This window comes from Streptomyces sp. NPDC093260, from assembly GCF_040683715.1.
In the GTDB taxonomy this organism is placed as follows: domain Bacteria; phylum Actinomycetota; class Actinomycetes; order Streptomycetales; family Streptomycetaceae; genus Streptomyces; species Streptomyces sennicomposti.
In genome coordinates this window covers 1-56,032 of sequence record NZ_JBFBEK010000026.1, presented here as the reverse complement: position 1 = coordinate 56,032, position 56,032 = coordinate 1, and the positions used below count along the sequence as shown (strand labels likewise).

The 56,032-nt window shown below is 69.2% G+C and carries 55 protein-coding genes and 2 pseudogenes (1 of these 57 cut by a window edge); 35 read left to right on the top strand and 22 right to left on the bottom strand.

Features of this window, described 5'->3' with window-relative positions; genetic code table 11:
* From AB0N63_RS27660 to AB0N63_RS27635, 6 genes are all read left to right on the top strand, one after another.
* Positions 1–965, top strand: partial view of a hypothetical protein gene (locus AB0N63_RS27660; protein WP_365532805.1) — the 3' portion only. 1,129 nt of this gene lie to the left of the window's left edge; 965 of the gene's 2,094 nt are visible here — the last part of the coding sequence; its start codon lies off the left edge, out of view; the stop codon is at positions 963–965.
* 44 nt (positions 966–1,009) lie between these two features.
* The gene (locus AB0N63_RS27655; protein WP_365532802.1) at positions 1,010–1,366 is read left to right on the top strand and encodes a hypothetical protein; all 357 of its coding nucleotides are present in this window, start codon (positions 1,010–1,012) and stop codon (positions 1,364–1,366) included.
* A 121-nt stretch (positions 1,367–1,487) separates the two neighbouring features.
* The gene (locus tag AB0N63_RS27650) at positions 1,488–1,820 is read left to right on the top strand and encodes a hypothetical protein (RefSeq protein ID WP_365532800.1); all 333 of its coding nucleotides are present in this window, start codon (positions 1,488–1,490) and stop codon (positions 1,818–1,820) included.
* Between the two features lie 263 nt (positions 1,821–2,083).
* The gene (locus AB0N63_RS27645) at positions 2,084–2,509 is read left to right on the top strand and encodes an RRQRL motif-containing zinc-binding protein (RefSeq protein ID WP_365532799.1); all 426 of its coding nucleotides are present in this window, start codon (positions 2,084–2,086) and stop codon (positions 2,507–2,509) included.
* 20 nt (positions 2,510–2,529) lie between these two features.
* Positions 2,530–2,775, top strand: a complete 246-nt coding sequence (locus AB0N63_RS27640; protein WP_365532797.1) for a hypothetical protein — start codon at positions 2,530–2,532, stop codon at positions 2,773–2,775.
* On the top strand, positions 2,772–3,068 hold the full coding sequence (locus AB0N63_RS27635) for a hypothetical protein (protein WP_365532795.1): 297 nt from the start codon (positions 2,772–2,774) through the stop codon (positions 3,066–3,068). Before AB0N63_RS27640 ends, AB0N63_RS27635 begins: the two co-directional genes overlap by 4 nt.
* Before the next feature lie 408 nt (positions 3,069–3,476).
* On the opposite strand, the gene AB0N63_RS27630 is transcribed toward AB0N63_RS27635, so the two are convergent.
* Together AB0N63_RS27630 and AB0N63_RS27625 are read right to left on the bottom strand one after the other, a co-directional pair.
* The gene (locus tag AB0N63_RS27630; RefSeq protein WP_365532793.1) at positions 3,477–4,058 is read right to left on the bottom strand and encodes a hypothetical protein; all 582 of its coding nucleotides are present in this window, start codon (positions 4,056–4,058) and stop codon (positions 3,477–3,479) included.
* A gap of 106 nt (positions 4,059–4,164) precedes the next feature.
* Entirely contained in the window at positions 4,165–4,740 is a 576-nt protein-coding gene (locus AB0N63_RS27625) for an Imm21 family immunity protein (RefSeq protein WP_365532791.1), read from the bottom strand.
* Between AB0N63_RS27625 and AB0N63_RS27620 the strand changes: the two genes are divergently transcribed.
* From AB0N63_RS27620 to AB0N63_RS27565, 12 genes are all read left to right on the top strand, one after another.
* Positions 4,739–4,972, top strand: coding sequence for a hypothetical protein (locus AB0N63_RS27620; protein WP_365532789.1), 234 nt, complete (start codon positions 4,739–4,741; stop codon positions 4,970–4,972). The two genes, AB0N63_RS27625 and AB0N63_RS27620, sit on opposite strands and share 2 nt — an antisense overlap.
* On the top strand, positions 4,969–5,241 hold the full coding sequence (locus tag AB0N63_RS27615) for a hypothetical protein (RefSeq protein ID WP_365532924.1): 273 nt from the start codon (positions 4,969–4,971) through the stop codon (positions 5,239–5,241). Before AB0N63_RS27620 ends, AB0N63_RS27615 begins: the two co-directional genes overlap by 4 nt.
* A gap of 194 nt (positions 5,242–5,435) precedes the next feature.
* Positions 5,436–5,741 (top strand): hypothetical protein, encoded by a 306-nt coding sequence (locus AB0N63_RS27610; protein ID WP_365532787.1) that lies wholly within the window; start codon positions 5,436–5,438, stop codon positions 5,739–5,741.
* Positions 5,742–5,834: 93 nt separating this feature from the next.
* Positions 5,835–6,512 (top strand): GGDEF domain-containing protein, encoded by a 678-nt coding sequence (locus AB0N63_RS27605; RefSeq protein WP_365532785.1) that lies wholly within the window; start codon positions 5,835–5,837, stop codon positions 6,510–6,512.
* Complete coding sequence (locus AB0N63_RS27600; RefSeq protein ID WP_365532783.1) at positions 6,509–6,952, top strand: hypothetical protein; 444 nt, start codon at positions 6,509–6,511, stop codon at positions 6,950–6,952. Before AB0N63_RS27605 ends, AB0N63_RS27600 begins: the two co-directional genes overlap by 4 nt.
* Positions 6,949–7,236: a hypothetical protein gene (locus AB0N63_RS27595; protein WP_365532782.1), complete on the top strand. Its 288-nt coding sequence runs from the start codon at positions 6,949–6,951 to the stop codon at positions 7,234–7,236. Before AB0N63_RS27600 ends, AB0N63_RS27595 begins: the two co-directional genes overlap by 4 nt.
* Positions 7,237–7,255: 19 nt before the next feature.
* Entirely contained in the window at positions 7,256–7,441 is a 186-nt protein-coding gene (locus AB0N63_RS27590; protein ID WP_365532780.1) for a hypothetical protein, read from the top strand.
* A gap of 11 nt (positions 7,442–7,452) precedes the next feature.
* A complete protein-coding gene (locus AB0N63_RS27585) occupies positions 7,453–8,331 on the top strand; it encodes a hypothetical protein (protein ID WP_365532778.1) in 879 nt (292 codons plus the stop codon).
* The gene (locus tag AB0N63_RS27580; RefSeq protein WP_365532777.1) at positions 8,331–8,813 is read left to right on the top strand and encodes a hypothetical protein; all 483 of its coding nucleotides are present in this window, start codon (positions 8,331–8,333) and stop codon (positions 8,811–8,813) included. The genes AB0N63_RS27585 and AB0N63_RS27580 overlap by 1 nt, the downstream gene beginning before the upstream one ends.
* A complete protein-coding gene (locus tag AB0N63_RS27575) occupies positions 8,813–8,992 on the top strand; it encodes a hypothetical protein (protein ID WP_365532922.1) in 180 nt (59 codons plus the stop codon). Before AB0N63_RS27580 ends, AB0N63_RS27575 begins: the two co-directional genes overlap by 1 nt.
* 89 nt (positions 8,993–9,081) lie before the next feature.
* A complete protein-coding gene (locus AB0N63_RS27570; protein ID WP_365532774.1) occupies positions 9,082–9,501 on the top strand; it encodes an RNase adapter RapZ in 420 nt (139 codons plus the stop codon).
* The gene (locus AB0N63_RS27565; RefSeq protein ID WP_365532771.1) at positions 9,498–10,025 is read left to right on the top strand and encodes a hypothetical protein; all 528 of its coding nucleotides are present in this window, start codon (positions 9,498–9,500) and stop codon (positions 10,023–10,025) included. Before AB0N63_RS27570 ends, AB0N63_RS27565 begins: the two co-directional genes overlap by 4 nt.
* Before the next feature lie 202 nt (positions 10,026–10,227).
* Here AB0N63_RS27565 and AB0N63_RS27560 read toward each other — a convergent pair whose 3' ends face one another.
* The 3 genes from AB0N63_RS27560 to AB0N63_RS27550 all read right to left on the bottom strand — a co-directional run bounded on the left by AB0N63_RS27560 (position 10,228) and on the right by AB0N63_RS27550 (position 12,950).
* Positions 10,228–11,142, bottom strand: coding sequence for a ParA family protein (locus AB0N63_RS27560; protein WP_365532769.1), 915 nt, complete (start codon positions 11,140–11,142; stop codon positions 10,228–10,230).
* A gap of 31 nt (positions 11,143–11,173) precedes the next feature.
* On the bottom strand, positions 11,174–12,643 hold the full coding sequence (locus AB0N63_RS27555) for a ParB/RepB/Spo0J family partition protein (RefSeq protein ID WP_365532766.1): 1,470 nt from the start codon (positions 12,641–12,643) through the stop codon (positions 11,174–11,176).
* A gap of 163 nt (positions 12,644–12,806) precedes the next feature.
* Positions 12,807–12,950, bottom strand: coding sequence for a hypothetical protein (locus AB0N63_RS27550; protein ID WP_365532764.1), 144 nt, complete (start codon positions 12,948–12,950; stop codon positions 12,807–12,809).
* A 562-nt stretch (positions 12,951–13,512) separates the two neighbouring features.
* Between AB0N63_RS27550 and AB0N63_RS27545 the strand changes: the two genes are divergently transcribed.
* The 5 genes from AB0N63_RS27545 to AB0N63_RS27525 all read left to right on the top strand — a co-directional run bounded on the left by AB0N63_RS27545 (position 13,513) and on the right by AB0N63_RS27525 (position 18,065).
* Positions 13,513–14,034 (top strand): hypothetical protein, encoded by a 522-nt coding sequence (locus AB0N63_RS27545; RefSeq protein WP_365532762.1) that lies wholly within the window; start codon positions 13,513–13,515, stop codon positions 14,032–14,034.
* Between the two features lie 242 nt (positions 14,035–14,276).
* Positions 14,277–14,480 (top strand): hypothetical protein, encoded by a 204-nt coding sequence (locus AB0N63_RS27540; protein WP_365532760.1) that lies wholly within the window; start codon positions 14,277–14,279, stop codon positions 14,478–14,480.
* Positions 14,481–15,153: 673 nt separating this feature from the next.
* Positions 15,154–17,073 carry a MobF family relaxase gene (gene mobF / locus AB0N63_RS27535; RefSeq protein ID WP_365532758.1) on the top strand — a complete coding sequence of 640 codons (1,920 nt, stop codon included), beginning with the start codon at positions 15,154–15,156 and terminating at the stop codon, positions 17,071–17,073.
* A 137-nt stretch (positions 17,074–17,210) separates the two neighbouring features.
* Positions 17,211–17,408 carry a hypothetical protein gene (locus AB0N63_RS27530; protein ID WP_365532756.1) on the top strand — a complete coding sequence of 66 codons (198 nt, stop codon included), beginning with the start codon at positions 17,211–17,213 and terminating at the stop codon, positions 17,406–17,408.
* A gap of 228 nt (positions 17,409–17,636) precedes the next feature.
* Positions 17,637–18,065, top strand: a complete 429-nt coding sequence (locus tag AB0N63_RS27525) for a hypothetical protein (RefSeq protein ID WP_365532754.1) — start codon at positions 17,637–17,639, stop codon at positions 18,063–18,065.
* A gap of 1,104 nt (positions 18,066–19,169) precedes the next feature.
* Here the strand turns inward: AB0N63_RS27525 and AB0N63_RS27520 are convergent.
* Positions 19,170–19,304, bottom strand: a complete 135-nt coding sequence (locus AB0N63_RS27520) for a hypothetical protein (RefSeq protein WP_365532751.1) — start codon at positions 19,302–19,304, stop codon at positions 19,170–19,172.
* A gap of 93 nt (positions 19,305–19,397) precedes the next feature.
* Between AB0N63_RS27520 and AB0N63_RS27515 the strand changes: the two genes are divergently transcribed.
* Both AB0N63_RS27515 and AB0N63_RS27510 read left to right on the top strand, forming a co-directional pair.
* Complete coding sequence (locus AB0N63_RS27515; protein WP_365532749.1) at positions 19,398–20,054, top strand: hypothetical protein; 657 nt, start codon at positions 19,398–19,400, stop codon at positions 20,052–20,054.
* A gap of 90 nt (positions 20,055–20,144) precedes the next feature.
* Complete coding sequence (locus AB0N63_RS27510) at positions 20,145–20,441, top strand: hypothetical protein (protein ID WP_365532747.1); 297 nt, start codon at positions 20,145–20,147, stop codon at positions 20,439–20,441.
* Between the two features lie 55 nt (positions 20,442–20,496).
* Here AB0N63_RS27510 and AB0N63_RS27505 read toward each other — a convergent pair.
* The 5 genes and pseudogenes from AB0N63_RS27505 to AB0N63_RS27485 form a co-directional block, all read right to left on the bottom strand.
* Positions 20,497–20,691 (bottom strand): annotated as a pseudogene (locus AB0N63_RS27505) (DUF6233 domain-containing protein); the annotation flags it as partial.
* A gap of 193 nt (positions 20,692–20,884) precedes the next feature.
* On the bottom strand, positions 20,885–21,289 hold the full coding sequence (locus AB0N63_RS27500; protein WP_365532745.1) for a hypothetical protein: 405 nt from the start codon (positions 21,287–21,289) through the stop codon (positions 20,885–20,887).
* Positions 21,286–23,241 carry a hypothetical protein gene (locus AB0N63_RS27495; RefSeq protein WP_365532743.1) on the bottom strand — a complete coding sequence of 652 codons (1,956 nt, stop codon included), beginning with the start codon at positions 23,239–23,241 and terminating at the stop codon, positions 21,286–21,288. Before AB0N63_RS27495 ends, AB0N63_RS27500 begins: the two co-directional genes overlap by 4 nt.
* 485 nt (positions 23,242–23,726) lie before the next feature.
* Positions 23,727–23,933: a hypothetical protein gene (locus AB0N63_RS27490; RefSeq protein ID WP_365532741.1), complete on the bottom strand. Its 207-nt coding sequence runs from the start codon at positions 23,931–23,933 to the stop codon at positions 23,727–23,729.
* Positions 23,930–24,784, bottom strand: a complete 855-nt coding sequence (locus AB0N63_RS27485; protein ID WP_365532739.1) for a hypothetical protein — start codon at positions 24,782–24,784, stop codon at positions 23,930–23,932. Before AB0N63_RS27485 ends, AB0N63_RS27490 begins: the two co-directional genes overlap by 4 nt.
* 406 nt (positions 24,785–25,190) lie before the next feature.
* On the opposite strand from AB0N63_RS27485, the gene AB0N63_RS27480 reads away from it, so the two are divergent.
* From AB0N63_RS27480 to AB0N63_RS27465, 4 genes are all read left to right on the top strand, one after another.
* Positions 25,191–27,116 (top strand): pRL2-11, encoded by a 1,926-nt coding sequence (locus tag AB0N63_RS27480; protein ID WP_365532737.1) that lies wholly within the window; start codon positions 25,191–25,193, stop codon positions 27,114–27,116.
* Between the two features lie 120 nt (positions 27,117–27,236).
* A complete protein-coding gene (locus AB0N63_RS27475; RefSeq protein ID WP_365532735.1) occupies positions 27,237–27,905 on the top strand; it encodes a hypothetical protein in 669 nt (222 codons plus the stop codon).
* A 248-nt stretch (positions 27,906–28,153) separates the two neighbouring features.
* Positions 28,154–28,987, top strand: a complete 834-nt coding sequence (locus AB0N63_RS27470) for a hypothetical protein (RefSeq protein WP_365532734.1) — start codon at positions 28,154–28,156, stop codon at positions 28,985–28,987.
* Entirely contained in the window at positions 28,900–29,769 is an 870-nt protein-coding gene (locus AB0N63_RS27465; protein ID WP_365532732.1) for a hypothetical protein, read from the top strand. Before AB0N63_RS27470 ends, AB0N63_RS27465 begins: the two co-directional genes overlap by 88 nt.
* Before the next feature lie 113 nt (positions 29,770–29,882).
* Here the strand turns inward: AB0N63_RS27465 and AB0N63_RS27460 are convergent, their stop codons facing one another.
* Positions 29,883–30,860 (bottom strand): hypothetical protein, encoded by a 978-nt coding sequence (locus tag AB0N63_RS27460; RefSeq protein WP_365532730.1) that lies wholly within the window; start codon positions 30,858–30,860, stop codon positions 29,883–29,885.
* A gap of 128 nt (positions 30,861–30,988) precedes the next feature.
* Between AB0N63_RS27460 and AB0N63_RS27455 the strand changes: the two genes are divergently transcribed.
* Together AB0N63_RS27455 and AB0N63_RS27450 are read left to right on the top strand one after the other, a co-directional pair.
* On the top strand, positions 30,989–31,765 hold the full coding sequence (locus AB0N63_RS27455) for a hypothetical protein (RefSeq protein WP_365532727.1): 777 nt from the start codon (positions 30,989–30,991) through the stop codon (positions 31,763–31,765).
* A gap of 302 nt (positions 31,766–32,067) precedes the next feature.
* Positions 32,068–33,141, top strand: a complete 1,074-nt coding sequence (locus AB0N63_RS27450) for a hypothetical protein (RefSeq protein WP_365532725.1) — start codon at positions 32,068–32,070, stop codon at positions 33,139–33,141.
* Between the two features lie 75 nt (positions 33,142–33,216).
* On the opposite strand, the gene AB0N63_RS27445 is transcribed toward AB0N63_RS27450, so the two are convergent.
* A complete protein-coding gene (locus tag AB0N63_RS27445) occupies positions 33,217–33,663 on the bottom strand; it encodes a pyridoxamine 5'-phosphate oxidase family protein (RefSeq protein WP_365532722.1) in 447 nt (148 codons plus the stop codon).
* A gap of 68 nt (positions 33,664–33,731) precedes the next feature.
* Between AB0N63_RS27445 and AB0N63_RS27440 the strand changes: the two genes are divergently transcribed.
* Positions 33,732–34,202, top strand: a complete 471-nt coding sequence (locus AB0N63_RS27440; RefSeq protein ID WP_365532720.1) for a lamin tail domain-containing protein — start codon at positions 33,732–33,734, stop codon at positions 34,200–34,202.
* Between the two features lie 156 nt (positions 34,203–34,358).
* Here AB0N63_RS27440 and AB0N63_RS27435 read toward each other — a convergent pair whose 3' ends face one another.
* Positions 34,359–34,763: a peptidase inhibitor family I36 protein gene (locus AB0N63_RS27435; protein WP_365532718.1), complete on the bottom strand. Its 405-nt coding sequence runs from the start codon at positions 34,761–34,763 to the stop codon at positions 34,359–34,361.
* 333 nt (positions 34,764–35,096) lie between these two features.
* On the opposite strand from AB0N63_RS27435, the gene AB0N63_RS27430 reads away from it, so the two are divergent.
* The gene (locus AB0N63_RS27430) at positions 35,097–35,789 is read left to right on the top strand and encodes an HNH endonuclease family protein (protein WP_365532716.1); all 693 of its coding nucleotides are present in this window, start codon (positions 35,097–35,099) and stop codon (positions 35,787–35,789) included.
* Between the two features lie 243 nt (positions 35,790–36,032).
* Here the strand turns inward: AB0N63_RS27430 and AB0N63_RS27425 are convergent, their stop codons facing one another.
* A complete protein-coding gene (locus AB0N63_RS27425; protein ID WP_365532713.1) occupies positions 36,033–39,266 on the bottom strand; it encodes a hypothetical protein in 3,234 nt (1,077 codons plus the stop codon).
* 833 nt (positions 39,267–40,099) lie between these two features.
* Here AB0N63_RS27425 and AB0N63_RS27420 point away from each other — a divergent pair.
* Entirely contained in the window at positions 40,100–46,636 is a 6,537-nt protein-coding gene (locus AB0N63_RS27420) for a polymorphic toxin-type HINT domain-containing protein (protein WP_365532711.1), read from the top strand.
* Between the two features lie 60 nt (positions 46,637–46,696).
* On the opposite strand, the gene AB0N63_RS27415 is transcribed toward AB0N63_RS27420, so the two are convergent.
* From AB0N63_RS27415 to AB0N63_RS27385, 7 genes and pseudogenes are all read right to left on the bottom strand, one after another.
* Positions 46,697–47,383: a hypothetical protein gene (locus tag AB0N63_RS27415; RefSeq protein ID WP_365532709.1), complete on the bottom strand. Its 687-nt coding sequence runs from the start codon at positions 47,381–47,383 to the stop codon at positions 46,697–46,699.
* A gap of 53 nt (positions 47,384–47,436) precedes the next feature.
* Positions 47,437–48,919: pseudogene (locus AB0N63_RS27410) on the bottom strand (transposase); the annotation flags it as partial.
* Positions 48,920–48,978: 59 nt separating this feature from the next.
* Positions 48,979–49,773, bottom strand: a complete 795-nt coding sequence (locus AB0N63_RS27405; protein WP_365532706.1) for a TnsA-like heteromeric transposase endonuclease subunit — start codon at positions 49,771–49,773, stop codon at positions 48,979–48,981.
* Between the two features lie 123 nt (positions 49,774–49,896).
* Entirely contained in the window at positions 49,897–51,291 is a 1,395-nt protein-coding gene (locus tag AB0N63_RS27400; protein ID WP_365532704.1) for a DNA-binding protein, read from the bottom strand.
* A 238-nt stretch (positions 51,292–51,529) separates the two neighbouring features.
* Positions 51,530–54,214 (bottom strand): Helicase associated domain protein, encoded by a 2,685-nt coding sequence (locus AB0N63_RS27395; protein ID WP_365532702.1) that lies wholly within the window; start codon positions 54,212–54,214, stop codon positions 51,530–51,532.
* Positions 54,211–54,693, bottom strand: a complete 483-nt coding sequence (locus AB0N63_RS27390) for a hypothetical protein (protein ID WP_365532699.1) — start codon at positions 54,691–54,693, stop codon at positions 54,211–54,213. Before AB0N63_RS27390 ends, AB0N63_RS27395 begins: the two co-directional genes overlap by 4 nt.
* 45 nt (positions 54,694–54,738) lie before the next feature.
* A complete protein-coding gene (locus AB0N63_RS27385; RefSeq protein ID WP_365532697.1) occupies positions 54,739–55,083 on the bottom strand; it encodes a hypothetical protein in 345 nt (114 codons plus the stop codon).
* 250 nt (positions 55,084–55,333) lie between these two features.
* Between AB0N63_RS27385 and AB0N63_RS27380 the strand changes: the two genes are divergently transcribed.
* A complete protein-coding gene (locus AB0N63_RS27380) occupies positions 55,334–55,630 on the top strand; it encodes a hypothetical protein (RefSeq protein WP_365532695.1) in 297 nt (98 codons plus the stop codon).
* Positions 55,631–56,032 lie beyond the last annotated feature (402 nt).

The following is a 56,032-nucleotide window of genomic DNA, read 5'->3' as shown; positions in this document are numbered from 1 at the left end:
ACCCCTACCGCTGGAAACTCCGCAGCCTCGCCTTCAAGGGAGAACGAGACACAGCCGGCATCCCGGCGACCTGGATCGTCGGGGAACCCGTCGCCCGCGCGGTCAAGGTGCTGGAAGCTCTCCAGCGACCAGGAGTGGACTACCTCTTCTACGTCCTCGGCGATGGCCCGCGAAAGCAGAAGGCGACGTTCGCCGCCATGACCGGCAATGCGACGAACCAGCAGCTCAACCGCTTCGTCACCTGGATCAACGACTACTGCTCGAACAAGGGGCGCTCCGACTTCGTTCCGAAGGTCAACAAGATGGTCTTCCGTCTCAAGACGAGCCATTTTCGCCGCACCCTCGCCTGGTTCATCGCTCGCCGCCCCGGCGGGGTCATCGCCGGGGCTCTGCAATACCGACACCACAGCATCCAGATGTTCGAGGGCTATGCCGGCACCAGCGACTCCGGCTTCAGAGCAGAAGTGGAAAGCGAGCAGGCGCTCAGCCGCGGAGAGTTCTACACGGAGAAGACCGAGGCTCACGAACACACCGACTTCATGGGCCCCGCTGCGGAGGAAGTCGCACTGCGCCTACAGGACTTCGGTGAACGTGCCCAATTTCAAGGGCAGCTTGCGCTCTCCAAGAATCGACTCCTTCGGATCATGCGGCGCCATGACCCAGGTGTCTATCCCGGGATCTACATCACCTGCGTCCACGACCCGGCCAAAGCGCTCTGCGAGAAGGCGCGGCGCGGCCGCGGCGAAGGGCTCCCTGAACACGGCGGCTGCCAACCCCTGGCCTGTCGCAACGTGGCCCTCACCCTCGAGAACACACAGGCATGGCAGCGAGAACTCGACAGGATCGGGCGGCGACTCACGTCCCGCCCCCTGCTGCCCCCGCTGGTCGCTCACCGCCTCAACCAGCGTCGAGCCGAGATCACGCAGTTCCTGCTCAGCAACGGAATCCCGGTGACCGCCCCGTGATCTCTCCGGACCAGGACCTACCGCACGCACTCGTCCGCAAGCGCATGGAGGAGATGCTGGCCGCCTGCCGAGATGCCAACCGTCGACCGAGCGTCCTCGGATTGGCCCGCAGCCTCGGCATGAGCAACACGACCTTCCGTCGTCGATATCCCGACCTTGTCCAGGAGATCTCCACCCACCGAACGACCTCCAACGACGAAGCAACGCGTGAGCCATCAACCCAGGACACCCTGATCGCTCGCAACGCCAAACTGCGGCGCCGCAACCGCGAACTCACCGCCGCACTTGGTCTCGCCACTGCCCAAATCCAGTACGTCACTCTAGAAAACGCCCGACTCCGAGAGGCCCTCGAAGCTCGAGAAGGAGTCACTCGCCTGAGCAGCCGACCGCGCCTCCGCTGACGCCCCCTTCAGCCGGTCCCAGACAACGGCGCCCGGTGGTCAACGGTCAACCACAAACCCAGTCCACAACATCGCGCAGCACTCCGCCGGTCTCCCGGTCGCAGCCTCCACCGTCTACACGTTGTGGCTGGTCACCGGCATCACCGGCCTGGCCCTCGGCTACCTCTCCCGGAACAACGGCGTGCGCGCGATGTGGACCGGATGGGGCGCGGCCACCGTGGTCATGGTCTGGACGGCCACCCCGCAGGCCGGCCGACCCGTCGCGGCCGGGCTCGCCGTCCTCGCCTGGACGTTCCTGTCCGCGGTCGCGATGCGCGGCTTGACCCTGCGCCGCCGCGTCGTCGCCGGCCGCCCGGCCAAGGTCACCGTCAAGCCCGAGATTCACGTTCCCGTGCAGCCCCCGGCCCCGGCCGCTGAGCAGCACCCGCACAGCAGCTGCCCCTTCCGGGACTGACCTCCGGTCGCTCCGCCTGGTCCTCGCCCACCCCGCTCGCGGGTGGGCGAGGACTGGACAGGCCGACCGGCCACCTCGCACCGCGCCCCGCCGACACCAGCACGACGTCGGCGGGGCGTGGCGCTTGCTGTCCACCGACACCAGGAGGAACCGCTCGTGCTCATCCCCTGCCCGCGCCGCCAGATCGGCCGGCCCCGCCCGCAGCGTCCCGGCCCCCGCTACCCGCAGCCTCCCACCCGGCTCCCCGGCGCCTGGAGCAGGTGATGGCCGACCAGGACCAGGACCTGGTCGACGTCGACCCGTACGACCCCGGCGACGGCTCCTTACCGATCTTCCGGTGGAAGCAGGCCGGGCACGCGAACCTCGCCACCCGCCGCCAGCTGCGGGAGATGGGACTGCGCCCCGGCGGCCAGGAGCCCGTCGCCCGGATCGAATGCCGCGGCGGGAAGCGGTGGGCGTGGCTGTACCGGATCGACCTGGCGAAGCCGAAGCTCCCGATGACCCTCGCGAAGGAAGCCGCGCTCGACAAGGCCATGGCGGCTCGCCAGACGTGCGGCACCTGCCGCCGACGCTACTTCCACTGCATCCCCCTCAAGACCTTGGGCTGCTGCTTGGAGTGCTTCGACGGCACGCCCGCCGCCCCCGCCTCCTACATCGCTCCCCCGGCCAAGCACCTGCTGGCCGCCTGATCCCGAGAGGACCACCGCCCATGAGCACCGCTGTCCGCGCCCCCGCCTTCACCGAGCCCGAGCGGCCCAAGAACCTCCAGATCCGGTTCGTCACGCTCGGCGGATTGTTCGTCGACGTCACCGGCCTCGGGGAGCACCTCAAGAACCGCTGGAAGTGCCACGGCTGCAAGGCCACCTCGCAGTTCCCGGAGGAGGACTACCTGTTCAGCATCCGCGAGAAGGCGAACGACCACGCCGCCGCCTGCCGCGCGATCCCGCTGACGTGACCGGTCGCCACCTCCGCGCCACCCTGCTGCTCGCCGCCGCCGTCCCGCTCGCCGCGGCGACGGCCGCCGCCGCGCTCCGGGCCGGCCACTGGCGGCTGTACGCCGACCGGCACCGCATCGAGCTGACGCCCCGGCCCCGCTGCTCCTGCCCCGACTGCCGGGGCGTGGGCGGCTGGTGGGTCGGCGGCGCGAACCCGGAGATGGAGGCGTGCGGCTGCTGGTCGGACCGGCGCGAGCTGCGCGTCCGGCTCCTGCCCGTCCCGGCCTGCCCGGACAACGAGCCCCCGTTCTGAACGACCCGACCCCGGCCACACCGGCCGGGGTCGGGACCGTCGGGTGGCCGCGCCTCGGCAAAGGGCCGGCCACCCCGCTCCCTCACCCTCTTCGAGATCAGGAGACCCCCAGCATGCCCCGTCTCACCACCGAACGTCTGGCCCTCTTCGGCACTCTGCTGGCCACCTTCGGCGAGCTGCACCCCCTGTGCGACCACTGGGTGCAGGGCTCGAAGACGGCGATGCGCAAGCGCCTGTACGGCAAGGACCTGGTCCACGCCGACGGCTCCCCCGCCACGCCGGACTCCACCCGCCCGACCATGACCAGCAGCGCCCTCGGTCGCCGCGCGGTGGCCTGCCACGTCGCCTCGTACACCGCCGTGCAGCTCGGGGCGAGCGTCGCGCTCACCCGCGCGTTCGGCTACCGCGTCACCCGGCAGGACCATCGACTTCCAGGACGACAGCCGTTCCAGCGACGGTCCGGTCTTCGTGCATGGCGATCGTTTGGCCGGGCTGGAGGTGCCGCCACTGCGAGGGGTCGAGGGGTGCGAGCCGCACCGAGGCTCGCTCGCCGGGCCCCAGGGAGGGAGTGGATTCGACCCAGATGCTCGCGATGTTGAGGGTCGGTTCGCCGGTCGGGGTTCGGTTACCGATGTTCCACATCGGCCGGAGAACGCCGGCTCCGGAGAAGGGGGTCTGCCGTCGGCTCTCGCTGGCTGGTCGGATTGTGAGGTCAGCTCGGATGATCCCGTTGCGGACTTCATAGCAGCGCCAGTGGCACCAGGCAGCGCTGTTCTTCAAGTACATCTGCTCAGCGGCCGTGGCGAGGGTCTCCCAGAAACTGAGCGGAAGCGGGCGGACGTCGCCAAGTTCCTCCAGCAGACCGAGGGCCACCTCCCACTCATCGTGGGTGAGGTAGTCCCAGACGTCGTTGATCGTGATGTCGTTCTGGGTGGCGATCTCTTCGGGGACCAGCAGGGAAGCGGCTTCCAGCAGCTTGGGGACATCCATCCCCTGATTCTGGACCACGGTGTCCTGACTGCCGCTGGGAGAGCCGGATGATGCCCCTCGGAGACATCGCGACCTCGGCGACCCTCGACTCGGGGTAAGCCGAGGGTCATGCAGGAAGGAGCTGGACGACCCCCACCCACGGGAAGTCGCCCGTCTTGTGACTCGCGCGAACGCTCCAGCGTCCTGCGGACAGTGGAATCTGGGCCTGCTCAGGCAGACCTCCCTGGTCTGGGTACTCCACAGCGAGATCCGCTCCAGCTACGGCGGAGTCCAGGAGGACCGCCGGCCCATCGGTCTCCCATATGCCACAGTCCTCCCAGTCGGTAGCCGGATCGTTCAGAACGTCCCGCGCGGCCGCGAGGAGCTCAGCATCCGAATCGGCGGCGAGCCACCGCACGAAGACCGTCTGCTCAGAGAGGTAGCACGTCGTGGCTGGCTCGTCAGCCAGCACCAGCCCCGAGGCTGCGGCACCAACATCGACGATCCCGGCCCAGCCCTCCACGTCACATGCGCGGTCGTAGTCGTCGGGCACCTCGGTCCCTCCGACGATCAACCCGTCCTCCGTGCAGCCGCCCCACTGGTCTACAGCAGAGGCCGGGATAACGATCAACGGGCCGCCCATCGACTGCACCCAAGCGAGGTCGGCGTGGAGGTATCGAGAGCTGTTGCGAGACGACGTCATGCGATCAGTCTGCCCGCGCCCACCGACACCGACTGAGGAGCTATTCCGCACCAGCCAATATCCGAACCTGCCGATACTGCTGGAGCGGATCGCCACCAAGACCGGCAAGGGCGGCTTCTACAAGCTCGCCGACTTCGGCATGAACGGGGCCTTCCACCTGGACTCCGCCTGGCACCACGGCTGGGAGACCCTCGCCGCGCTGGTCGCCACCACCAAGGCCACCACCCGGTGACCGGCCGCACCCGCAGCCGCCTGGACCGGATGCGCGCCGCCGCTGGCATCGCCCAGCTCGCCCTCCAGCAGATCGAGGACGACCTGAACGCCGACGACGTCGACGCCGGCGAACTCGCCGGGATCCTGCGCGAGCTCCAGGAGGACGTCGACGCCCCCGGCGGCCTCCACTGCGTGGTCCAGGTCGCCGATCGACGCCCACATTGCGCTCGGTCCCGCCGGCCGCCGCTCGCCTCTACGCCCAGGGCCGCGCCGCCGGCCTGGCCGTAGCCGCCCAGCACCAGGCCCGCCGCGACGCCTACGTCCTCGACGCACTGCGCGGCGTCGGCCTCGACGCCCCCGTCCCGGCTGCCGCCTGACGGACACTCCGCGCCGCTCCGGCCCACGACAAGGCCGGGGCGGCCGCGGTGGCCCCTCAAGCACCCAACTCCCCCGGGACCAGGACCAGAGAGGAGACAGACGTCATGCCGAACCACGAAATCTACGAGGTCGACGTCCCGATACACCACACCACCGACCCCGACCGGCGCGGACTGCACGTCTTCACCGGCGTCGCCGACTCCCCGGCCACGGCCCTGCGCCGCGCGCATGAGGCGTACGACGCCGCGCTCGCCGCGCACACGGCCGGCCTCGAGATCCCCGGCCAGCGGCCGGACAGCTGGGGAGCGCGCGGGCTGCGGCCCGGCTGGGAGCTGGAGTGGCCCGCCGCGAAGACCGGCCGCTGGCACAACCCCCTCAACTGGACCAGCCGCGGCGACTACGCGCTGTAGATCCGCCCCGGGACAGGCGCACATCGGCGTCCAAACCAGTTCGCCTGTCCCGGGTCCACCCATCCCGTACGAGACGAGACGGAGAACCCAAGTATGTCGTCCCTCCTGCAGGTTCAGGGCCGGATCGGCCAACGCACCCTCTTACTGACCACCGCCGCCCTGCCGCTGACCGGCTGGGCGGTACACGCGGTCACCCTGCACAAGCAGCTCGCCGCGACCCGCCGCGACCCGCTGACCGGCCTGCTGCGCCGCGACGCCTACACCGCCCGCGCCCGCCGGCTCCTGGCCCGCCACGGCGACAACACGGCGCTGGTCATGGTCGACGCCGACCACTTCAAGGCCGTGAACGACGACTTCGGGCACCCGGCCGGGGACGCGGTCCTCGCCGCTTTCGGCGCTCGGCTCTCTGCGTGGGCGGGCCCGCGCGCCGCCGTCGGGCGCCTGGGCGGCGACGAGTTCGCGGTCGTCCTGGAGCTGCCCGCCACCAAGCTCGGGCAGCGCCTCGCGCAGCTGGTCCGGATGCTGCACACCCCCGTCGTCCTGGACGACGGCCGCACCGTCGACGTGGCCGCCTCGGTCGGCGCCGCGACCCCCGACGTCCTCGGCTCCCGCGACCTGAGCCTGCTGCAGCGGGCCGCCGACGCGGCCCTGTACGACGGCAAACACACCGGCCGCGCGGTCCTCGCCACCCCCGCGCACACCACGGTCCCGTCCATCAACGGCCGCCGCGCCGGGCGCCCGGGCACGGCCGTCTGGGGGAGGGCCGCATGAACACCACGACCCTTCCGCATGGCGACTGGATCTGCGGCATCAGCGTCCAGCAGCCGCACGCCGCCTGCATCCTCGCCGGGGCCAAGACGGTGGAGAACCGCCCGAGGCCCTGGTCCTGGCGCGGCTGGATGCTCCTGCACGCGGGCCAGCGGATCGACCGGCCCGCCCTGCGCGTCCCGCTGATCGCCCGCACGATCCGCGGCCGGGAGCTGACCACCGGAGCCGTGATCGGCCTCGCGCGCCTGGTCGACTGCCACCAGGACCCCGCAGGCTCCGAGCCCTGCACGCCGTGGGCGGAGGCCGGCGCCTGGCACCTGGTCCTTAGGGACGTCCACGAGCTGCCGCTGCCGGTCCCCGCCGCCGGGCAGCTCGGACCGTGGCAGCCGACCGAGGACCTGCTGGAGAGCGTGTTCCAGCAGTTGCCCGCCTTCCGGCCGTGACCCGCCCGGGACGCACGAAGAAGGAGGAGTCGCCGTTTGAGCCGGGCCTGATCCCGGCTCCCGGCGAGCTCCTCGTCTGGCGCGACGGCCGGCACTTCGACCGCTGGCAGGACCTGCCCTGCACGCTGTGCGGCCAGGCCACGCCCATGCGCTCCCACTCCGGCGAGCCCGTGCACAAGGCCTGCGCGGAGTCCTGGCTCAGCGCCCACCCCGTTGAGGCCCGCCGCGGGCGGTTCGCCTCCGACCCCACGTCGAAGCCCAAGGGCGACGGCGACCACGCCTGACCTCCACCTGGAGGAACCCATGAGCACCACCGACCGCGACGTCGACTACGCCGTCGACCACGCCCTCGCCTACCCCGAGCCGCCGGCCTCCCCACTCTGGCACCGCCACGGCGCGAAGGCCCGGCCCCTCACCGACGCCCAGCGCCAGCGCAACCGCGAACTGCTGGAGATCGCCCAGCGCAAGCCCCGCACCAGGGCCGCGTAGGAGGGCCGGCCATGTTCACCGACATGAAAGAGGCCCTCACAGCCGAGGCCCTCGAACTCACCCCGCTCGGCAGCGACCAGAGCGCCGCCGCCTCCGTGGTGGTCACCCGCCACGCCCGCGACAAGGACGACCTCGCCGACCTGTTGGGCGCGCTCGGGCTGCCTTGCAGCGAGGACGACCTGGTGCCTCTGCTCCCCCACGTCACCACCCCCGACACCCCGACGACTGGAGTCCCGATGCCCGTCAACGCCTTCACCGCCACCGCCGTCTCCATGCTGAACAACGGCGACAGCCCCGAGCACGTCCGCGAGACCCTCGGCCTGTCGGAGGCCGAACTCGCCGACGCCCTCCAGCACGCCAAGACCGCCGAAGCCGTCCAGAACGCCGGACTGCCCGCTCCCGACGCGGACACGAAGGACAGCACCAGCCCCCTGGAGACGGCCGCCGTGGCGCCCGGCAGCACGATGGACATCGACGGGATCGAGGCTCTGCTCGCGTGGGCGGAGAACCACCAGGCCGCCTCTATCCGCAACCGGGCCGCCCGGGTCCGCAGCGACCTCACCGAGCTGACGGAACGCCGTACTGCCGACGCCGCGCAGCGCGCGGCGGAGGAGCGGGTCGCCAAGGCCAGGGCCGAACTGGAGGCCGCGCAGGCACAGCTGCGCCAGGTGAAGACCGGCGGTCGCGCCGCCACGGAGGACCAGGCCACCACCGCCGTGGTCGCCACCCCGGAGTCGAACGGCAAACGCAGCAAGGAGGAACTGGCCGCGATCCGCACCTGGGCGCAGGCCCACGGCCACCAGGTCGCCGACCGGGGCACCCCGGCCAAGGGGGTCCTGGACGCGTACGACGCGGTCTTCGGCCCCAACGGCATGGCGGAGGCGAGCTGATGGACACCAAGCCCTTCACCGTTGACGGCTGGGTCGAAGCGATACCCGCTCCCGGCCCGCGCGGCACCGCCACCTTCGACCTGATCGTCCGACCCGCCGACATCGACGCGCTCCCCGACGACGCCCCCGACACGGTCGTCACCTGCACCAGCGAAGACCCCCGGATCACCCACGAGCTGCTGGCCGGCGTACAGCCCGGCGACCTGCTGCGCGTCACCGGCACTCTGGTCCAGCCGCCGGCGCCCGGCGAGCCCGCCCGGCTCACCGTCGACGCCCTGGAGGTCCTGGACACCGGACTCATCCCGGTCCTGCGGGACATGGTGATGGACCGCTACGGCGACTACTGCGTCATCTTCGACGCCGACCACGAGAAGGTGCCCGTCTTCACCGCGCTCGGGCGGTGGGTCGGCCTGGCGGACAACCCTGACGCCATCGCCACCCTCATCGACATCCACGAGCGCGTGACCGGCGGTGACGCCTGATGGCCACCACGATGTCCTCCCGCGAAGTCCTGGAGCGGTTCCCCGCCGGAGGCCCCCGCGGCTCCTGGCCGGCCGAAGAGTACGCCGCCGCCCAGCGTGCCCAAGGCGTCAACGCTCAGGTCGTCATGGACCTGCGCACCGACCAGTTCCTCGTGGTCACCGACACCACCACCCAGTAGCACCGACCGGAGCGCCGCACCCCGCCCTTCCCGGCCGGTCGCGGCGCTCCACGCGTTCCCGCCCTTCACCCCCCGAGCAGGAGGCACCCTTGCACCCGATCCGTCTGATCTCGTTCGGCTACCTGCACCTGCCCACCGGCCCGGACGGCTCCCCGGTCCCGCCCGCCGCCGACCGGATCGAGGACGTCCGCGACCGGCTCCGCGACCCGGCCGCCGCCCGCGACATCCTCGACCTCGACGGCCTCAACCCCCGCGTCCAGGACGTCGTCCTCGCCACGCCCGGCGCCCGCGAGCTGCTCGCCAACCTCGCCGACTACGCCGACCTGCCCGCCGGCCCCCGCCGCATCGCCATTGGATGTGCAGGCGGCAGGCACAGGGCATCCGGACTCACCGAACTCCTGGCCCGCAAACTGCGCGCCCGCGGCCGCCAGGTCCACATCGAACACCTCCACGTCCATCTCCCGCGCGTCCTCAAGGCGGCCGACCCCAGCACCGGAGCGAACGCATGACGACCACCGGCCTGTACGACCTGGTGACCAGCGAGGGCGACGACGGCACCATGCACCCCGCCGAACAGCTCTGGACGCCCGGCGAGGACGCGGTGGAGAACGGCTTCATCGTCCATCGCGGCGTGCACGTCACCGGCATCGACGACCCCACCGACGATCACATCTACCCGGTCGGCTTCGTCGTCCTCGGACACCATCGGTGGGCCGACATCATCGAGGCCGCCGCCGCGTACATGGCCCGCGTCCAGGGCTGGAGGAACCTGCATTTGTACCCCGGCGACGACCCGGCGGTGCTCATCCCCCGCCTCCCGCGCGCAGTCCTCACGCACGGCGTCTTCTTACGGCACCCGCACCCGGATCACGGCTGTGGGTGCGAGTGGGATGAGACGTGGCGGATGGTGTGGGCGCCAGCCGATGAGCCCGGCGCCGTACCGATCACCGCCATGCGGCATCCCGCCGCCGCGGTGACGGCCGCCGGCATCCCCAACCCCGACGAAGGCGCCCCTGGAACCTGGGCAGCATGACCCCGACGCGGTGCGGATGAGGGCCCGTGCTCCTGTGCCGGGACAGGGGTACGGGCCCTCACGCGTTTCCAGGAGTGGAAACAAGAGTTCCCAAGTCGTTCGACTCGCTCGAACATCGGAAGTAGACAAGGGCCCGGTCCCCGCGAGCTGCGGAGACCGGGCCCTTTTTGCGTTCCTGCCGTCTTGTTTCCCGCGGGAAACGTCAGGCGCGGCGGTCGAAGCCGAGCGCGGTGGCGACCTTGTTGTACTCCTGGGCGGGCATGCTGTTCGGCGCGAAGATCGGCACCGGGCAGTCGTCGCGGTAGATCTTTGGCATCTCGCCGGACCAGTGAACGAGCGGCAACAGCAGTTCGCCGTAGGCGTCTTCCACCTCTGCGAGCGTCTTGAAGTGCTCCTTGGTGCCGTATGACGAGTTGGGCGCGGCGCAGGCGAGGATCCGCTTCACCTCGGGGGAGATGCCCTTGGTGATGTACTTCCGCTGCGTTCGGATCTCGTGGAGCTTCTTCTCCAGTCGCACGAGTGCGCCGGCCTCCTTGAAGGTGCACAGCACCGGTGGAAGGACTTCGCCGTCGACGTCCTTGTCCAGGGCGATGAACGCGGTGACGGTAGTGCGCCCGTAGGTGGCCGGGCAGTCGATGAGGACGGCGTCCCACTCGCCGTCCATCGCCGCCAGGCCGTCGCGGATCCAGTACGAGTCGGCGTTGCGGTGGTCGTTGAGGAGCCGCTCGGCTTCGTCGATGTCGGGGTCGTCGATGTTGCCGGGGACGATGAACAGATTGTCGATCAGCTCGTACGCGGCGTCCGGGTCCTCCGGGTCGATCTCGTCGACCTGGTACCGGGCCTGGACGACAGCGTCCTTCAGCTCGGCCTGTTCCTTCATGACGTCCGTGATCCCGAGCTGCCCGTCCCGGAACGCGCTGTAGCCCAGGACCTGGCTGCTGTTGCACTGCGGGTCCAGGTCGATGACGAGGACCCGGTACCCGCGCTGCGCGATGATCGTGGCGAGGCTGGTGCAGGAGCTGGTCTTGGCGGTGCCGCCGGCCTTGAGGGCAAAAACGAGGACGCGGGTCTTCTCAAGGACGCGTGCTCTGGCGAGCGCTGCGGTGTTGCTGTTCATAGAAGTCTCCGGAGAGCCGGGAGGGCGGTGTTCACTTCGCCTCCTGGGGGGAGAGGCCAAGCAGTTCCTGCTCGTACTCGGTCGGCTGGTAGGCGACCTTGCTGGTGATGAGGAACTTCAGGTGCGCGCGGTCGCGGTCGTCCCATTCGCGGTCGGTTCGGGAGGCGCGTACCTCGTTAGCGGCGAGGGCGATGGCGAACGCGGCCCGGCGCTTCAGGTTGGCATCACCGTCAGCAGCGACCGCGTCGAAGTAGGCGGCCGCCCGCCCGGCCTTGGGCCCCTTCCCCAGTTCCCTCAGCCACTCATGGGCGCGGGTGGCCGCCTCCTTCCACTCCTTCGGGTTGAGCACGGCGTTGACCAGGAGCGCGTTGACTTCGGAGGCGCCGGCGTACCGCTCTTCGGAGAGGATCAGTCGGCATGCGAGGTCGCGCTGCTCGGCTGACTCGGCTGCTGCAAGGAGCCTGCTCCGGCTCTCGGACATATCCTCGGACTCGGTCCCACCGGACGACTTGCCGTCTGTGGCGTTGTCACCGGTCGTCTGGTGCGGGATCGACGTCTCGGCCTGCTGCTGGCCGGAGGGACCCGCCTGTTCTGTTCCCTGCTCCTGGTCGTGTTTCCCGCGGGAAACACGACCGTCGCCCCCCGTCTCCGACGTGTCATCGACGGGAGCGGAGCCGCTCGACTTCGTGTTTCCCGCAGGAAACACAGTTGCTTCGAGCTTGAGCCGGTTCTTCGCAGCCTCCGCCGTGATCTTCTCGTCCTTCATCCAGCCGAATGCCTTCAGCTGGAGAGTGTGCGCAGCCTCGGAGGAGTTGTTGTCCTGGTCGTCCTTGATGGTCGACAGCGTGTAGCCGGCCTTGGGCGAGGTGCTGCCCGCGTGGATCGAGTCCTGGATCTCCTGCGGGAGGTCCAGCAGGTTGAGGATCCGGGTGACGCTTCCCCGGCTGTCGTAGCCAGCCCGCTCGGCGATCTGCTCACCGGTCAGGCCGCGCCGCCGCAACAGGTCAAGCTGGAGGGCCTGCTCGATGGGGGTGAGGTTCTCCCGATCCTTGTTCTCACTGATCAGGTTCTCCTCGACCGTGCGCTCCTTGGCCCACTTGTCGCGGAGGATCACCAGCATCGGCTTCCCGGCCTTGAGCGCAGCCTCACGGCGACGGTGGCCGGGGCCAAGGATGTAGGTCCGATCTGGGTGCGGCACCTGGTCCGCCCACTCCGGGTACATCTCCATGAACAGATCGGTGTGCATCACGGCACCGGGCGTGTGCACCCCCTGACGCTGGATGCTGTCGACGAGTTCGTCGATGTTCCCCAGCCCGAGACGCTGGTTCATGGGGTTCGGGCTGATGTCGGCCGGGTCGTGCTCGAACAGCTCCCCGTCCTCGGGGTCAAGCGTGTGAATCCCCGAGGGTCCCGGGTTGGGCACGTCGACCCCGGCCTTCGCCCGCTCTTGGTTGAGCTTGCCGCCGCCCTTGTTCCGCATGGGCTTGCGTGGCGCGGTCATGAGTCCTCCGGGATGGTGCTGTGGTGATAACGGAGGGAACCCTAGCGGTCGCCCCCACAGCGGAGAGCCCCTTGGGCGCCGATGTTCGCTCCGAAGGGCTGAGCGATGGTCGGCCTGTCGTGTTTCCCGCGGGAAACACGACAGACCGGGACTGCCACAGGCGTCACTGGACCAGGTGCCACAGCAGCACGAGCGGCGAGATGCCGGTGGTGGCGTGGCCCAGGATTTCGGCTGCCGCCCAGGTGCCGGCCGTATAGCCGAACCCGGCGAGGAAGTGCCGGGTGGTGAGCCGGACCGCCTTCCACATCAGCGCGCGGAGGCGGGCGCTGAGTATGCGCAGGCGGCGAGTAGACCGCTGACGGCGGTTGGGCTGGGCAGGCTGCGGAGCGTCCGCAATGGACACGAGTCCCCCTACGGGTACAGACGGGCCAGGGTGATCGGCTGCGCCGGGGGCGCAGCGTCCGCGGGGAGTCGCCGCGCGGTCGGCCGTCCTCGTAGGGGTGGTGCTCATTAGCCCGAGGTGGCTGTGAGATGCAGCGTAGGGCACATCGGGGCGGTTGGTTCCCCCGTTTGTGGAAGCCATGGCCTTCTCCTCTCGATCAAGGGAGCCGGACCATGGACCACCCAAGACGCTTACGTCGCGGGCTCGATCACGGCTCTCCTTCACCCCCTGGAGCGGGAGGGATGCCTCGGGACAGCAAGACGTGGCGCAGAAGTTCGGCGCGTAGCAGATCGGCGTGCTTACGTCGCGTCGTGGCGGCCGGTGGCCGTACGAGGGCGTAGGACCGGCAGTGCCGACTACCGGGCGGGTCCCGCCACCGCTGGCCCCACCGGTCGCGGGGACACCGGGCTGCCCGTAGACCAGACCTATGGTCCTTCGGCCGCCGGTGGAGCCGATGCTGGCGCAGGCCCGCGACACGGTGCCCGCGCCCGGCGCGCTGCCCGGTGAGCTGCGATTTCAGCCGGAGTTCGATGGCTACCGGGCGCTCGTCTTCACTCCATGGCCGGCCCTCGGCCCGCTGCTGCTGCAGTCGCGCCGGGGCAGCCTCATGCAGAGTCGTTTCCCGGAGCTCGTGGACGCGGCCGACCACCTGCCCGACGGCCTGGTCCTCGATGGCGAGCTGGTCGTGTGGGTGGAAGGTCAGATGTCGTTCGAGGCGTTGCAGCGGCGAGCGGTCTCCTCAGGCCGGACCGCTGCCCGTCTCGCCCAGGAGATGCCGGCGCACTTCATCGCCTTCGATCTTCTCCAGATCGACGGCCAGGAGCTGCTGCACGTCCCGTACGGCGAGCGGCGCGTACAGATGGAGCAGCTGTTCACCGACCGGGGGCTGAGCGCCCGTGGGCGCTCTGCCCCGAGACCACGGAGGTGGCGACGGCGCAGGAGTGGCTGACCTCCTGGACGCAGGTGCCCGGTGTCGAACGTCTGGTGATCCGGGGGAGCGGGCAGCGGTACTGAGGCCATGGTCGGCGCGATCACCGGCACCATGCGCCGGCCGCAGACGCTCGTGCTGGGCCGTTTCGACGCGGAGGGTGCGCTCCGGCCGGTCGGCCGCAGTACGCCGCTGCGGCCGGACGCGGCGCGCGACCTGGCCGGGCAGCTGACCCCGGCAGGGCCCGGCCATCCCTGGGGGGCGTGCGGTTCACGACTTCCTGGGGCTCGCGGACGCCACTCGACGTCGTGCTGGTCGAACCGGAGCTGGTCGCCGAGATCATGGTGGACACGGCGCAAGAGCGCGGGTCATGGCGGCATCCGGTGCGCTTCGCCCGGCTCCGGCTGGACGTCGCGGTCACGGACTTCCCGCCCTTCGGGGCGGGCGCCGAGCCCGCCAGTGGCTGACCGCTCCTTCCCTGCCGCCCTCGATGCCGTCCGGGCCGCGTCACGGGCTGGTGAGGATGTCGTGGGTGCCGATGCGACGCCAGATGACGTGTGTACACCGGGGTGTATCGCTGGCCCGTACTGCCAGGTCGCTCGTCCGTTGCCGTCCCAGGTCAACTCGAAGACGCCAGGCACGCTGCGGACGCCCTTCACGCGGAGGCCAGCGCGGAAGCGACCGCGTCCGGTGCGCAAGTCGTCGACGAAGGCAGCCACGGCCTGGCGGAAGCGGCGGCGCTGGTCGGGGGTGAGGCGGTGAAGGTCGGAGGTGAAGCGGGGTAGGGCCTCGTAGGTCGGCACGTCGGTCCTCCAGACAGCAAGAAACCCCCGGCGTTGCCGGGGGCGGAGAGTCGGTGACGTGGTGCAGGGCGCGGCGTCTTTGGCCGCTGGGTGGGGGAGCGGTACGCAGATGTGCGCTGGTTGACGGTGAAGTCGTCTACTGGCGTTTTTCGGTGTTGGTGAGGCGTGTGTGACTGGCTGCCGCGCAGCATTTACATGGCCCTGGTGGTGTCCGCCGGGCGGGCACGGTGCCGCCGCGAGCGCCCGCCGGGCGGGATCGGCCGTGAAGTTCCGGTGAACTCTCCCACCTCACGGGACCGCGCTTCTTAGCAGGTCAGAGCCGGTGTGTGCTGTGGAGATGCTGAGTGTCGCGAAGATCCAGAGGCGTAACGCGTGGCGGTACTACATACGCGGAGTGGCTTTCGGGGACGGCCGCCGTCCGGCCGGTCAGTCGTTGAAGACCGCCCAGGAGTTGGCCGGGCTCCCACCGGGACGGTGGCTGGGGCGTGGTCTGCGTGCGCTGGGGCTCACTGAGGGCGCGGAGGTGTCCGAGCGTCAGCTGGAGCTGCTGTTCGGCGAGTGCCGGCACCCGGACGCGGACCGCATCGAGCGCGGCCTCCTGGACGACGGCGTCGACGCGGCGACGGCCCGTCGGCTGACGGTGCTGGGGCAGCCGATCGAGGAGATCGAGGCCCGCAAGCAGACTCCGCTGCTCGGCATGGACTTCACCTTCCGGCCGCAGGCGTCGCTGGTCGTGCTGTGGGCGCTGGGTGACGCCACCGTGCGCCGGGTCATCGAGCGGGCCCACGAGCGGGCCGTCGCCATGGCGCTGCGCTGGTTGGAGGATGAGGTTGCCGAGACCCGGTGGGCGTCAGGCCGCGGCCGCGCGAAGACGCCCGCGCTCGTGGTCGCCGCCTTCCGGCACATCGACAACCGCGACGGGCTGCCGCTTCTGCACGAGCACTGCCTGATCCTCAACCGCGTCCAGCGCCTGGGCGTCGACGGCGATCCGGTGTGGGGCGCTCTGGACACCTACCGCCTCTACCAGAACGTGGTGGCCGCCGGGACGCTCTACACCCTGGCGATGACGACCGAGGTGTGCGAGACCCTGGGGCTGGCGACCGTGCCGCGCGAGGTCACGCCGGGCCTGCGTCCGGTCATGGAGATCGCCGGAGTGCCCGAGGACCTCATCAACTGGTCGGCGTCCCGCCGTCAGCGCATCGAGGACGCCCTGGAGGTGCTCACCGACCAGTACGTGAAGGACCACGGCCACCTGCCCTCAGAGCGCGGCCGTCACCAACTGGGCTGGTGGGCGGCGCAGGAGACCCGGCCCGCGAAGAAGAAGCCGAAGCCGCTTCAGCAGCTGCTCGCGTGGTGGCGCGCCTCCGCGATACTCCGCTTCGGCCAGCAGCTCATCGACAGCCTCCTGGACAGGTGCCGGGCCGCGGGGGCGGCGATCCGGGCGCGGGTGGATCCCACCGTGGACGTGACGCTCGCCGCCGTCGACGTCGCCGCGGTCGTCTTCACCGTGCGCGAGAAGTTCTCCCGGCGCCACATCCTGGCCGAAGCGCGCCGGCACCTGCTGGAGACGCTGCGCGGCGGCGAGTTCTCCCGCGGCCTGGACGACTACATCGCCGACCGGGCCTTGCTCCGGTACTCCCGCCGTCACACGGTCACGAAGCCCGGCCGGGAAGCGCCGGCGGCGGACCGGATGACCTACACCGCCGACTTCCCGGTGCCGCACCGGTGGTGGATCGCCCCCGCCCAAGGCACACCGCCACGGGAGTCCAGCCGCTACGAGCGGGCCCGAGTCGCCAGCCTTGCCGTGCAGAACGCCATACGCGACGCCCGCATCCGAGTCGACACCGCCACTGCCACCGAGGCGACGACCTCAACCGTCTTTGCACCCGCCGCTCACCACGACCTCGAGGGCGAGACGGCGTCCGCTCCCCACGCCGTCGACCACCCGGGCCGGGACGCCGTCCTGGCCCCGGCGCAGCGGGCCGCCGCCGTCCAGGCCCACCAGCAGGCCGCGATGCCCGAGGAGTACCTGGAGGGCCGCACGACCGACCCGGCGACGTGGCTGCGCACTCCAAAGAACCTGGACCGGCTCGCCGCCTTCACCCGCGCCGCCGACACCCGCCGCCGCGCCATGGAGAACCGAAAGACGCCGGCCGCCGACCCGGCCAGTCCAGTCGCCAAGCACCGCCAGGAGCACGAGCAGCAGCGCCAGCAGCCCGACCCCGGCCCCGGCCACGGCCATGGTCTGCGGCCGTGACGCGCCGTGCGGGCCGCGCGGCGGGACGGACGGCGAAGTCACCGCGCCAGACGCCGGGACGCGACCGGCGGCCCACCCCAAAGCCACCCGGGAGCGGGGAGGGTGCCGGGGCCCGACCCTCAAGCACGGAGGTCCCCATGGTTGCCCCGACTCCGCCGCACCTTTCGCCGGAGCAGCGCGAGCGCCTGGAGCAGCTCGCCGACGCCGCCCGGCTGCGCATGGCGCTGTACCCGTCGTCGAAGCCGCCGCCCGTCCGGCGCCGCTCCCGTTCACGGCAGTACCCCCGTGGCCGGCCGAACCTGTGGCGCACCGCGCGGGGCCGCCGCCGGGGATGAGTGGACGCGATGGACTCCACCGCGCACCATGCACGGAGGGGAGTGGAGACCACGGTGGTGCGGATCGGCCGGTCCACTCGGTGCGCTCCACCTGGTGGGGGAGTGCGGTGCATCGTGCACAACTCAACGCGCCGCGCATCTGCCGGTGCGCCTCCGCGCGCTGCTGTCCCCGGCGGCTGGTGCGCGTGGCGCGCGACGGCCGCCAGGAGTCGGCTCTACGATCCGCGCGTGGGACAGACCCCGGCACAGAAGGCCGCGAAGGCGGCACGCGGGCAGCAGCCGAAGAAGCGGCCCGGCAAGGCGCAGCGCGAGGCGTCTCTGCGGGCGCAGGCGGCGAAGAAGAAGGCGGGCGGCGGGAAGCCGGCCGCGAAGAAGACGGCGGCGAAGAAGGCGGTGCCGCTGCCGCGCGGCTCGGTGCGCGCCGCCTACCCGGGCACCTGCCCGGCCTGCTTCAAGGACTACGCCAAGGGCGAGGTCATCACGAAGGTGACCGAGGGCTGGGGACACCCCGGCTGTGCGCCCCGACAGATGTCGGCAGCCGAGCGGGAGTTCGCCAGGAACAAGGCCCGGATCGAGAGCGGCGAGACGTTCCGCGGCCAGAAGCCCTCGGACTGGCGGCGCGGAGCCTCGCCGTCCACCACACGTCCCGCCCGCTGAACTCCGCCCGGACGCTGCTGCGCCGGTCACGGACAAACCCACCCTGCAAGGGTTGGTCAAGGCGAAAACGGACGCCTGCCGGGTCTGGTCGTCAGACCGCGGACAAGGGGTCCTTCCTCATGGTGGCCCCGGCCTGTGCGCACATCCGCGCGCGGGTCGGACGACCGCCGACCCGGCCAGCAGGCCGGAGGAACGAGGACACCGTGCCCGCTCCCGACCGACCCACCCCTTCCCGCCGCCCCGCGCGGCCGCGATCCTGGAGCCCGACCCCTCACGCTGTCGCCGCCCGGCCTGGCCGCGCCCGGCGTAGCGGCTGCTGGGCAAGCCCCGGTGAGGCCCTGCCGTCGGCGCTTGCGTTCCCACTGCCGAAGCCACTTCCGTGCCCGGCGGCCACGCACCCGGTATTTCCCCTTGTCAGCGCGGGTTTTCGGGGCTGCCCTGGATCGTCACAACCCTCTTCTCTCCCCTTGGCCTTGAGTTGGTTGTCGGTGGTGGGGGAGATCATCGGGTCCGGGGGCCCGGTCCCCTCCACGGCCGGGGGCCGGCGCCCGGCCGCTGGCCGGTCGCGGACGACGGGAGGGCGAGCCTGATGGCGGGCAAGCGCAAGGAGAACGAGGCGGGATCGAGCAACGACCTGCGCGCGGATGTGCTGCGCGTCCTCGGGGTGCTCAAGGTCGCTACTGCCGACCAGATCCAGCGGCTGTCCTCGCCGCACCTGACCTACCGGCACACCCTCAAGCCGACGGCGGCCAAGCGGAAGGAAGCCCGCACGGCCTCCCACCGGGCAGCGGTGAACGACCTTCGGCGTCACGGCCTGGCCGTCGACGGCGGCCGCACGCGGGGCGGTGAGGAGACCCGGCTGCTCACGAAGGACGGTCTGGCCGCCGCCGCGATCGACCTGGACCGTGAGATCGAGGAGATGGGCGGCATGCCCAAGAGCGCGGGCCGCTCCGGCGCCTCGCACCCGATGACGGTGAACGAGACGGTCATCGCGCTGATCCGTCCGAAGCCGAACCTGAGCAAGGTCATGCGGGAGCCGGCCGAAGCCGTCGCGGCCGCGCGGGCCGCCGTCGACGCACCCGACGGGATCGGCACCCTCGCCTCCTACGCCACCGAGGTCGCGCTCCCGGTGAAGGGCACCTGGAAGAACCCCGCGATCGGCAGCGCCCGCGCCGACGTCGTCCTGACCGCCCCGGAGGCCGGGGTGCCGCTGCTGTTCATCGAGGTCGACAACTGCACCGAGGAAGAGCCGTCCTCATCGCGCAGAAGTTCGACAAGTACGCCCGGTTCTTCCTGCGGCAGGAGAAGGACACCGACGGCTTCGAGAAGCCGATGTGGCGCACCCGCTGGTCCGCACCCGCCGCCGATGAGTACGAGCGGGTGCACCCGCCGATCCTGCTCGTCTTCCACCAGGTCGGCCAGCGCTCCGCCAAGAGCCAGATGGCCAGGGTCGCCGACCTCACCCGCCACCACTGGCAGGGACGGTGGCATCCCGAGGGCGGCTACCACTCCTACGACCGCTGCATCCCGATCGTGGCGACCACGCTGGAGGAGCTGCGCGAGCACGGCCCGGCCGGGCCCGCCTTCTGGCGCTTCGGCCGCGACCGCCGCCAGCCGCTGCTGGACGCGATCGGCAATGCCCGCCGGGACGCCTACCTTGCCCGCCGCCGCCAGGCCGCCAGGGAAGAGGAACGGCGCCGTGCGGAGCGGGAAGCCGCGCAGCGGGAGGCGCGGCGGCCGGTCTGCGCGGACTGCGGGCAGAAGTTCACAGACGACCGGTGGGAGGCGATCGGTTACACCCGGGACTGGAGCAAGCGCCAGTCGCACCCGCACCTGTGCGAGGACTGCCAGGACCGGGCCGTCGCAGCGGAACAGCAGGCTGAAGCCGACGAACGCGAGCGCCAGGAGCAGGAGCGCCTTCGCCAGGAGGCAGAGGAACAGGCCGCCGCGCAGAAGGCCGGCGGCTGGCTCTCCCGCTTCCGCACCTGACCCGGGCAAGCCGCCGCCGACCACGCGGGCAAGCCCAAGGCAGCCCTGGGCAAGCCCGCGTTGTCGGTGGCGGCTGCAACGCTTGGTCGGATGAACGGCGATGAGCAACTGCTGAACGGCCGGGTCTACGGCGCGGACCACGACGACCCCCACCCCGGCCCGCTCCCACACCGGACCTACGCCGAACTGGTCGGCGGGCCGCTGGACGGCCTGCTGCTGGACATCCACGGCTGGCGGACCGAGGAAGTCGACGACGGTGTCGCCCTGTCCACCGAACTGTCGCGGTGGCCCGGCGGCCGCGCCCTATACGACCCACGCCCTGGCGAACCCCGCACGCCCGGCCCGGGTGTGAGCTGCCGCTTCTACTACTCCGGCGACACGCCCTGACCACAGGCCCGACCACGGCACCAGTCGCCCCGACCACAGAGCCGACCACGGCAGGTCAGGAGTCGGTGATGTGGTCGAACCCGCTCAGCATCGGTGTCAGCTCCTGAGCGCAGCCGCACAGCGTGCACAGCCGCGTCCCTGGGTTCTCCGCGACGTTCAACGCGTGCTCCACATCGAGCAGTGGTGCGCCCTGCGGAGCCTGTTCGCAATCCGGCGTGTGCAGCACGCCCCGGGTCGGGCCCCGCCCCTCGGTGGTTTTGCGAGTGGGGGGCTGCGGTGCGGGGGCGATGACTAGGTCGGCCTGACCGGAGTCGGCACCCGCCAGGCGGGGGCGCCCGGGGAGCAGCGCGTCACGAGTTCGGCTTTACCTGGTGCAGCGCGTGGGCCCCGCACCCAAGGGGGAGGGTGTGGGGCCCAGGTGTGCTTCGGGCATCGGCGGGAGGTCAGGTGCGCCGGCGTGGGATGCGCGCCCGGTGCACGAGGGGGATGCCAAGGCGGGCGGCCACGGTTCTCTCCAGGCCCGAGACGACGCGGTCAGGGGTGGTGCTGCTCAGCGGAATCACCCAGTACTCGGCCCATTCCTCTTTCTTCGACCTGGTGCGGCTGACGTGCTGGTGGAGCCTGGTCGCGGCGGCTCCCTGGGTAAGCATCCGGTGCGGAGCGGTCTTTCCGCAGTAGCAGGCAAGGCCCTCCCGGTTGGCCACGACGTAGATGGCTTTGTCCTCGTACCCGGAGTTCTCGCCGATGGGGACCGGCTCGGGCCGTTCCTCAACGAGCCACTGGCCGGCGAGCTGGGCGAGCATGGCGTACCGGGTGTCGGTGATGGCGACGACGCCGGTCCAGGTCATCCGAGCGGCTCCTCCTCGGAGATGCGGTCGAGGATCCTGCTCATACGACGGAGCTGCTTGACGGAAGCTTCGATGGCCGTCCAGGAGAGCTGGTCGGTGGTGCCGTTCTCCTTGCGCAGCTTGACCAGGTCGTCGAGGTGGTTGGTGGCTCCGGTGAGGGACGCCTGGAAGTTCGTGAGGGCCTTCTCCTCGCGTGCGGTGCTGGAGAGCCCGCTGGTCTCGTCTTCCGGTTTGAACCCGTGGAGGGCGGCGAGACGCAGGTGAGCGTTGAAGTCGCTGCCCTTCCAGCCATCGGGCTCGACCAGACGCCCGTCGGCCCACCAGCGCGGGCTCAGACCGCCCCGGATCCGCTTGATCGCGTCAGCGAGGACCTGTGGTCCTTCCTCCCTTTCGAGGACGGCCTTGACGACCGTGCCGACGCCGGCGCGCATGACCGTGTGGTTGACGATCTGTTCAGCGGAGCCGCCGGGGGCGAGGAGGTTCCCGCTGGTGACGAGGGCGACCATGGCGAGCACGCCGAGGAGCAGCTTGGCGGGGATGTCGCCGTTGTCGGCGCGCTGAAGAAGGTCGTTGACGGCCTGGTCGTTGTCGACGTTGTCGACGTCCCACTCGTGGTCGATGAGGTCCTTCCACAGGCAGCCGCTCTCCAGCGCGGTGCGCACCGGCTTGATGCCGTCTCCGAGGGAGGTGGAGTACGAGCGCAGGCCGAGCTCGGTGACCAGGCCGCTGCGGCCGGCGAGCTGGAGGCTTCGCTTATCCAGCTTGGCGGCCATGATCGCGTTCAGCTTGGGCTCCTTGCGGGTGAGCTGCTGGGCGATGAACGCGAACCGAAGGTCGCGGAGGGCACTGAGACCGAGGGTCTTCATGGGGTCGGTAATGTCGACGCGGCCGAGGAGGACGTCCTTGACGGCCTGGGCGTTTTCGCCGAGCTCGCCCTCGTCGAACAGGGCGGTGACGGTCTCCTCGGCGGTAATGCCGTGCTTCGAGGCGTCCGCGAACACCTTCGCCCCGATGTTCATGCGCATCAGCAGCGAACGGACCGCGGCGGGGAAGCGCTGCATGCCCATGTCCGGGTCGTCGTCGGTGTAGCCGATGACGACCTCCACGGGGACGGTCATGGCGTTGAGGAGCGCAGCGGCCTGGTCGCGCTTGGCGCGGGCGGCCTTGCTCGTGCCGGTGGCGGCCTTGATGTCACGGTAGGCCTTCTTGATGACCTCCCGGACGAGGCTGCGCCGGTCGGTGAGGGGGAGGCTCATGAGGTGCGACGGGAGCAGCGAAGGGCGCTCCTTGTCCTTGGCCGGGCCGATCAGGCCGGTCGGGGCCGGGACGTGGGCGGTGCAGGACGCCCAGCGGCTGTTGCCGTCGACAAGACCCAGGTCCCCGGCGGGGTAGCGCTCGGGGTTCAGGAAGGCGACAGGGACGGCCGTCAGAGCCCGCTCCACGATGCGTCGGCCGACTTCCTGCTTGTTCTGATCCTTCACCTTCTTGGATGCCCGGTCGACGGCGTCGAGGAGGGCGTCCATGGGGTCGGTGTAGACGAGGGCAGCGTTGGTCTCGTGTGCGGTGGGCATGGACAGGACCTGCTGCTGGGCAACGGTGTCCGGGTCGGCCGCGTAGTGGGCCTCGTCGAGGAGCCGGTCGTTCTCGACCGCGGGGGACAACATCAGGGTGTAGGCGCGGTAGTTGATGACGGTCAGCCAGCCGGTCTCGACACGGCGGAGCTCCGGGCGGAGATCGGCGAGGAGGTCCGGCTCGACCGCGCTGTACGCGATCCGGAGAATGGCGTCGTCGGTGAGCTGGACGCCAGGCCGGTCCTTTGCGAGGGTCTTGATCGCCTTGGCGGTTTGGCTGACCGGTACGACGCGGTGCTCGAACGGCGTGGAGCGGTCGCCGGAGCGGATGTCGATGACCTGGATGTCGGGGAGGTCGTCGGGGGTTTCGATGGTGCTCACATGGCCTCAATCTGGTGGGCCGGCGCGAGGCGGGCTCGCGGCCGGTGATCGGCGTACGCGAGCAGAGCGCCATCGAAGCGCTACGCACCCGTGCCCACCCCGGTGAGGACCGCGGTCCGTCGCTGGGCTGACCCGGCGTCGCCTCGGTGGCCTGGAGGCGGACCCAGGTACCCGCCCCGTGAGGTGCGGGCGGCGTACTTGGACCTTGTCGGTGGAGACCGCGGTCTCCACCGACTGCGCAGCAGGCCGCCCTCGGCGGCGGCGATGGGCAGGAACGTACACCTGTCCAGGCCTGCGACGCAGGGGAATTGGCGAACTGCCCGACCTGGCCGGCTGCAACCTGCCGCCGATGCCTGTCCAGACCTTCTGCGCCAGGTACCAGCCTGTCCGTGACCGGTGGGTCCGCTTCCCTCCCGGTCTCCGGCGGCGACGGGCTGCACAGTGCGGTTGTGCAGCCCGTCCGCGCTCACGCACGTGTCGGACGGTCACCTCATCAGCGGCACGAGGATCGCCAGCACGGCGATGCACAGCGTCATGACGCTGAAGGCCACGATGCTGCCCCAGCCGATCGCCCGGTTCACCGGGGCATTGACCAGGCGGGCGATGCCGAAACCGATGAGGCCGGCGAGTGCGGAGAAGAGGATGCACATGCCCAGCACGAGCATCAGGACCACGAGCAGTTGCACGGTCACGCGGCACCCCGCTGCTTGCCGTGGCGGGCGCCAGCCTTGGTGTGGAGCTGCTCGGGGATCCAGATACGCCGCTCGCGGGCCGCCTCGTACAGGACCCCGCGGAAGCGGGTCTTGCGCATCCGGACCGCCGCGTGGGTGATGTGCAGCGCGTCCGCTATCTCGGTGTCCACGTAGCCCTCGACGGTCATCCGGACGACGACCTGGGTGACCGGGGGCTGCTCGTTCAGGATGTCCTCGAAGTTGGTGCTGAGGACGGCGGCCTCGGGCTCGGAGAGGTAGCCAGCCTCCAGAAGCGGGCCGAAGAGCTTCGGGTTCGCGTGCGCGGCCTCCTCCGAACCGTCGTACAGCGCGTGCTGCTTGGCCCACTCCTGGCGGTCCTTCGCCCACCTCGTGTACACCCGGCGGAACTCCCAGATGCACTGGCCCACGAAGTACGTGGTCAGGCAGCTGGCCCCTCGCCCCTGCTTGTAGTCGGGGTTCCATCCGCCCTTGACCAGTGCCTTACGCCGGAACGACGTCCGCGCCCGCAGCACCACGTCGACGAGGATCTCGTCACGGGCCCCGGGATCGGAGCGCAGCAGTGCGTAGTCGTCGGGGTGGATCCAGAACGGGAGGCCCCGCTCCGCGCACCACTTCAGCGCGATCCGGGCGAGCCGGCCCTCGCGGAGCATGCCGCGCAGGATCGGCCAGGCCTCCGCGCACAGCTCGTCCTCGAACACCTTGTAGGCCGGCCCCTCGAAGCCGCCCGCGGCCAACTCGCTGACCCGGGCGGCATCCCTCCGGATCCGGGCCGACCGGTCGGCGGACAGGCCGTCGTCGACGGCCTCCGCGACCTCACGTACCGCACGCATAGAAAATCCTCCGTCTTGGACCACTTTCGACCCCTGGCCATGCCCTTACGGCGCGCGCGCGGGTCACAAGCAGTCGCCTGGATGTACGGAGTCATGTGCAGAGCAGAAGTGTGAATGTCACACACCGCTCCAAAGTTTTTTCGGCGGCAGCAATTTTGACCGCTGCAGATTGCTGAGCGCACCCAACTGACCTCGATAAATGCGCCGTTCGCAATGACGGCTGCATCTCGCGGGAGGGGCTGGCCGGGGAGCCGGAGCTGGATCCCGCCGCTCCCGACGACCTGTCTGCCGTCACAGGAATCTGTCCACAGGGAGATCGTTTTAGCGCCCTCGTCCGGCGTGGGTGTCCGCTTCCGGCGGCACCGTGACGCCCCACGCACACCCGGCACGAAGGGCGCTCAACGGCATGGCACAGACGAAGTTCGACAAGCAGCTGGAGGAGTCCGCCGACTCCCTCGCGCGCGGGATCGCCCGGGTCCTGGCCGGCCGGGACCTGGACGGCGTGAAGCGGACCGACGCCACGTTCTGGCGCGCGGGCACCCGCGTCCTGCCGAAGGTGGAGGGCAAGGTCCGGCGCCGCTCCTACAAGCCCGGGTGGCGACGCCTGTCCTTCCGCATCGCGCTGGGGGCCGGCGTCTGGGAGATCGGCTATCTGGCCACCCAGGACCTGGACGCCACCGTGCAGAACACCCAGGAGCTGTGGGACAACCGGGAGCAGGTCCTGGCGACGCTGGAGAGCAGCGGCATCGGCGGGGCCTGCGTGCTGACCGTGGGCACCGCGGCCTACATGGCGCTGACCCGCGAGCGCCGGGAGCTGATGCGCGAGTGGGTCGTCCCGCTGCATGACGCGATCCACCGGCCGCTCGGGCTGGCGGAGCAGACCGACCCGCGCCGCTACCTCCACATCCCGAAGAACTTCTCCGACGACGACGCGGAGATACGGATCGACCTGCCCCGTCATCTGGGCTTCTCCCGCGACGTCGTCGCCGACCGCATCACGCAGAAGCTCGCCCTGGAGGGCGTGACGTTCGACTGGCATCCCGAGGGCAGCAAGCCGTACGTGCGGGTGAAGAAGACCCGCAAGCCCCCGGAGAAGGTCCTCTTCAAGGACCTCAAGGTTCGCGAGCTGGTGGCCAAGGCCCCGGAGTCCGCGCCCATCATCGGGCTCGGGTCTGGCAACCGGATCGTCTCTGTCGACCTGGACGCCGACTCCCCGCACATCCTGGTCAACGCCTCCACCGGCGGCGGCAAGTCGGCCACCCTGCGCTGCATCGCCTGCCAGATGCTCCACCACGGCTCGCTCGTGTACGTCCTCGACACCAAGCGCATCTCCCACCCGTGGGCCCACGGCATCGACGGCGTCACCTACTGCCGCGACATCGCCGACATCCACGACCAGCTCATCGAGCTCGGGCAGCTAGGCCGGCTGCGCACCCGGATCGCCGACGAACTCGGCATCGAAGCCGACCCGAAGGCCATCGGTCCCAGGGTGCTGATCCTCCTCGAAGAGATCAACGCCACCATGAAGCAGCTGGCCCGCTACTGGGAGAAGATCCGCGAGTCCGGCGACCCGAAGGTCTCCCCGGCCGTCGACGCCCTCAACGAGATCCTCTACATGGGCCGCCAGCTGCGCATGCACGTGCTTCTGGTCGCCCAGTCCGCCACCGCCCGCGCCCTCGGGGGGCCCGAGGTCCGCGAGCAGTTCGCCACCCGCATCCTCGCCCGCTACAGCGTCAACGCCTGGCGCATGCTCGCCCCCGAGGTCCACCCGGCGCCGAAGTCCACCAAGCACCACGGCCGCGCCCAGGTCGTCATCGGCGGCTCCGCCCGCGAGACCCAGGTGCTGTTCTTCACCGAGACCGAAGCCCGCCAGTGGGCCACCACCGGCAAGAAGACCGCCAACGGACCGAACCCCGCAGCCCTCCCCACGCAGGCCGACCCGGTGCCGATGCAGAAGCCGCCCACGCCCGACACTCAGCCCGCCGCCGTGGCCACGGACTCGCTCGCCGACGCCTGGAGCACCACGCCGACCACGGCCGCGCCCGACCCGATCCCGGCTCCGGCCGCCGACCCGGGCGACGCCACTCCGGCGGCGACGCCGCCGGCGGCACCAGCCCCGGTCGACGACGACCAGGCGGTGGGACTCCGCGAGGCCGCCGAACACCACCTGCCATACACCCTCGCCGCGCTGCGCTACGCCCGCGCCAACGACCGGACCTTCCCTGACCCGGTCGGCAAGCGCGGCGCCGAACTCCTCTACCGCGTCGGCGACCTCAAGAAGTGGGCCCGCAACCGACCCCGCGCCGCGTCCGGGACCACCGACCTCGACTGACGCCCCAGCCCCGCCCGGCGGCCGCGAACCGGGACCTGTCCGGTCCGGCCGACACGATCCCCCCTGCCCTGGTGAACACAGGGTTCACCAGACACAGCACAGAAGAGGAACACCACCACGATGACGAACACGACCGCGCTCCCGAAGCTGATGCGCCTCACCGACCCCGGCCTGCGCGAGAAGCTTCAGGCGCTGCCCGACTCCGCCGCACTCATCGGCATCAGCACCGACGGCCGGGCCATCGCCGTCGACATCGACGCCGCCCCGCACATCCTGGTCTGCAGCGGCACCGGCGGCGGCAGCACGACCATCCTGCGCACCCTCACCGCCCACTTCCTCCACCAGGGCGCCCACGCCCTGGTCCTCGACCACACCCGCATCGCCCACCTATGGGCGAAGGACCTGCCGACGGTCACCCACCGCGGCAACGTCGCCGGCATCCACGACGCCCTGGTCGGCCTCGGCTCCGAGCTTCAGCGCCGCATCGCCCTCGACGGCGACCTCGACGGTGTACCGCGGCTGATGGTCGTGATCGATCGGGCCGACGCCACCCTGCGGCACCTCGCCCGCTACTGGGCAACGTCCCGGCAGAAGGACGACCGAAGCGGTCCCCGGCCATCGCCGCCCTCGAGGCCGTTCTGTACGAGGGCCGCGCGGCCCGCATCCACGTCATCTACGACGGACCCGCCACCGTCGGCGAACGCCTCATCCCCGGCGCCCGCGAGCAGTTCTCCACCGTCATCCGCGCCCGGGTCAGCGCCGGCACCTGGCAGCGGCTCGCCCCGATAGTCGACCCCGCCCCCAAGAGCAGCCCGCTTCCGGGCCGCGTCCACGTCGTCCAGGACGGCGACGCCCACCCCGCTCAGGTGCCGCTGATGACCGACGCCGAAGCCGCCGACTGGCTCACCACCACGGCGGCCGGGGAGATCTGACCCACGTCCGGACACACCACCGGCCCCCGAGAGGTCAGCCATCCCCAGGGCCCGGCAAGAACAAAGGTGACCGGGATGTCAGTGGGGCAGGGCAGACTGGACGCCGTGACGACCTCCGACATTCGGGGCCTGGAGCAGCTTGAGCGCGCCATCCTGGACGACACCGCCTCTCTCGCCTCTGCCCTCCGGCAGTGCCTCTTGCTGGCTGGTTACGCCCACCACGAAGAACTGCGTGCCTGGGCACTGAAGGAACTAGAGGGGTATCCGGCGGCCGGTGAACTGCCCTCGTGCCGGAAGGTGTCGGCACCGCTTGAAGCGGAGTTCGTTGTCAACCTGCCGGGTTATAGCGACCGGAGCAACACCCAGAGGATCAGTGTTCACCGGCTGCCCCGAAGCGCTCGTGAGCGCGGCATCGGGGAGAGCGCACCGATCCGGCAAGGGGTCCGGGAGATCGAAGCTCTGATTGCCATCAGTGACAGGACGGTGCATATCAGCCCACCTGGATCGGCCCAGTACGCCCTGGAAATGACACGGCAGCAGCAGCAGATCGGCCAGGCGTTCACAGACGTCAAGGATCTGTACTGGGCGATTGCCAAACCGAGCATCGAGGGCGTCCTCGATCACATCAGAACCCGTCTGACCCAATTCGTCGCAGAAGTGAGAGCAGCCATGCCCGCCGGCCAGCAGAACCCCGACCCTAACCAGATCGACTCGGCCGCGCAGCAGGCCCTCAACATCACGGGAGGGAACAACTCCACTTTCCACATCACCGCGCCGAACGCGAAGGCGGACCGCGGCGGCACCGCGAGCGCCAACGTGAACGAACCCGCTTCTGCGACTCCTCAGCCCTGGTGGCACCGAACCTCGGTCATCTGGACTGCCGTCGCGGCAGTGGCGGCGGTCGCCGGCGTCATCGCTACCGTGATCGCGGCGAAGTGAGACTCCGCCGCAGCCGCCTAGATCGATTAGAGGACGACGTCCTCAACGAGAGCCGCCCGCTGGCCCCGATCCTGCGCCAGGTGATCGCTCTGGGCGGGCATGCTCACTCCGAACCGCTACGCACTTGGGCGCTGCGGGAGCTCCAGGGCTACGAGGGCACGGACGTGCCGATCCCCGACTATCGCAGGATCCCGGCACCCTTGGTGATGGACGGCTTCACGGGGAGGTTCCAGTTCCGGGAACAGCCAGTCAGCATGTTCGACCTGCCGTACTTCGCCCGGGAGAGTCTGGGTGACGTACTCCGCCTCGGGCAGGGTGTCGGCCAGATCGAGTCGCTCATCGCCCGGCGGCCAGGTCAGACAGTGCAGCTCGCCCCGGCCATGGCTGCCGAAATAGCCGTATTCATGAGCCAGAACTCTTCTCGGCAGGTGCTCAGGCTGTACTGGGCTGTGCGCCCGTCGGTCATGGAGGGCGTACTGGACCAGGTCCGTACTCGGCTGGTCCAGCTGGTCGGGGAACTGCGGGCCGCCATGCCGCACGGTCAGCAGGACCCGACACCGGACCAGGTCGCTCAGGCACTCCAGAACATCAACATCGTCACAGGCGACAACTCCTCCGTGACCGTCACGGCGCCCGTTGCAGTCGCGCACCGACGCGGATCAGCACGTGCCGAGATCGGGGGAACGGCGCAGCGGACCTTCCCGTGGATGCTGGTCGGGGGGACCGCCCTGGCCGCCCTTGTGACGGCAGCCGCAGTGACCGCCTGGGTCACGTGGTTCTGACCCAGCAGTGTGACGACCTGTTCCCTTCCCTCCAGAGTTCCCCCGACCGGCTAGGAGGCCGCGACCCCTGATCACTGATTTCACCCCGCCGGGGTGCGACTTGGGCTCGCTGGTCAGTCCGAGCCGTTATGGCCATGGCGGCTCAGAAGGCGTGTGAAGAAGTCGGTGAGCATGGCTTCCCCGGCAGCGTGGTTGCGTAGCTCGTGACCGCCGATGCGGTAGACCTCATAGCCTTGCAGGGTGAGTTGGCGGTCCTCCGCCACCATGGGGGCGTAGCGCGCGGGGTCAGCCAGCCAGACGGCGCCAGGATGTTGCATCGTCGGCGTGTCGACCTGCCGAGCGTAGTGCTGGATGCCGTCGACCTCGATGACCGCCCGGGCGCGCTGATTCATCAGCAGCAGAAAATCCATCCGCTGGCGGGTAAGGCGGCTGACACCGTCCAGCTCGGTCAGGCTGTACGGGTCGTAGTGGAGGTAGACCTGGGGGATGAGCGCCGGGAGGTCGAATCCGAGCTTGATGTAGGTATCGAACACCAGGAGCTCGGCACCGTTGTCGCCCAGCGAGCGACGTAGCCGCTCCCGCAGGGAGACACGCGCGCGCGTGGCATCTTCCGCGTGCTCAGGGTGCTGACGAACCCACCAAGCCACCAGATCTGACCAGCTCAACCCACGGTCTTCCAGCGGCTGGTCGTACACCAGGCAGTACTGCTCGTTCTTCACGATGCGGATGGTGTTGCTTATGGAGTCCGGCAGCACGATCTGCGGCTTGGGGCCATCGGCAGCGAAGATCAGGTTTTTCATTTCCCCGTGGACGCCGCGAGCGCCTAGTGCGCCGACCAGGGCCTGCAGGTCGTCGTCGCCGTACTCGCTGATCACGCGCCGCGCGATGTCCACGAGCTCGGACAAGGTCTTCTTCTGCAACCGCGAGCGGACATAGATCCGTTTGCTGTGGAACGGGTCCTCATCGGACTTTTGAGGTTCCAGTCCCAGGTACTCACACGCGGCCGCGAGCTCGTAAGCCTTCACCACATGCAGCGCGCCGGCTATGGCTTCACGAAGAGCGGCTGGAGTGACCGCAGGCGTAGACGACATCGCATCATGATGGCCTGGTGGGCCCTGTCCGCACAGAGGGCAACTGCCTTACCTGCGCGAAGCAGTGAGCCGGTTCGATCAACCCTGCTGCATCCGTCTGATCCGGCTGACAGACTACGAAGATGGTCATGGACGCCGACGAAGAGGCCGATCTGGTACTGGCCCAGACAGCCATCCTGCTGGATCGTCAGGGAGACCGCGAAGCCGCACAGCTGCTCGCGGACGTCACGTACCTCGACTTCGAGAACACGGATGACTCCTACCGCACCTCGAGCGGCACCCACGTATACGTCATGGCTGCCGTGCTGTACGTGGATGATCACCTGGTGTCCGCGTTTACCAGTGAGGTTCGGGAACGTATCGCGCCTGTGCTGATCGACGTCGCTCTGCGCAATGGGTACACGGCAGTGGACCGTGTGTACGTCAAGCAGGTCCTCCCGACGGTAGGGAAGGACTGGCGTAGCCATTTGAGGGATCGCGCGCAGGAGCGACCCACCAATCAGGCTCGCAGGGAGCGGACGGCGCCCAACCATCCGGTAGAAGACGGCCTTGCGCTCGGCAGCCGCCAAGAGCACCAGGTGTATCAGGTACTCAAACAGATCCAGGCCACGACTCCGTCCGATCGTACGATCGCCATTGCGCCCCTCCCCGGGGTGAGACTGCAGGCTGGCCACACTTGGACACCAGACATCATCGTGCTCGGGAACGGACGGGCAGTCGTCTTCGAAGTGGACGGGCCTCACCACCGAGACCGTCGCCGATACGCCGATGACAGAAACCGGGACCTTCAGTGGCAACGCTGCGGGATCCAGGTTGTCCGCCTGCCAGTAGAAGACCTCCAGCAAGGCGACCAGCTCACCAACCGGCTTAAGGAAGAGCTGGCACGGCATCTCTGGCCCCGGTGACCAAGAGCGGCGGGGTCGTCAAGATAACGACCCCGCGCTCGTCCGACGTCACTGGACGCTTGGGACCGAACTTGTAGACCGTGACGTGAACCTACCGACGCGGTGCAAGTCCGCACGAGCGAGTTCACCAACGAGGGTGGCGCTGGAGGTACGGTGCCGCCCTCGTTATCCGGCCCACTCAAGGCCGAGCTGCGCCGGCGCCTGGAGCTTGTCCGCGGTCAGCTTCGCGCGCCTGCTCTAGCTGCTGCTCAAGGCATGTCCAGAGTGCGCGGGTTCGGTGATTCATCAGACGCGCTCGGGTGATGCCGTCAGAATCGGATCAGCAGGCGGCGCGGCCCCCTACCAGCGGCATTCCGACAGCGATACGAGTGGTGCTGGGGGCGGAGGTCGATGCCGCGGGGTGGAGCAGGCGTGCCGGGGTGCGATCCGCCCTGGTGGCCCGAGAGTTGCAGAAGGAAGGCACTTTCGTGAGCATGATCCAACCGGTTGCCAACGGGTTACGCACCGATCACCCGGTTCCTGGCCTGCCGTTCATCAACGACGAGCGGCTGCTCCTGGACAATCCTGACGCGATCGAGCGGACGGGCCGTAATCAGGGTGAGGGGCTGTGGGGGCGCACGGACCGACTGCCCGGTGGGGGGTGGGTGGCGTTCACCACCGAGACGAAGAACCGTGACTACGCCTGGGCGGTCCATCAGCACCCCGAGCAAGGGCGGACTGTTCTCCTGATTCACGACAAAGACATGAGCGACCTGCACCACGAGTGGATGTACGGGAACAACGGGTTCCTGTACCGGCATGGCGGCTACTGGTGGGACGGGACCCGCTGGTACCGGCCCCAGCAGGTCGTGGACCACGCCTACGAGGGGTACGAAGCGCGGCCGGTGGCGGACGCCGTCACCGTCACGGCCATCGACGTCCTGGCCCGCCCGGCGACGTCACACGCCGCGCGGGTTGCGAAGATCGCCGACTTCAGAGCCTCGGAGGGACCGCTGCCGCACTGGCGTGAGCATCTCGCCCTGTGGGCCTCCCACCGCAAGCCCGGCTCCAGGCCGCTCGATCAGTGCACCGTTGATCTCCAGGCACCGGAACTCGACCCGGCCCGTTTCGTGGACCGCGCCGGCCTGGCGCAGATCGCCGAACTGAAGCTGAAGGACCTGCCGCATCCGAAGCACGGGCGGAAGCACCTGCCCCTCCGACATCGAAGGCGGGGTCTTCGCGTGCCCGAGGCCGTCGGCAGCGGGGCGGGGCGGCTGTCGGCTGTTACCCACTTTCGGGTGGCGACCCGGATGCGGCGGGAAGACGGTGAGGGTCTGCCCGTGAGCGACGCGCTCGTCCCTCCTGCGCGTGGAACTGTCGTGCGGCGGCGAGGATGAGGTTTCAGGCGCGCGGGTCGTGGAGGGAACCGTGACGGGGTTTCACGCATACCATCGCCTGGCTCAGGTGGCGGGTCACGAAGGCTTGTCCAGGTCGAGGGCCATGGTGGAGTAGTTCGCGGTGCGCCATCGTGTCGGCCTCATATGGAAGGCGGTCGACACTCCTTCCTGCTGCTCTGCCGTCGCTGCCAGATAGGCCGCGGCCATCTGTGGTGACAGATACCGGTGGGCCATGGCTTGCCGGGCCTCCGGCCCGACGTGGCTCTCGGATGTCACCGGTCCTTCGACGCTGACGTAGCGGACCGGCGGTGTATCCGTCTGGACGCAGATGCCGAAGCGGCCCGCCCTCCGGATGAGCTGTGCTTTCCGCGACCGCCGGTGAGTGTGGATCACCACCTCTTGACCCGGCGTGAAGGAGTACCAGATGGGGACAGCAAGGGTTGCGACTCCGTCGTCCTGCACCACGGACAGCACACCGAACCGTGCCTCCGCCAAGAACGCCTCTCGCTCCAGAAGCCCCATGGCAAATCCCACTGTCGTTACCTCCGTTCCTTCGACTCCCGACACGGCTCTCACCGCGCCTTTGACGGATGCGAGCCGATGCGGTCGGAGCCATTGCGAGGTGGCCGCGCTGGGCCGTTGCCGTCACCGTCGCCATCTCTGTGCCGGCGTCCGCGGCCGACCACCGCGCGCCGAGGCCGAGCGTTCGTATCAGCCGGGTGCAGGCCGACTCCCCGGGGCGTGACGACCGCTCCACCCGCTCCCTGAACGCTGAGTGGGTGGAGATCACCAACACCACCCGCAAGACGGTGGACCTCAACGGCTGGACGCTGTCGGACCGCGACGGCCACACCTACACCTTCCACCACTACCGCCTCGAGGGCCGTTCCACCGTCCGCGTCCACACCGGCACCGGCACCGGCACCGGCCGCGACGCCCGCCGCGACCTCTACCAGGACCGCCACGCCTACGTGTGGAACAACACCTCGGACACGGCGACCCTGCGCAACGAATACCACCACTTCGTCGACTCCCGCTTCTGGGGACACCGCCACCACTGACCCGGCGTCCGGCGCCGCCCGGCTGAGCCAGGCCTGGAGCGTGGGGTGAACGGGCCGGCCGCCGAGTGCGCTGGCGGCCGGTGGACCGGGAGGAGACAAGGGGGGCAGGAGAAGAGGTGCTGCCCCGGTCTCCTCCCGGTGTTCGTGGCGCGGCCTTTATCCGCAGTCGTTGCGGTTGATCTTGAGACTGCGGGTCTGGTCGTTGAGGTTGTAGCCGCGCAGGTCGTGGATGGAGCCGCCGCTGCGGGTGACGCACACCCATCGGCCGGCGTAGTTGCGTTTCTCGTAGACGCGGGCGGTGCGGTCGGAGTTGTTGCGAATCGAGCTGCCGCGGTCGCGGATCGCGGAGGGCAGGTCCTTCACCCCGCCGTCCACGGCACGCCGCACCCAGGGCTGCCCGCCGAAGTTGATCTCCGGGTAGATGCACACGTACCCGCTGGGACAGTCGATCGCCCCTCGGGCCGCGCCGGGCGCGGCTTGGTTGGTGGCTGAGGCGGGCGCGGACAGGGGCAGGAAGGCCAGAGCCGCTACAGCCCCGGCACGCATCACATGTCGGATCACCTCCTCACAGATACGGGCTCGCCCGCTCCCATCGGTCGTGACCGTGCACCCGTTCACTCCGGTGGAGCAGCGCGCAGCGCATGGGGTGCCACCCGCCGGCCTCGTACGGGCTCCGGCGCACCCGCGCGAACCCCGGCCTGTCCGCGCCGACCAACCCCGCCATCAGGTCAGGCCGCCGGGGCGGCTGGGGTGAGAGTGGGGGACAGGCCGTTATGCGGTGGTGTGACTTACCGTTCGCGCGAGTGACAACGCCTCTGGTTCCCGGGCGTGTTGTGCAGGCGGGCCGCTACGAAGACCCCAGACGTTCGGGATCTTCGAAGGGACCCCCGCTCCATGCACTTCCCCCGCGCCGCGGCCGCCGTCCTCGCCGCTCTGCTCCTTCCGTTCACGGCCCACACCGCCACCGCCACTGCGGCCACCGCCGTGCGCCCCGAAGTGCGGGCGCCGGGGGAGACCGTGACCCTGCCCGTGGGCGACGCATTCGACCAACTGCCCCTCCGGGCCGAGGACCGCACCGGCTACGAGCGTACGAAGTTCAAGCACTGGATCGACGCGGACAAGGACGGCTGCAACACCCGCGCCGAGGCCCTCAAAGCCGAAGCGGTCATCCCACCCGAACAGGGCCCGCGCTGCGCCCTCTCGGGCGGGGAGTGGTACTCGCCCTACGACGACCGCTACATCTCCGGCCCGCGCGGTCTGGACATCGACCATCTGGTCCCGCTCGCCGAGGCCTGGGACTCCGGCGCCGACGCCTGGAGTGCGGCCGAGCGTGAGGCCTACGCCAACGACCTCGGGGATGCGCGGGCGTTGATCGCGGTGTCGGCGGCGTCGAACCGGTCGAAGGCGGACCAGGACCCGGCCACGTGGCTGCCCCCGGCGGCCGGTTACCGCTGCCAGTACGTCACGGACTGGATCGCCGACAAGACCCGCTGGGGCCTGACCGTCGACGCCACCGAGCACGACGTGCTGGCCGACCAGCTCAGCCGGTGCCCCGACGCCCCGATCACCGTGACCCTCGCCCGCTGACAGGAGTTCCGGCCGACGGCGTCACGGATCTACGCGGGCTGCTCGACGACCTCGGGTTCGGCCTCGATCGCCCGACGGCGCTGCCGTGGGGGGAGGCGTTGGAGCAGGTGCGCGCGCTGGGTGGGCGGCGGCCGACGTCCAGTGGCCGGCCGCCGTTGCGCGCAGAGCGGACGCACGACCCACCCGGGAGGATGGCGCGAGGGTCCGCCGACTCTGTCGGTGGACCCTCGCGCAAGATCGGCGTCAGGCGATGTTGGTGATGACGGTGTCCCAGCCGCTGAGGCCTACGAGTTTCGGTTTGCGGTGGGTGGTGGCGCTGCCGGGGTAGAAGAGCAGGCAACCGGAGGGGCATGTCGTGGTCTGGTCTGCTCCGCTGGTGTCGGTGTAGTTGACGGTGTAGTCGGGGTCGGCGGGGGTGGTGGCCCAGAGGTCGCCGTAGGTTTCACCGATGGCGGGTTGGAACTGGTGGTAGGTGATGTCGGTGCCGGCGTCGGGGTCGCTGTAGGTGCCCGTGGTGATGGTTCCCTGGACGTTGCCGGAAGAGGCGAGGTGGGGGCGTCGGTCCCAGCCGCTTGTTCCGTAAAGGGTCCGTGAGCCGAGGGAGAAGGCTCCGTTGGTGATGCGGCCGGGATAGAGGAAGATCTCGCCGGTGCCGGTGCCGGTGCCGGTGCCGGGGTCGCGGGCGAGGAGGTCCTGGACGCCGTCGCCGTTTTGGTCTCCGATGGCGAGGTTGGTGTAGTTCTTCCAGCCACCGTTGCCGATGATGGTGCGATTGTTCAGGTCGAACGGTTCGCTCTGGTCCTGTCCGCCGCCGGCGATGGTGTTGCCTGTGTAGAGGTAGAGTTTGGCGTCTGTGCAGGCGTCGGTGGTGCATTCGATGGTGATGAGGTCGTTGCCCGCTTCGTGGCCTGGTGTGGTGTTCTGGTCGATGTCCCCAGGGGCAATGATCTGTCGGATGCGGCCCCAGTCGGTGGCGGTGTCGATGTTCGGGTGGACGAGTTCGGTCCGGGTGTCGTAAGCGGCTCGGCCTAGTCCGTCGCCCCCGTAGACGTAGAGTTTGTCGTTGCTGAGGCGGACCACGAAGTCTTCGTAGCCGTCGGGTGCCGTGCCGGGGCCGGTGAAGCCGCGTAGGTCACCGCGGTGTGCGACGAGGGCGCCGCTCCAGCCGCCGGTTCCGACTGTTTCAGCGGAGGAGACTTTGCCGGTGCCGTCGCCCGCGTAGAGGCGCAGCTTTCCGGTGTTGTCGATGGCCACCATGTCGGTGTAGCCGTCGCCGGTGAGGTCACCGGCCAGGTCAGTGTGTGCCAGGCCGGTACCGGGATCTTTGCCGGGGGCGTAGACGAAGTCGGATGGGGTGGTGCTGAGGGTGACGGCGTCGGTGTCCTTGTCGTAGGGGGAGTGGTTGCCTGCCTTGTCGAAGGCGAGGACGTGCAGGGTGCTGTTCGGGGTGCCGCTGGGAGTGACGGTGACGCGTGCGCTGTGCTGGTTGGCGTTGACGTCGATCCAGTTGCCGTTGGAGCAGCGTGTGCTGGATATGGATATGTACTGGTCGGCGGTCCAGCAGAAGCCGGCCAGGTCGCTGGCGCTGTTGTAGAGCTGGATCTGGACGGGCTTGCGGGCGGTGTAGGTGTCGGTGGCTTCGTTGGCTGCTGTGCCGTCGAGGTTGGTGACCTTGACGGTTTCGGCAGGGCCGATGCGGTCGACGGTGAATCCGCAGGATGCGGTGTAGGCGCTCGTGGTGTTCTCATCGTCCCTGGCGCGGACCTTCCAGGTGTACAACCCGGTGGAGAGTTTGCTCGCGGCCACGGTGACTGAGGCGACCTGGCCGGTGGAGACCTTGTCGGTGAGGGAGGCGACTGTGGTGCCGGCGGAGTTGGTCACGGAGAACTCACCGGTGACCTTTCCGCCATCTTTGTCGATGAGTTTCGCGGTGAGCGCGATACCGCTGTTGCCGATCAGGCCGGTGCAGGCGACCGGCTTGTTGCCGTCTCCGCCAGGGCTCCATGAGCCTTCGTAGGCGTCGTGGTCGGCGACGGTGGGCTTGTAGTTGTACGTGACCTCCAGAGCCGGATTGTTGGTGAACCGCTTGAAGCTGTCGTGATCACCTTCGTGGCTGTCATCGGCCCGCAGGCCGAAGACGAGGGTGCCCCAGCCACTGTCGGCTGCCTTCTGCACATAGTTGGTGAGGGCGGTGGAGTGGTAGTCGTGGCCCAGATTGCCCGGGCAGTACGTGGGGTTGCCGTGGGTGTAGGAGGCCGAGTCGAGCTTGTCCGCCCAGCCCGGCTGGTTGTTCCAGGTGGGAGTGGTGCCGATGCCGCCGGTGGACCACAGCTCAGTTGACCCGGCGAGTGAGGCGTCGCATCCCCAGGAGTGGGTTTCAACGACGGCGAAGGTGGCATTGAGGATGTCTGCGCCTGCGAGGCCGTCAGTGTTCATCGCGAAGAAGGAGCGCGTCTTGCCGGTGCCGTTGAAACCGACCCGCGGTTCGTCGCTGGGGGTGTCGGAGTTCCAGCCGGAGCCGTTGGGGTAGTCGGCGTTCGGGGTGGCGGAGTAGACGACGGCCCACTTCTCGCGTGTACCGCCGGAGAAAGGCGGATCCACCACGAGCGGGAACTGGTCGGCCGTGGCCAGCAGGGTGGGGTCCGGTGTCAGAGTCAGCGTGCTGCCGGATACCTCGACACCCACAGGCGCTGTGCTCGGCTGGCCACCGGTGTCTCCTGCAGCGGCGACGGACATCTTCGACACCGCAGCCGCGGAGGTGGTAGTCGGCTGCTCCCACATCTTGGGGCGCGGGGCGCTGAAGACGACGTTTCCGTCGGCGTCGGTGGCGGTCAGGTTGTCGCCTGCGTCATCGGCAAGGGTGACGCCGACGGTCGTGACGCCGAGTTTGATGCTCCGCACAGCGGGATTGGCTGCGGCTTGCGGGGTGTTGATGATCAGGTCTTCTGCGAACCCGTCGACCTCGGCACTGATCTTGAGGTCGACGTCCGGCAGGACAGACTTGTACAGGGCGGTGTTGCCGTCCAGAACGGGCTGCGGAAGGGCGTCGGTCCAGGACAGGGACAGCTGCTTGCCGTCCTTGGTCATGGTGGCCAGCGTTGCGGTGCCGCCACCGGAGAAGGTGATGCCGAAGGTTGGTGAGGCCGGTCCCACAGTGCCGTCAGGACGCTGGACCATGGTGGCGTCCGCCTTCTTCCACACGCCCTCATAGCGGGACCAAACGGGAGTGGAGTACTGGCGACGCGTGGTGGTGCCGTCGGGGTTGGCGAAGGTCTCTGCGTCTACTTCGCGCCGGTCCACGATCTCGACGGGCTGCCCGGTCTTCGCGGCGAGGGCAGCTGCCTTGTTCTCGGAACTGGACAGGGGTGTGGAAGGTGACCCGTCTTCACCTGCGACCGGATCTGCGGCTACGGCGGGCAGGGCCTGAACGCTGACACCCGCTGCAGGGAAGGCGAGAGCCAGGAGAGTCGCTGCCACGCGTCTTTTCCTGCCGCGTGCGCGCTGAGGATATTTCATCAGGATCCTTTCAGGAAACACGCATCGGAGCGTACGTGAAACCCGTGGATTAAATCGCCAAGTATCAAGCCCCAAACCTGGCCAACGTTTGAAATATTGACGACTCGCGCATGTATTCACATTTCCTCCACAGGCCTCCTTTTTGTGAAGATTAATCTGCTTTGATCTTCATTGCCCCTGGTCGGGGCACATTGCCTCATGATGCAACGATGGAGATCGTTTTGCAGGGCGAGGGAAATAGGAGAGTTCCAAGTACTTCCCTTTTCCTCTTGTGTGCGGGGGGCCGAATCGGTTTTCCTGTCACTGATCTTTGTAGCGAGCAGGGTCTAGGGGTGGGGTTTTACATGGCGTTCCGCCGCAGCTTTGGCATGCCGTTTTCGGCGCATCGGTTGTTGCGGGCACACCGCCTGGTGACCGCTCTGGCGGGCATGCTCTCCGTGGTCCTGTGCGTGACCCTGCTCGAAGCCCCTGGCTGGGCCGCACCTGCTGCAGAGTTCTCGACGCGTCCGGTGCAGAAGACCGCATCAGTACCCGGTAAGGACCTGGTCCCCCACCACACGGTGGTGCGCTCGCAATCCGATCTGAACCTCTGGCATCCGCCAAGAAAGCCGGTCTGGCCGACCGCAGGGGAAGCAGACGTCTCACTGCCCGCAGTCGCCGCCAGCGCGGACGGGAAGCGCCGTGCTCGGGTGCAGGCCGGGTCGCTGCCGGTGCACGTCGGCAGGCCCTCCCACCCCGCCTCAAGTGGCAAGGGCGCGCGTGCTGCAGGCACCTCAGGCCCGAACCGCGTCCATGTGAGGGTCGCCGACCGCACGGCCACCCAGCAGGCCGGGATCGACGGCCTGTTGCTGTCGCTGCAGTCCGCTGACGCCTCCGCCACGGCCGGGGCGGCCGAGGTCCAGGTGGACTACACCGGCATCGCGTCGGCCTACGGCGCCGGCTGGGCCTCGCGTGTGCGCTTGGTGCAGCTTCCCGCCTGTGCGATGACCACCCCCAAGGCGGCCAAGTGCCGCCGAGGCGTGCCGCTTGCGGCGGACAATGACGTGGAGTCTCACACTCTGACCGCGACCGTGACGCTTCCTTCCGCCCAGGCCGCAGCAGGCTCGTTGTCGCCGACAGCCGCCAAGACGTCCGCGCAGAGCACGGTGGTGCTGGCCGCTGAAGCTGGTGCCTCCGGTGATGAGGGGTCGTTCAAGGCCACGTCACTGGCTCCGTCCGGGTCGTGGTCGGCGGGCGGGAACTCCGGTGGGTTCGGCTGGAGCATCCCCTTCGCAGTGCCGCCGGTGCCGGGCGGTCTGCAGCCCAAGGTCGGGCTGACCTACGACTCCTCGGCCGTGGACGGTCGTACGTCCTCCACCAACAATCAGACGTCCTGGATCGGTGAGGGCTGGGAGTACTCGCCCGGATACATCGAGCGCACCTATGCCCCCTGCGAGAACGACAAGGAGGACGGTAACAACACCGAGAAGGTCGGTGATCTGTGCTGGAAGTCCCCGAACGCGACCCTGTCGCTGAACGGCAGGTCCACTCCTCTGGTGTGGGACTCCGGCAAGAGCGTGTGGAAGCCGGCCGACGACGACGGCTCACGCGTCGAACTGATCAACGGCAGCGCCCCGAACGATGTGAACGGCGACCAGGACTACGAGTACTGGAAGCTCACCACCGTCGACGGCACCCAGTACTGGTTCGGGAAGAACCGCCTGCCCGGGTGGGGCAGCGGCAAGGCCGAGACGAACTCCGTCTTCACCGTCCCCGTCTACGGCAACCACAGTGGTGAACCCGGCCACGGCACGGACTTCGCCTCTTCCGTGCAGACCCAGGGCTGGCGCTGGAACCTCGACTACGTCGTGGACCCCCACAGCGACGCCATGGCCCTGTACTACGCCCAGGAGACCGGCTACTACGCGCAGAACAACAAGATCGACGATCCCGTCTCCTACATCCGAGGCGGCTACCTGACTCGTATCGACTACGGTCTGCGCGCAGGAGCAGCCCTCACCACGACGAACCCGGCAGGCCAGGTGAAGTTCGGCGTGTCGGACCGGTGCACGTCCAACTGCACCCTCGACGCAGACCATGCCACCAACTGGCCGGACGTTCCGGTCGACCTGGACTGCAAAGCCAACGAGCAGTGCCTGCAGGCTTCGCCGTCGTTCTGGTCCACCAAGCGTCTGACGTCGGTCAACACCTTCGCCCTGCAGGGCAGCACGATGCAGCCCGTCGACACCTGGTCGCTCACTTCGAACTACCCCGGCACCGGCGACGTCTCCACCCCCTCACTGTGGCTGGCCTCGATCCAGCACACCGCCAAAGCAGGGGACCTCACCGACCTGACCCTGCCGACTAAGATCACCACCGGCGGCACGCTGATGCCCAACCGGGTCGACTCCGCCGAGGGCCGCCCCCCGCTGAACAAGTACCGCGTCACCCGCATCACCAGCGAGACCGGCGCCGACACGCTGGTCACCTACAGCCCCACCGAGTGCACCACCGCAAACCTGCCCGCACCGGACAAGAACACCAAGCGCTGCTATCCGTCCTGGTGGACGCCGGACGGCGCAATCGACCCCGTCAAGGACTGGTTCCACAAGTACGTCGTGACCCAGGTGGTCGAGGACGACACCACAGCCGGCACCGGATCGGCGTCCAAGACCACCACCTACGAGTACGCCGACGGGCCCAACTGGCGGCGGGACACGCACGAATTCACGCTCGACAAGCACCGCAGCTGGAACGACTTCCGCGGATACGGCACCGTCCGCACCCTGACCGGCACGACCAACCGCACCAAGACCGAGAACACCTACTTCCTCGGCATGGCCGGCGACACCCTCGCCGACGGCAGCACCCGAGACGTACCCAAAATCAACGGCATCACCGACCGAAACGACTTCTCCGGCCGCACAGCCGAGATGCGCACCTACGACAAGGACGGCACCGGCGGCAAGATCGTCGCCAAGACCACCTATATACCCTGGGAGTCCGACGCCACGGCCACCCAGCACATCACCGGGATCACCGACCCCCACAAGCCGGGAACCGCCGGCCCCAAACTCCCCGATGCCGTCGCCCACTTGTCCGGGACGGTCACCGAGAAGGCCTCCACGCTCCTCGACGACGGCACGACATGGCGCACACTGACCACCGCCCGCACCTACGACCCGGTCTACGGCCTCCTCACCTCCCAGGGCGACGACGGAGACCCCGATCACGGCGTCAAGCCCGTATGCACCCGCACCACCTACGTCACCCCCGACAAGAGCAACTGGCTGATCGCCTACCCCAGCGAAGTGGTCAACGCCATCTCACCGCTCTGCCAGACCGGAATCCTCAATACCTCCATCATCAGCGCCTCCCGGACCTCCTACGACGACCAGTCACTGGGCACCGCACCCAAGCCCGGCCAGGTGAACGTCACCAAAACGGAGCAAGCGGCGAAACTCGACGCGAACAACGCTTTCATCTGGGAGACCATCAACCAGGCCGCCTACGACCAGTACGGGCGCGTGACCACCAGCACCGGCCAGGACCAACAGACCACCACCACCGCCTACACGCCGGCCACCGGCGCACAGCCCACCACTGTCACCGTCACCAACCCCAAGGGCCAGACGACCACCACCACCTTCGACGGGCTGCGCGGCCTGACCCTCAAAGCCACCGACGCCAACGGACGCACGGCGACCAGCGAATACGACAGCCTGGGCCGCCTGACCAAGGCATGGAGCACCGGCCGGGCCACCACCGACGACCCCAACGTCACCTTCACCTACAGCATCTCCGCCACCACGCCGTCATCCGTCACGACCAAGAAACGCCATGAAGACGGGACCTGGGGCACCTCCGTCACCCTCTACGACTCCCTCCTGCGCGCGCGCCAGACCCAGACCGATGCCGTCGGAGTGACCGGTCGCACCGTCACGGACACCTTCTACGACACCCACGGCCGTGCCTTCCAGACCGACGCGCCGTTCTACAACGACCAGCCCGTCTCCACGAACCTGCTCACCGTCACGCCGAACCAGATTCCCGCGTCGACCGTCACCGAGTACGACGGCCGCAGCCGGCCCACCGCCGCGGTGACCCTGTCCCTGAACGTGGAGAAGTGGCGCACCACCACCACCTACGGCGACACCTGGACCGCCACGCTGCCCCCGGACGGCGGAACAGCAGAACTCTCCATCAACGACATCCGCGGCCGCACAATCGAACGACGCGAATACAAGGACCGCAACCCGATCATCAGCGCGCCCGCCGACCAGTACGAAGCCACCCACTACACCTACGACCCGGTCGGCAACCTCACCAAGGTCACCGACGCCTCCGGCCGCAACACCTGGACCTACACCTACGACCTGCGCGGGCGCCAGACAGCATCCAGCGACCCCGACAAGGGAGCCAGCACCACCGTCTACGGCACAGACGGCCGCGTGGCCACGACCACCGACGCCCGCAACATCACCCTGGCCACCACTTACGACGAACTCGGCCGCAAGAGGAGCCTGAGGCTCGGCTCCACCATCGGCACCAAAATCGCCGAGTGGACCTACGACACCGCCACCGGCGGCAAGGGACTTCCCGCCACCTCCATCCGCTACGACACCTCCGTCGCCCCTGCCGCCGCCTACAAGACGGAAGTGACCGGCTACGACACCGCCGGAAACCCGACCGGCACCAAGGTGACCGTGCCCTCAGTGACCGGAGAGGAAAAACTCGCTGGCACCTACACCGTCGCCACCGCCGCCACCCCCGTCAACGGCCTGCCCGCCACCACCGCCTACAGCACCACCAACACCAACGCCACCACCGCCCTGCCCGCGGAAACAGTCACCAACCACTACGTACAGGACCAGCTCTCCATCGTCGACGGAACCCTGAACCAGGCCTACCTGCGCGGGGCCACCTACACACCCTTCGGAGAGCTCGCCCAGGCCCAGCTCGGCAACCTCGGCACCCTCGTCACCCAGACCCTCAGCTACGACACCATCACCCGGCGCCTGGCCACCTCGATCACCGACCGGGAGGCCGCCGGCCCCAAAACCCTCTCCAACATCAAGTACAGCTACGACACCGTCGGAAACGTCACCCGGATTCGAGACGACCAGAACGACGGCACGATCGTCGACGACCAGTGCTTCACCTACGACTGGGCCCGGCGCCTGAGCGAAGCCTGGACCACAGGAGACGGCTGCACCACCAAACCCGTCAACGGCACCGGCACACCCAACCTTGGCACCACCGACCCCTACTGGACCAGCTGGACCTTCACCGACAGCGGCGACCGCGCCACCGAAACCCAGCACACAGCAGGCCCCGTCACCGCCGACACCACCCGCACCTACAGCTACCCCACCACCACCGGCGCCGCCCAGCCCCACGCCGTCCGCACCGTCACCGCCACCGGAGGAGCAACCGGCGCCGACACCTACCAGTACGACACCACCGGCAACCTGACCAAGAAGACCCCCGTCGCCGGCCCCGCCCAGGACCTCACCTGGAACGAGGAAGGCAAACTCGCCACCTCCACCGTCTCCGGCGCCACCACTAAATTCCTCTACGACGCCGACGGCACCCGCCTCCTCAAGCGGGAACCCACAGCCACCACCCTCTACCTGCCCGGCGGACAAGAACTCGTCCTCACCAAATCCAGCGGCGCCCTGGCCGGCACCCGCTACTACACCGTGCCCGGCGGCTCAGCCGTACGCACCAGCAGCGACGCCAGGGTCCGCATCCTCATCGCCGACCCCCACGGCACCAACACCCTGTCCATCTCTGCCACCACCCTCGCCGTCAACCGTCGCAAAACTCTCCCCTACGGAGCCCCCCGCGGTACCGCCCCCACCTTCTGGCCCGGCCAGAAAGGCTTCATCAACGGCGACACCGACCCCACCACAGGCCTCACCCACATCGGCGCCCGCGACTACGACCCCATCACAGGCCGCTTCATCAGCGTCGACCCCCTCCTCGAACTCGACAAACCCCAAACCATCGGCGGCTACGCCTACAGCGCCCACAACCCCATCACCTACAGCGACCCCACAGGCCTGCACACCTTCGAGGGCGACGAAGGCGGATGGACCGACACCCATGGAGACAAGGCCACCGACCCCCCTTCCGGCGGCAACAGCGGTGGTGGCGGCGGTGGTGGAGGTGGCGGTGGTGGAGGTGGCGGTGGTGGAGGTGGCGGCGGTGGAGGTGGCGGCGGTGGAGGTGGCGGCATAGGCAGTAAGCTCAAAGGCTGGCTCAAAGGCGGCGTTGAGGCGGTAGACGAGGTATTTTACGGCACTGTCGGGATAGTTCCGCACTTCGCCGCAAACTTTCAGCCTCTCTGGGACGGCGACTGCTGGGACGACGACACGGGAGGGTGCGACCTCGGTGGTGATTATGACCGCTGGATCGCAAGCCAGGGCATTGACACTTCATCGGCAGGGTTGTACCAAGTGCCTGGCTTCCTGGTCGAACTCGCCGCTTCCAAGGAAGGACCGGAAGGCGCTGTAGAGAGCTCTGCCACCAAAGCCGGGAAATCCACCAAGGTCGTCGACCTCTGCAGCTTCGCCCCGAAGACGCCGGTCCTCTTGGAAAGCGGAAAATCTAAACCTATCGACGAGATTAAAATCGGAGACCGGGTTCAGGCGGCCAACCCCAAGACCGGTAAACACCAGGGGGCCCGCACAGTCCAGCACGTGTGGATCAACCACGACCACGACTTGCTCGATCTCACCATCCGCACTAGGGACGGCCACACCACCACCCTCCACACCACCGCCAACCACCCCTTCTGGGACAACACCACTCACACCTGGATCCCCGCCGGCAAACTCCACAAGGGAGACGCTCTCAACACAGCCACCAACACGCACGTCTACGTCATCGCCACCCACCCCACACCTGGCGCCGCCAACCGCTGGAACCTCACCGTCCAGCAGCTCCACACGTACTATGTGCTGGCGGGCGAGACTCCGGTACTCGTTCACAACAGCAACTGTGGCCCGTTCCTGAAGGATTTGCCGAAGGACTACTCGCGGCGCACTGTAGGAATTCTTGATGTCGGGGGTGATCAACTGCCGATGATCAGTGGTCCAGGCGGTCAGTCAGGACTCCTCAAGAACCTCCCAGGTCGTACGAAGGCCAACGGGGAGCACGTGGAGACTCACGCAGCAGCGTTCTTGCGTATGAACCCGGGTGTCAGAAAGGCCGTGCTCTACATCGATTACCCGACGGGGACCTGCGGAACATGCGGAAGTACATTGCCTGACATGCTGCCCGAGGGTGTTCAGTTGTGGGTGATCTCGCCGCGTAGGACTGAAAAATTCACGGGACTTCCTGACTGAGACAGGAAAGTAATCGGCGGCCGATCCACCTGGATCGGCCGCCGATTTGTGTTTCACTATCTACCAGGGCAGTTGTTCATCGGTTGTGTAGTCCTGAACGCCAGAGTATGAGCGCCACTTGATTCCTGGCATATTTTCCGCCCAGGTGAGATCGCCTGACTCCCTCGCTGCGAGGGTGATGTCATGACCTGCATCGGGATCGTCACTCGGGTGGACGAGGGCCAGCCAGCTCTCGCCGAGGAGGATGCGCGAATCGCGGGCCGGCCAGTTCCACGCAGGGAAGGGGAGCCCATGGCTCCCTTCCCGAGACCAGAGCCAATCTGCCGGGACTTCTTGCGCGACTTTCGTCGCAGGAGCCCCCAGGATTGCCTCCAGGATTGTGGCGTGAATCAAGAAATCTGAGAGCCGCTCGCCAGTCCGTCGCCACGGGGTCGGTTCATCGGACGGCTCTCGCTCGTACACGAAGCAATCTTCGCTTTTTGGATCGAATGCCCAAACCCAATTTCCTTGGTTCTCAACCCAGAACGGAATCTTTCCGTCTTCTGCTGCGAGTTCCGCGAGGGGGATGGCGTAGTTATGTGAAGTGATCTCCCCGCCCCACTGGGCAGAGATTTCATGCCACTCGACAAGCTCCCTGGGTGCATCAGGTGATTCCCGCAGTCTCACATTGGGTGATTTTGGGGCACCGTACCACCTCTGCAGAAATCGCAGCAGGTCCGAGCTGTCCGTGGGGGCGAGAGAGTTCATGTGAGACATTATGCGCTACATGACGGCATCGACGGGGGCTGAGGCTTTTCCACGGTGATCGCCTGCCAGCGCACCGGCAGCAGTTCCAGGTAGTCGTCTCGGGTCAGGGGCACGCGTACATAGCCGGCGACCGAGACGAGGGCGCCCCACATCTGGTTCGGCGTCAGCGCCGCTCTGGGCAGAACGGGATGACGCAGCCCTTCGTGGGGGCGGTGGTGGTAGTGGACGAGCCATTCGTCGAGGAGATCCTGCAGCTGCGCGACGGTGAAGCACGCTTCGCGTTCGGCGTCGCGGCCCCGGCGGGTGATGTCGGAGCCGGTGTAGCCGGGCAGGTGCTGGCAGAACAGCGAATTGATCGAGCCGAAGGTCCGCTCGACGATGCCTTTGACAGTGGGGGAGTAGGGAGGGGCGGGGTGCACGCTGACGCCGAGGGCTTCGCACGCGGCGGTGAACGCGTGGGACAGGAAGACTTTGCCCCGGTCGACGATGATCGTCTCAGGGATGACGACGGGGCGGGCGGCCCCTTGCTCGAGGCGTTCGTCCAGGCTCAGCAGCCGCTTGTGGGCGGGTAGTTGGGTGTGGGCGAAGCGCAGGGCGTCGGGCCAGGTGGGGCGGGCGGGGTGGGGCACGGCCATCTGGGCCAGGAGCAGGGCCGCGTCCACGGCCTGCGTGCCGCCCGGACACAGCACGGCGGCCAGGATCGCGCGCGTGGCGACATCTACCGCGATGGTCATCTCGGGCCGACCGAGGGTCCCGTCGTCGAACAGGGCGAGGACGTCCAAGCGGGTGGTGTCGATCTGCACCTGCTCCCCGGGCCGCAGCGCGACGGTGGGAGTGTGGCCGCGTCCGTCCTCGGTGATGGGCGCGGTGCGCACAGAACGTGCGGGATGGTCGGCGGGGCCGGCGAGCTGGCGCACGAGCCGGTAGAAGGTGGCCTGGGCCGGCATCGGCACGCTGCCGCCGTGACGGTCCTGAAGGACCTGCGCGACCCGTGGCATCAGCGCGCTGATGGTGCCCTTGGAGCGGCCCCGCTGCTTGCGCAGCACGTCCTTGACTGCGGCGACCATCCTTTGGTCCTGCCGCCCGGTGGGGCTGGGGCCGCGGGTGGTGCGGTGGTCGACAAGCCCCCACAGGCCTTGCTTGCGGTAGGCGAGCCGCATGCGCTGCACCGTGGTGCGCGAGACCCGGCCGAACCCGAGCGCGGTCAGCTCCTGGGCCTTGGCCTGCTCCCGTTCGGCCAGCGTGTACCGCTCGGGGTCGTACTGCTCGCGCACTGCTCCTTCGCTGCCGGGCCCGCCAGGCAGGCCGCATTCGACTTCCCTGACGTGCCGCTGCCACGCCAGCGCCTTCTCACGCGCCGCGGCGGGGGGCGGTCTCGAACAGCCCCCACTGCGGGGCCGCTTGAGGCGCATCGGCCCCGACGACGGTGAAGCCGGGGTCGGCGAACAGATGCCCGGCGAGTACGGCCTGGCCGCCGCCGTCCGGCCCGACCAGATGGATGCTCTGCCCCGAAACGGCGACCACTTGCCACTTCATGCCACGGAAGCGGATGTGAGCACCGACCTTCACGGCCGGCCGGGCATTGCGCCGCACGCTCACCCGGCACCACCCGTCTTGCCCGGGTTGCTCCAGCCCCGCGGGCCGACGAGGACGCGTTCGTGCAGCGGCGTGTCCAGGCCGGCCGTCAGCTGTCCGTGCCACAGGGCGTGGAAAACGCAGGGGAGGACCTCGATCGGGTCGCCGACCGCTTCGGTGCCCTCGATCAGCGGCCGCGGCCGCGCGAACGCCTCCAGGACGGACTCCGTCAGTCCTGGCCGGCCGGCGTTGCGGGGGTGACGGTAGCCGGCCAGCCACTTCAGGTTGGCGGCCAGCACGTCGTCGAGCGGCGGCAGACGCCGGTAAGCCCAGCCGATGTCCGCGCACGCCTGCGCAACCGCCTCGGCGGCCTTCCTCGAGCGTTCCCCGCCCGCGCCCGCGTGGCCGGGGCAGTCGGCGAGCAGCGCGGTGCCGTCGGCACGCCGGGCGAACAGCTGCGGCACCCAGGAACGCACCCGCCCACGCCGGTCACGCCACAGCAGCCGTACCGGCCGCCCCGCCAGTCCCGTCACGTCAGGGTCGCGGTCCAGGACCATCAGCTGGGTGCGCATCGCGTTCGATCCGGCCGCTACATGCCGCCCGGTGGTCGCCGACCACCACAGGCCCGGTCCCCAGCGCCGCCCCGGGATGACCGGGAACGCTGACACCGGCGCCAGGTCCTCGAACGCCACGGTCATGGCGGCATCGGCCCACCGCTGCTGCACTGTCTGCCCCACCGGGTCAAGGAACACCGCCTCGAACCCGCCCACCTGGGCCACGCCCGCTCGCCCTTCCCGGCCCTGGGGACGGGTCATTCCTGTGCTGATCACCTGCGTCAGCCAAGCCGCGCCCGACCGCCCGGACAGCCGTTTTCAGTGTTTCTGCCACGAACGAGTGCCGTATCAGCTAACAGCCGACTTCTCCCTGGCGCACCGTGCTCAGCCGCCCTCCTCCCGCCCGTCCGCGGTCAGCATCTCCCGGAGCACCTCGACGGGCATGTCCACCCACCGGGCCACCTCCTGAAGCGGCACGCCGCCGTTGACTGCCGCCAGGGCAGTCCGTTTCCAGGCGTTCTCGATCAGGCCGGCGCTGTGACCGAGGCCGCGCAGCAGCCGCCGGGCGACGTCGGCAGTAGGACCGGTCTGCACCCCGCGCAGCTGCAGCAGCTGCTCCTGGACGCTGTCGAGCGTGCTGGTGATTAGCATGCGCTGCTCGGCGGGCACCGCAGCCCGCCACATCGTCCCCGACCCGGGCGCCTTCTTCTCCTTGCCCAGCACCCGCAACTGTCCGGCCATGGTCGCGGGCTGGTGCTCCTGGCGCAGCCACCACGGGTCATTGCCGTACCCGGGCGGCCCCCCGGCACCACGGCGAAGACGGATGACGCTGCCCATCCACGCCAGAAGCGGCCCGCCGTGGTCCGCCGCGGCCAGCGGCCCCAGCCAGGGCCGGCCGACCTGCTCACCGAGCCTGCGGCAGAACATCCCGTCGGCGGGCAGCGCCCGCGGCCGCCCGGCACCGCTGTCGGCCCACACCAGCTCCGCCATCACCGGGTCCAGCAGCGCCTCGGCCACCGCCACCACCTCCGGGAAGACAACCGCATCCCGCCCCACGATCCGCCACCGCTCCAGATCCTCTCCGGCATCCCCGCCCGCAACCTCATGCAGGCGCCGCGGCCAGATCGCCTCCCGCTCCCAGCCGTACGCCTGCTCCCACCACCGGGCCACCACCGCATACGCCAGCGCGAACACCCGCTCCGGCTCCGCACCCACCCGCACCGCCCGCCGCCCCACCGAGACCCACCGCCGCTGCGCCTCCACCACCTCCGGCAGGCCCCGCAGAGCGAGATGCTCCAGCGGCTGGTTGGCGTCCGCGTCCAGCAGCCACCGCCCATGCCGCGCGCACACCCGCTCCCACCTCGGCGCGTACCGCACCGCCCGGAGAGCCGTCCCCGTACGCCGCGCCGTGCACAGCCGGCAGCCGAACGCCACCGGACCGGCGACCGCGCCACCGACCCGCCACAGCCCCACCGGATCTTCATCCTCGGCGCGCAGCTTGGCGTCTTCTTCTCCCCAGGACGGCAACGCCCGTGCCAGCACGCCTTCCTCGACGCCGCACATGCCTGCCAGGAGCCGGCGTCCGGCCGCGCTCAGCAGCACCTCGGCATCGGCCCGTGCGCCTCCGCCCTCGTGCCCGGGCTGGTAGTTGCGCCAGTGCCAGCAGGACCGCAACGCCTTAGCTTCCAGCCCGTAGTGGCTCGCGACGCGGCAGATCAGCGACGAGGTCGTCTCTCTCTGCAGGGGAGCGGTCCGCAGGAGGACGGGGTTACGGGTCACTCCACCACAGTCTCGTGTTCACAGCCCGGGCGGACGTCTTCGCAAAAGATGCGCAACGTTCGGTCGGTCAGTCAGGGGGTCGTCGAGGAGGCGCACGTCACCCGTGCCGGTGAGAGTCGCCGGGGAGCCGCACGGTGTTGTTTTGCCGGTCGCGACCGCGCCCAGTACGTGCTGCGTACGCGAAATGCACGCTTCACGGCACGCCCGCTGCGCCTGGGCGGCTGATGCTCCACGGCTGTCAGGCCCACTGCACGCCGAGCTCCCGCAAGGCGTGGAGCTGCTCCGCTGTGAGTTTGCCGCGTCGCTGTTTGGTGTTGGAGATCCACACGCCGAGTCGGACCGGGACCGGCTCGGGTTCGCCGTCGACCGTGACCTCGATGACGGTGTTGCGGGGTACGGGCCGCCTGCCTTCGCGTTCGACCCACTGCGCCAGGGCCGCCAGTCCCCGCTGGAACGCCGCCTGTGCTTTGCTTCCGGCCTTCCTCGCTGCGCCTTGGGCGGCTGGTGCCGCAGCCGGTGCCTCGTCCGGTGTCACGCCCAGCCGGGTCAGTCGTTCCTGCTGTTCGGTGGTGAGCTGTTTCCAGGTGCTGGGCTGTTTCTGTCGTCGGAGCCAGCGTCCGAGGTCGTCGTTGTCGTGGAGGATGCCGGGTGCGATGTCGGGAAGCCGGCCGCCTGGTTCGTCGGCGGCGAGGTCGGCGAGGACCCGGTAGTGCCGTTGCCAGTTCAGCGGCCAGGGGCAGTTCCAGTCCGGGTCGATCGCGGTCAGCTGCTGCGCGCGCTCCGCCGCCCGCTCGGGGTCCTTTCCGAGGCCGCCCTTGCGGCGGAGGTTGGCCATGTGCTGCCCAACGGGTACCAGCCCCCCGGCCTCGCTCTCGCCCCACACCTGGTCCTGGCGGGGTGCGAGGTGGCCTGTGGCCTGCCGGTAGGAGCGGAGTGCGGCGAGTTTGTTCTCCCAGGCTTCTTCGCTGGGCTCCCAGACCATGCCTGCCTCGGGGGCGTCGAGGAGCTTCTTGCGCCGCGGTTCGAGTTCCCCGGCCCGTAGCGCTTTGCGCTGCTGGTGGACCCATCGCCCCAGCGGAAAGGCCTTCGTGACGCCGACCTCGGTCTCCGTGTCGTAGGGGACGGCGTGCAGCCCGGTGATCTCGTTTTCCTTCCGCCAGCGCAGCAGCGCCTGATAGCCCTCCAGCCAGACCAGGGATTCGGGCCGGTAGACGCGGGTGCGCAGGAACGCCGCGATCGTGGCCGCGTCGCGCGGGCTGGAGAAGTGGAGCAATGCGGACTCGACCGTACCGTCGGTGCCGCCCTCCCGGTCCTCGCCGGCGTCCCCGCCGCTGGTTGCGATGATCTGCCCGTCGGTGTCGCGCTGGATGTGGGTCTTGCGTTTGCCGCTGGTGAGCGCACGCGAGGCCAGCTGCTCGACGAGTCGTTCATCGTGGGAGCGCAGGCCCTGGAGGACAGCGACGAGCGGTCTAAAGCTCGCGGAGGCGATCATGTCGGTGGGGTCTTCGCCGGGCTCGAGGAAGACGGGCACGATGATCCGCGCGACCTTCGTGGAGCCATCGCGGTTGGGCCGCAGCGCGCGGCCGATGTTCTGCACGATCTCGACCTGTGAGCCGCGGGTGTCGGCGAAGCAGACCGCCTCCACGCCCCGCTCGCCGGTGATGTCGACGCCTTCCCCGAGGACGCGGCAGCTGGCGAGGAACGCCCGGTGGACGCGCCTACCCTCGGCGTCGATGCCGTTGGCGAACTGGCGGAGGGCTTCGCGTCGTTCGGTGACGAGGTGGTCGCCGCACAGCCACGCCGACCACACCCGCTCCGGCGGTACGTGCCGGCCGGCCTCGAGTTCGTAGAAGGCCGCGTCGATGGAGGACTTCGGCAGCTTGTCGGCGGCGGCCAGGTCCTCGTCGGTGGCGTCGTTGACGTACAGCGCGGCTGCCGTCTCGGGGAGCTTCTCCGCGAACGCGGCGGCTTCCTCGACCTTCTGGTGGAACGTCATGACGGTGCGCAGGTTGTACGCAGCGGCGTGCTCCAGGAGCGCCGTCTGCAGCAGCGCCAGACGCCGGCCCCGCCGGGCCTCCTCCGACTCCCCGACGATGGGGGAGGGGTCGTGGATCTCCAGGACGTCGATCTCGAACCCGGCGAGGATGCCCCGCTCGACGGCCTCCGCGAGCCCCAGTTCGGCGCCGGGAAGCCACGCACCGAAGGTGCCGTCCGGGTCGTCGGCCATGGTCGCGAGCTCCACCTCCTGGCCGTCCGGGCCCTTCTGCGGCCGGGGCACGGCGAGGATGCGCGGGGTCGCGGTCAGGTAGAGCCGGTAGTCGGCGGGGATGCGGGCGTTGTCGTGGATCGCCGCCCACGGCCGACCAAGATCACCCGCGGTCGAGTGGGCCTCGTCCACGATGGCGAGGTCGAACGGGGCCATCCGCTGGCCGTAGAGCCGTTCCCCGCCTGCCAGGGCGGCTTCCAGCGGCCCGCGGACCGTTCGCTGGCCGGTCGGGTCCTCCGGGTCCTCGCGGTCCACGAGGGAGGCGTAGGTGGCGAACACGACCACGGGCCCGGTTCCGGCCCACAGCGCGAGCTGGATCGCATTCGTGGTGGTGCGCACCCCCAGCGAGCCCAGCACCGGGTCGTTCTCCAGCGAGCACACCGCCACCATCGGCGCCCGATGCCCGACCGCCCGCCACGCCTGGGCGGTCTGTGCGAGCAGGTCCAGGGTGGGCACGGTCACGAGGATCCGCCCGCTAGGGAAGCACTCCAGCGCGCTCGCGGCTGCCGTGATCGTCTTGCCCGATCCGGTGGCGGACACCAGCGTGCCCCGGGCCCCCTCAGCAGGCACGGAAGATCTTGCAAAGAATTTGACCCATTCCCGAATACTCGTTTTCTGGGTCACCTGATGTTCCCGGAGGCTGATCACAGAATTCATCCTTTTCTTTTCCCGGGTGGCATCAGGTTCCTCCACCACGACCCCGACGAGGCAGCGGACGCGCCAGAGGCAAAGGCGGGGCGGGGGTACCTGTCGATCCCGCCGCGTGCGGGCAGCTCGTCCTCGAAGTCGCAGGCCGCTACGGCCTTGAAGCCACCGTGCCACAGCGCTTCGAGCACGGCTGTGACGGCCTGCACCACCTCGTCCGGCGCTCCTGCCAGGGCCTCGCACTCCAGCACGGTCGGCCACTGAAGGAAGTCGGAGGGGTGGGCGTGCCGGCCGGTGGCGTAGTCGTTGTGCTCGCCTTCCACGCGCACCGGCCCGACGGTCAGCTCCGGACCGCTGTCCTCGAGGCCGAGGGCGTCTCGAAGCCGGCTCACAATCCGCGGGGCGGCTACCGCGTCCACGTAGATCGAGGCGTCGCTGTAAGGGGAGTCCGGGCCGAGGCGCAAAGACCCGCGATCATTCATCACGCGCACTCCCTAGAGTTTCCGCCGGTACGAGGGCGAGGAAGCACGATGTGTTCACCGGCCGAAGCGGCCCTTCTTGGGAGGTTCGGCAGGGACCAGCTCCTGCACGTGAACAAGTTCCGCCACGCGGATGTTCAGGTGCTCGGTGTATGTGGTCGGTGACTTGTCGCCCTTCGCCCAGGACGACTCGGTCAGCTCCACAAGCCAGCTCGTCGGTGACGTACGGAAGACCAACCGGCCGCACGGGTCGGAGGCAGTGCTGCGCCACGGGGGGCGGGTACGGGCGGTCTCCTCAGCGCGCGCAAGAGCCTCCTCCTCTCCGCCCTCGACGGAGATCTTGTCCACCAGGCTCCACTCCCCGTACTTGACCCGCTCCACCAGCACGTACCAGCCCACCATCCCGCTCCTCCCTGAGTACGGTGACCACCGTCATGCTCAGCTCGACTGATATCCAGGTGATCGGCCGCTGCCTGCGCAAAGTACCGAGGCTATTGTGTCTCCCGACCTGCTACCGGGTGTCCCCGCTCTACGCCAATGCTACATGCTGCATCACATCGAGATGCGGACTTGCGAGACCCCTCGACCAGTCCCTGCCACAAAATCCCCCGTGGCTCCGATGGCCATCGTGCATCGGGGTACACGGTGCCGCATGGCACCGAAGACCGAACGCATCCAGTTCCTGCGGGCCGTGCGGCAACTGCGCCGTATCCGCTCCTTCTACGCTGCGGCCATTCTGCTGTGGACAGGATCCGCCCTGTGGACCAGTTGGCAGGCACCCGGGAGCCGGCAGATGTGGGTGTCCGTCCTCCTCGTGGCCGTCTTCACCGTACTGCTCGTCACCGCGAGCCTGTCCCTGCGGCGTCTCGCCGCTCCCGCCACGGGTCGGCCCGTGCACCACGCTGCCCCGTACAAGCTGCCAAGCACCCGCCGTCCCACTCACGCCTGAGAGCCCGTCACCCTGCTCACGAGTCAGCCAGACCCAAGCCGCGCGCCCGCTTGAGGCGGGGTCATGTGGCCTGTTGACAGCCCGTGGGACCGAACCACACAAGCCCCCCGTTCTTGCAGGCGCCCGGGCCGCAGGCCCGCTGGCCGGCCCGCGCAGCGGGTCCGGCCTTCGTGGCGCACAGCGCCACCAGGTGGCTGGAGCGCAGCGGAGGCCACCCGGGGCCGAAGGCCCCACAGCTCCGGGAGCGCAGCGGACGGAGCATCACCCGACTTGCGCAGCAAGTCGGGTGAGCGGGACGCGCAGCGTCCCGCCAGCGCTCCCGCGGAGCGGGAGCGCAACACCCGCGCGCAGCGCGGGTGTTCGCTTGCCCATCGCGCAGCGATGGGGTACCCGCTCCGCGGG

What these genes read in the sequence shown, in the direction of transcription:
- AB0N63_RS27510 (WP_365532747.1), top strand. Translation starts at nt 20,145, where the DNA reads ATGAACGGCGATGAGCAACTGCTGAACGGCCGGGTCTACGGCGCGGAC.
- AB0N63_RS27475 (WP_365532735.1), top strand. Translation starts at nt 27,237, where the DNA reads ATGACGAACACGACCGCGCTCCCGAAGCTGATGCGCCTCACCGACCCC.
- AB0N63_RS27620 (WP_365532789.1), top strand. Translation starts at nt 4,739, where the DNA reads ATGCGATCAGTCTGCCCGCGCCCACCGACACCGACTGAGGAGCTATTC.
- AB0N63_RS27600 (WP_365532783.1), top strand. Translation starts at nt 6,509, where the DNA reads ATGAACACCACGACCCTTCCGCATGGCGACTGGATCTGCGGCATCAGC.
- AB0N63_RS27590 (WP_365532780.1), top strand. Translation starts at nt 7,256, where the DNA reads ATGAGCACCACCGACCGCGACGTCGACTACGCCGTCGACCACGCCCTC.
- mobF (WP_365532758.1), top strand. Translation starts at nt 15,154, where the DNA reads ATGCTGAGTGTCGCGAAGATCCAGAGGCGTAACGCGTGGCGGTACTAC.
- AB0N63_RS27480 (WP_365532737.1), top strand. Translation starts at nt 25,191, where the DNA reads ATGGCACAGACGAAGTTCGACAAGCAGCTGGAGGAGTCCGCCGACTCC.
- AB0N63_RS27545 (WP_365532762.1), top strand. Translation starts at nt 13,513, where the DNA reads ATGGTCCTTCGGCCGCCGGTGGAGCCGATGCTGGCGCAGGCCCGCGAC.
- AB0N63_RS27580 (WP_365532777.1), top strand. Translation starts at nt 8,331, where the DNA reads ATGGACACCAAGCCCTTCACCGTTGACGGCTGGGTCGAAGCGATACCC.
- AB0N63_RS27440 (WP_365532720.1), top strand. Translation starts at nt 33,732, where the DNA reads ATGCGAGCCGATGCGGTCGGAGCCATTGCGAGGTGGCCGCGCTGGGCC.
- AB0N63_RS27625 (WP_365532791.1), bottom strand. Translation starts at nt 4,740, where the DNA reads ATGACGTCGTCTCGCAACAGCTCTCGATACCTCCACGCCGACCTCGCT.
- AB0N63_RS27415 (WP_365532709.1), bottom strand. Translation starts at nt 47,383, where the DNA reads ATGAACTCTCTCGCCCCCACGGACAGCTCGGACCTGCTGCGATTTCTG.
- AB0N63_RS27500 (WP_365532745.1), bottom strand. Translation starts at nt 21,289, where the DNA reads ATGACCTGGACCGGCGTCGTCGCCATCACCGACACCCGGTACGCCATG.
- AB0N63_RS27560 (WP_365532769.1), bottom strand. Translation starts at nt 11,142, where the DNA reads ATGAACAGCAACACCGCAGCGCTCGCCAGAGCACGCGTCCTTGAGAAG.
- AB0N63_RS27645 (WP_365532799.1), top strand. Translation starts at nt 2,084, where the DNA reads ATGGCCGACCAGGACCAGGACCTGGTCGACGTCGACCCGTACGACCCC.
- AB0N63_RS27575 (WP_365532922.1), top strand. Translation starts at nt 8,813, where the DNA reads ATGGCCACCACGATGTCCTCCCGCGAAGTCCTGGAGCGGTTCCCCGCC.
- AB0N63_RS27485 (WP_365532739.1), bottom strand. Translation starts at nt 24,784, where the DNA reads ATGCGTGCGGTACGTGAGGTCGCGGAGGCCGTCGACGACGGCCTGTCC.
- AB0N63_RS27640 (WP_365532797.1), top strand. Translation starts at nt 2,530, where the DNA reads ATGAGCACCGCTGTCCGCGCCCCCGCCTTCACCGAGCCCGAGCGGCCC.
- AB0N63_RS27565 (WP_365532771.1), top strand. Translation starts at nt 9,498, where the DNA reads ATGACGACCACCGGCCTGTACGACCTGGTGACCAGCGAGGGCGACGAC.
- AB0N63_RS27605 (WP_365532785.1), top strand. Translation starts at nt 5,835, where the DNA reads ATGTCGTCCCTCCTGCAGGTTCAGGGCCGGATCGGCCAACGCACCCTC.
- AB0N63_RS27405 (WP_365532706.1), bottom strand. Translation starts at nt 49,773, where the DNA reads ATGACCCGTCCCCAGGGCCGGGAAGGGCGAGCGGGCGTGGCCCAGGTG.
- AB0N63_RS27515 (WP_365532749.1), top strand. Translation starts at nt 19,398, where the DNA reads ATGTGGCGCACCCGCTGGTCCGCACCCGCCGCCGATGAGTACGAGCGG.
- AB0N63_RS27385 (WP_365532697.1), bottom strand. Translation starts at nt 55,083, where the DNA reads ATGGTGGGCTGGTACGTGCTGGTGGAGCGGGTCAAGTACGGGGAGTGG.
- AB0N63_RS27455 (WP_365532727.1), top strand. Translation starts at nt 30,989, where the DNA reads ATGGACGCCGACGAAGAGGCCGATCTGGTACTGGCCCAGACAGCCATC.
- AB0N63_RS27450 (WP_365532725.1), top strand. Translation starts at nt 32,068, where the DNA reads ATGCCGTCAGAATCGGATCAGCAGGCGGCGCGGCCCCCTACCAGCGGC.
- AB0N63_RS27395 (WP_365532702.1), bottom strand. Translation starts at nt 54,214, where the DNA reads ATGAATTCTGTGATCAGCCTCCGGGAACATCAGGTGACCCAGAAAACG.
- AB0N63_RS27630 (WP_365532793.1), bottom strand. Translation starts at nt 4,058, where the DNA reads ATGGATGTCCCCAAGCTGCTGGAAGCCGCTTCCCTGCTGGTCCCCGAA.
- AB0N63_RS27430 (WP_365532716.1), top strand. Translation starts at nt 35,097, where the DNA reads ATGCACTTCCCCCGCGCCGCGGCCGCCGTCCTCGCCGCTCTGCTCCTT.
- AB0N63_RS27585 (WP_365532778.1), top strand. Translation starts at nt 7,453, where the DNA reads ATGTTCACCGACATGAAAGAGGCCCTCACAGCCGAGGCCCTCGAACTC.
- AB0N63_RS27445 (WP_365532722.1), bottom strand. Translation starts at nt 33,663, where the DNA reads ATGGGGCTTCTGGAGCGAGAGGCGTTCTTGGCGGAGGCACGGTTCGGT.
- AB0N63_RS27530 (WP_365532756.1), top strand. Translation starts at nt 17,211, where the DNA reads ATGGTTGCCCCGACTCCGCCGCACCTTTCGCCGGAGCAGCGCGAGCGC.
- AB0N63_RS27610 (WP_365532787.1), top strand. Translation starts at nt 5,436, where the DNA reads ATGCCGAACCACGAAATCTACGAGGTCGACGTCCCGATACACCACACC.
- AB0N63_RS27460 (WP_365532730.1), bottom strand. Translation starts at nt 30,860, where the DNA reads ATGTCGTCTACGCCTGCGGTCACTCCAGCCGCTCTTCGTGAAGCCATA.
- AB0N63_RS27655 (WP_365532802.1), top strand. Translation starts at nt 1,010, where the DNA reads ATGGAGGAGATGCTGGCCGCCTGCCGAGATGCCAACCGTCGACCGAGC.
- AB0N63_RS27555 (WP_365532766.1), bottom strand. Translation starts at nt 12,643, where the DNA reads ATGACCGCGCCACGCAAGCCCATGCGGAACAAGGGCGGCGGCAAGCTC.
- AB0N63_RS27380 (WP_365532695.1), top strand. Translation starts at nt 55,334, where the DNA reads ATGGCACCGAAGACCGAACGCATCCAGTTCCTGCGGGCCGTGCGGCAA.
- AB0N63_RS27550 (WP_365532764.1), bottom strand. Translation starts at nt 12,950, where the DNA reads ATGTGGAAGGCGGTCCGGCTCACCACCCGGCACTTCCTCGCCGGGTTC.